Source organism: Pseudomonas libanensis (genome assembly GCF_001439685.1).
In the GTDB taxonomy this organism is placed as follows: domain Bacteria; phylum Pseudomonadota; class Gammaproteobacteria; order Pseudomonadales; family Pseudomonadaceae; genus Aquipseudomonas; species Aquipseudomonas libanensis.
Genome location: NZ_JYLH01000025.1, coordinates 1 through 54,562 on the forward strand (window position 1 = coordinate 1; position 54,562 = coordinate 54,562).

Sequence of the window (54,562 nt, forward strand, 5' to 3'; positions counted from 1 at the left end):
CAAAACCCTTGGCGCCGTTGGCGGCCAGGCTGTCGATGGCCGAGAGGGTTTTCTCGCCGTCGGGCACGGCGATCTTGATCACGGTGAAACCGTGTTCCTTGCCGGCTTTTTCGGCGAAGGCCCATTCTGTTTGAAACCAGGGTTCTTCGGCCTGCTTGACCAGAAAGCCGATCTTCACTTCTTCAGCCGATACAACGCCGCTGAACGCCAACGCCAGCGCCACAGTCCCGAGTGCCTTCTTGAACATGAACCACCTCCTTCTTGTTATTGGAAAACGCTTTAGTCGTGGTACATCACCGACCGCCCGCCATCGATCATCAGGCAGGTGGCATTGATAAAGGGCGCCTCGTCGGTCGCCAGGAACAGCGCGGTCATCGCCACCTCGATGGGCTGGCCGATGCGCTTGGGCGGGTGCAGGTCGAACGCTCGCTGGCGCTCGGCGTGAGGGTCGGGGAAACCGTTCCAGTAGTCGACGTTGAGCTGGGTTTCGATATAACCCGGGGCGATGGCATTCACACGGATGCCCTTGGACGCGTATTCGATACCCAGGGCGCGGGTGAGGCCGAGCAGGCCATGCTTGGCGACGGGATAGGGAAAGCAGCCGGGAATGATGTGGCTGGAATGGGTGGAGGCAATATTGATGATGTTGCCGATGCCCTGCTCGATCATGTGCGGCAACACCGAGCGGCAGCCGTACCAGGCGCCGTCGAGGTCGATGGCAAAGCAACGGCGCCAGTCTTCGTCGGTCATCGCCAAAGGGTCGCGGAACACATTGACCCCGGCGCAGTTGACCAGCACATCTACGCGCCCAAAGCGTTCGATGGCCAGGTTGACCAGCGCCTGCCATTGATCCTTGGAGGTGATATCGACAGGTTGGGCATGGATCTGCGCACCGCGTTCGCGCCAATGGGCGGCGATCTTATCGATTTTTTCGCCCTGGATATCGGCAATCACCAAGCGCGCCTGCTGGGCCTGGAAGCAGGCGACAATCGCTTCGCCAATGCCTTGGGCAGCGCCGGTGACGATCACTACCTTGTTCTTCAAACGCTCGCCGTAAGTCGGCTCGGGCACCGCGGGTAGTGACAACGGTTGTGCCTGCATCGCTTCACCTGTTTTATTTTTTGATAGTGAGTGCTGATGCAGGCGACTATAAACCTAGATCTTGAAATATCTCAATATATAAATTTCAATCCCATATTGTGAACAATTGCAAAAAAAACCGGCCATTAATAGCCGGCTCCGAAGACCGTCAGCCTTGGGCAAAGTCCCTCAGCGCATCACCTTCCATGCGATAGCGCACCCACTCTTCCTGCGGCTGGGCGCCGATGGACTTATAGAAGGCGATCGCCGGCTCGTTCCAGTCCAGCACGCTCCATTCAAAGCGACCGCAACCGTTGTCACAGGCGATCTTGGCCAAGTGGCGCAACAACTTCTTGCCTGCCCCGCCGCCACGTTGTTCCGGGTTGATATAGAGGTCTTCCAGGTACAGGCAGTTGCTGCCCAGCCAGGTGGAATAGCTGAAAAAGAACACCGCAAAACCAATCGGCAGACCGTCGCGCAGACACATCAGGCCATGGGCCGTGGCACCTTCGCTGAACAGGCTGCGTTCGATATCCACCACGCTGGCGATCACCTCATGCCGGGCTTTCTCGTACTCGGCCAGCTCGGTGATAAAGGTCAGGATCTGCGCAGCATCGCTGGGCACGGCGGGGCGAATCTCGATGGTCATGGGCAAGCCTTGGGTAAATTCAAAGCCCACATACTAAGGCGGTTCAGTGACCGATTGCAGCGCAATTTCATACCCAAGAGCACGTTTTACTCCGCCACACAGGGATGCCAGCACCGGCAAACACAGAACAATCCCGCTGGATACCCATGGTAAACAGTTGGCATAAATCCAATGATCAGGTCCTGCTCATGCACGCCACGTCTCCAGTAGGCGCAAAGACTTTCGCGCTGTTCTGCCTCGCCAGTTTCCTGCTGTCGCTCTCCTATGGCTCAACCTTTTTGCTGTCGCTGCTGATCCATTCACGCGGCGGCAATGAGCACGACGCAGGCAGTGTCATTGCCACGGCGATGCTCAGCACTTTTGTGGCGGTGCTTCTTTCCGGGCATTTGGCGGATGCGTTGGGCGCGGCGCGAGCGATTGCGAGCACCGGGGTATTACTGGTGTTGGCCTGCCTGGGGTTCGCCCTGGCCCCCGGGTTTGGTCAGGGTTTGATGCTGTTCGGGCTGTCCCTGGGTCTGGGCTGGGGCGTGTTCTATACCCTGGGCCCGATCATCGTGACGCTGCTGGTAGAACCCTGCCAGCGCGCCAAATATTTCGCCCTGCTGTCGGGCAGCATGCTGAGCGGAATCGGCTCCGGCCCTTTACTAGGGCGCGCCGCCATTGCGCTGGACCTGCCCCTGACGACTGCGTTCTATATCGCCGGGCTGGCCAGCCTTGCCGGCGTGGTGATGTTCTGGCGCATGGGCATCCTGCTCAAGGGGCATGCGAATGTGCCGGCGTCGAGGATCTCCTGGTTCGCTAGTCGCCGCGTACTGTCGTCCAAAGCGGCGTTCGCCATCCTGATGGTCGGCCTGGGTGGTTGCGTGTTCGGTGGGCTGTCATCGTTCCAGACCAGCTACGCCGCTGCCCATGGGCTGGACTACTCACTGTTTTTTGCAGGTTTCCTGACGGCGGCGATTACCAGCCGTCTGCTGATCGCCGGTTTTGTGGTCAAGCGCGACGCCTACCAGGCTGCCTGCGTGTTGTCCGGGATAATGCTCGGCGCCATCGCGCTGTTTGCATTTGGTGTGAGCGGCAACCTCAGCTATTTGCTGGCCGCCGCTATTTTGGGGGTCGGGTATGGCCTGACGTATTCGGTGATCAATGGGCTGGTGGCCAATGAGGCACCCAGCGGCACCACGTCCCAGGCGTTATTGCTGTTCAGCATGGCGTACTTTGTCGGCGTCTTCGGGTTTCCCTGGCTCGCGGGCAAGATCATTGTCGATTACGGCCTTTGGACAATGATGCTGAGCGTACTGGTTATTGCCGCACTCAATTGGGCGATCGCCACAGTGCGCCTGATAGCGCGCAGCGTTTGGGCGCATAAAACGGACACAGGCGAATTGCTACCGTTCGTCGACATCAAGGCACGATCACCGAATGAGGGGGGACCAATACAGGGTAAGGACATTAATCATATGGAGACACCCTCATGAAAAATTCCAAATTGTCTGCCCTCGCCCTCGCCGGCCTGTTGTCCGCCGCATCCCTGGGCGCGTTTGCCGCCACATCATCTACCGGCAAGACTGATCCAGTCGGTAGCCCGCCTAGCCCCGCCACCCAGGAATCCCAGGATTCAATGGGCACCGGCCTTGATACCAACGGTGGCGCGATCATCGACAACGGCGCGGACCCACGCACCAAAGGCAATGACACCCAGCGCCAGGCACCGGCTGCCGTGGGCAACGGCAAGATGGGCCCCGGCGCCAATGAGCCGAAGATCAACAAAGGGGATGACTCGAACGTCCCTGGTGCACCGAAACAACCCGCGCCTTAAGACACCCGTAGCACGACCGACACTCGACCATTTCCCAGTGAAGAGGTACACATGAACGTCGATAGAAACCTTGAAAAAGAAGTCCTCACCCGTCTGCTGCACGCCCATCCGCAAGGCTTGGGCAAGGAGGTGCTGGACAATTATCGCGGTGAAAAGGAGGTCGCCAGTGTCTTGGCGTTCCTGCAGGACCGCGGATTGATCAAGGATGGGCATGTGACCACCGATGACGCCGGTGAATACTCGTTGAACCTGCCGATCAAGCTGACTGCCTCGGGTGTGGATGAGGCGCGCAAGCTGGACGGTGCAGTCCCTCAGTAATCCATTTCTGGTCTGGCCCCCGGCAACAGGGGCCAGAAGGAGTTTTAGCGATGCCTCGTGGAAGCAAAGCCAAATACACCACCGAACAGAAACGCAAGGCCGCTCATATCGAAGACAGTTATGAGCACAAGGGATTATCCAAGGAAGAGGCCGAGGCCCGTGCCTGGGCCACCGTCAACAAGCAGTCCGGCGGCGGTGAAAAAGCCGGTGGTTCGGGCCGGCGCAAGGCCCCGGCGAAGAAAGCCGAGGATCGGCATGAGTCGTCCAAGCGTGCGGCGGCCAGCCGTGAAGGACACCCGCGTAGCAGCCGGGCCTCGCTGGGTACGCAAACCAAGGAAAGTTTGATGAAAGAGGCGCGGGAAAAGAATATCCCCGGGCGGTCGACCATGCGTAAAGATGAGTTGATCCAAGCGCTGAAAAAAGCAGGCTAAATATGATCCCAATGTGGGAGGGGGCTTGCCCCCGATTGCAGTGGACCAGTCAACAGATGTATTGACTGACACTCAGCTATCGGGGGCAAGCCCCCTCCCACATTTGGATTTATGCTTGCCTGGAAACCAGTGCATCAACTTCGGCTGCGCCTGGACAAGTAGCCGGCCCCCAACGCATCACTGCCAATGCCGCCGCCGCATTCGCCCGGCGTGCTGCTTCAGCCGGCTTCAACCCCGTCGCCAAGCCAGCAATAAACACCCCTGCGTGCGCATCCCCCGCACCGTTGCTGTCCACCGCCTGCACCTTGAAACCGGGCACATGTTCAATCTCACCCCTGCGCCCTACCCTGCAGCCATTCGGCCCATCGCGTACTACGAGCAACGTTTGTGCAGGCAGGTGTCGGTTCAATTCTGGCAACGCGGCGGCGATATCCGTCGCCCCGGTAAACGCGAGGGCTTCAGGGCCATTGCTGGTCCAGATGTCGATACGCGGCAACAAGGCTCGCATCAACGCTGAGTCCGGCGCCTTGACCAGCGGGCCTGGGTCGAATACCACTACAATGTCTCGCGGCAGCGCCAGCAGCCAGTCAAGCAACGGCTGCGCCTTACCGTCAAGCAGCAAGCTGTAGCCACTGACATACACGTAATCATCGACACGCGGGACGATCTGAGCCAAGTCGTCGGCGCTCAGCTCACCCTCGGCGCCGAGATGGGAGATGAAGGTGCGTTCGGTGCTTGCTTCAGTCAGCGACACGCACAACCCGGTATCTTTGCCAGCGCTGGCTGCCAAGGCCATTTCAATACCCTCGGCCTGCATCGCTGCACGCGCCAGCTCGCCAAAGCGCCCCTCGCCATGACGGCCCAGGTAAACCACCGGCAACCCATTGCGTCGTGCCGCAACCATCACGTTGAACCCGCCACCGACTTGGAAACTGGCGCAGTTGGCCAGCACGTCACCGCCGCTTGCCGGCAGGGTGTCGAGGCCCATGACCAGGTCAACAATGACCTGGCCGGTGTGCAGCAATCTAGACATTGGCGCTCTCTGCTAAAGCCGGACGACGATCAGCCGCGCCGCCCAGTACCGCATACATTCCGCCCGCCACCAGGAACGTGACGATCCAGCCCAGGCCGTTATGGCCCAGCCAGGAGTCGGACAGCGGCCCGGCAAACCAGATGTTGTCGGCGGTAGTACCGATGGTGGTGAAGCTGAACCCCAGCACTATGGCCACCGCCCAGGCGCCAAACGCCCGCCATTCCACACCGCCGCGATACCAGTAGGCACTGCTCGGGCTGACGTCCAGCAGGTCCTTGGGGCTGTAGTAGTGACGATGAATCAGGTCGACCACGAAAATCCCCACCCACGCCGTGATCGGCACCGCCAGCAGCGAAATGAAGGTGATGAACGGGCCGTAGAAGCTGTCGGCGATCAGCATGAAGTAGATGGAACCTGCGAAGATCGCCACGATATCGACGATCACCGCATGCACGCGCTTGACCTTCAAGCCCAGGGTCAGTGTGGTGAGACCGGCGGAATACACTGACAGGTTGTTCGACAGCAACAAGCCGCCGAACGCCGTAATCAGGTACGGCACGGCCATCCAGGTCGGCAGCATGTCGCGGATCGCGATGATCGGGTCGGTGGCCGACGCCAGGTCATTGTTACCCACCGACAGCAGGCCGCCGAGGGTGATCAACAGTACCAGCGGAATGCCCGCGCCAAACGCAGCAGAAGCCACCAGGCGCACGGCCTTGACGCTGCGGTGCTGGTAGCGCGACATGTCGGCTCCGGCGTTGGCCCAACCGATACCGGTGCCAGCGGCCATGGTGCCCACACCAATGATCATCGCGCTCAACGGTGCCGGCGTGGCGTTGAACACCGCGCTCCAGTCGATGGTGGCACAGAGGAATCCACCCACCAGAATGTTCAAGCCGCCGAATACGTAGGTGGCCCACTTCTGGATCACCAGCAAGGTGGCATGGCCGAGACCGGAAACGGCCAGGGTCAGCAACACGAAGATAGCGATAAAGACCAGGGTCAACAGCGGCGCGCTTTTCGCCTCCACTGGCGAACCGAACAGGATCGAACACAACGACAACAGCACAAAGGCGGCGGTGGTGGTGTTGACGGTTTCCCAGCCCAGGCGCGACATCAGCGAGACCAGGGTCGGGCCGATATTGCCGCGTACACCGAAGATGGCACGGGACAGGGTCAGGCTGGGCGCGCGACCTCGGCGTCCGGCGATGGAAATAATCCCCACCACCGCAAAGGAGCCGGCGGCGCCAAGGATCGCAACGATGATCGCCTGCCAGATGGCCAGGCCACGAAACGCCACGAGGGTCGCGCCCAGCGGCAAGCCGAGGATGCTGATATTGGCGGCGAACCACACCCAGAACAGCTGCAGCGGGTGGCCGTTGCACTCGCTTTCAGGGACCGGCTCGATACCGCGTGTTTCCAATTGCCCGGCGGTTTGGCCGGAAGAGGGGCTGCTCATGAAAGGGTGCTCCTAGTGCCTGTATTGTTGTTGTGGTTGTGGCAGCGAGTCGAATCTTTATCCGGTCTTCCTGACCCAACGCTTTTTAATGTGGGAGCTGGCTTGCCTGCGATTGCGGTGGGTCAACCAGCCCATCAGCCACTGGAAAACCGCTATCGCAGGCAAGCCAGCTCCCACATTTAGTTCCGTGTTTATCGCAAGGCCAATAACGCCTGGATCAGCGGCTGCAAGTCCAGACCATTGACCCGCTTGACCTGTTCAACCAACGCCTCAGGCCAGCACTGCATGCCCAGGCACGCCCCCAGCATGGCGCCGAGAATCGCGGCAATAGTGTCGGTGTCGCCGCCCAGGCTGGCCGCCAGGCACAGCGCTTCGAAGGCATTCATGTCGCCGGACGCCACTTGCTGGGCCAGGGCAAACGACACCACTACCGACTCCTGGGAAGCCACCGAAGTACCGATCAACTCGTAAAGCAGGTCGGCAAACAACGCTTTGTCGCCGCTGCCGACGCTCAGGGTGCGAGCCCAACTGATGCGGGTGGACATGCGACCACCCGCGATCCAGTGACCATGGCTTTCGGCCTGTCTGGCAATCTGGGTTCCGATATTCAGGGCTTCGCCCAGGTCCACGCCGTTGATGCCGGCCGAGACCACCGCCGCCACGGCTGCGGCGCTGGAAATGCCCAGGCTGGTGTTATGGGTGACCTGGCAAGCCTGGATCACCGCCTGGATAAATGGCTCCGGATCGCTGACATCGGCGGCGATGCCCACTGGCGTGATACGCATGGCCGCGCCATTGGTGGTGCCGTAGCGCCCCGACTCTTGCGGGGTGTGGCCGGCCAGGATCATGTCGATGGCACGTTTGGTCGACGGCCCGAGCAAGTCCTGGGAACCCTTGGCACGCATCACAGCCTCCCAATCGATCAGGCGCTGAGCCAGCACCGTGGGTTCGATCTGACCCTGGCCTTGCACCAGCAACTCGGCGACCAGGATGGCTTGTTCGGTGTCATCGGTAATGGATCCGGCGGGCATGTTCGGGGCAATGGGCTGGTCGGCGCCCGCATCTTCCAGGGCGGTGATGGCTCCGAAACGCTGTCGAACCTGCTCCCGGCTCAATGACTGGGTGGGCATGCCCAAGGCATCGCCCAGGGCCAAGCCGTAGAAGGCACCAAGTGCGCGGTGTTCTGCTGTCATTTCGACGCTCCGAATTGCAGGTGCAGGCGAAAGTGCACGGGGTCGAGCAGGCTTTCGACGTGCTCCATGAAGCGCTCGCGACGGTCATAAGTGGTGCGCGAGGCTTTGAGAAAGACCGTGCCGATCGGCCGCCCGAGCCGTTCGGCGTCTTCATCGCTGAGGGGCTCGGCACCGATCCATTGGTCGCCATCGGCGCCCACATAGCCGTAGGCCGCCAGGGTGATGGTCAAGGAATTGTCGATCAGGCCGATGCGAGGCAGGCTTTCCAGGTCGCCGACGGCGGGCATCAGCGAGCGTTCCAGGGATACCGGGGTACCGTCGGCAGCGCGGCGCAGGCGGTCAAGGGCGATGAATTGGTCGGTGCCGAAACGGCTGAACAGGTCGGGACGGGTCACGGCCTCGAAGCGCAGGATCTCGGTGGACACCTGCGCCCCCGTATCCGCCAGAGCCTGGGCCCAACCGCTACGCTGGTCCAGCACCATGCCGTCAAAGGTGACGATGGAGCCGACACCGCTTTGGGTCGCAATATAGTGACGACGTTTAAGCTCGGCCAGCGCTTCGCGCAACGTGCCACGGCTGACCGCAAACTCCTCGGCCAGTTGGTGCTCGCCCGGCAGCAGGAAACCGTCGGCCATCACTCCACCCTCGATACGGCGGATGAGTTCGTCGACGACGCGTTTTTTCTTATCAAATCGGACATGTCTAATCATGTACAAATTGATAACCGAAAGCGCCTATGTCCGGCAAGAGAATTATTTCAGTACAAAGACATAATCGGCTTCAAGGTTCCAGGCCAATGGGGAAAAATACCCCGCCGCTCCATACGCCAAGCCAGTTCTGACCGTTGATCGGACGGCTCACCGCCAGCTCCACCAATTGATAGAACGCATTGCGGTGCACCAGGGCCTCGAGATTGGTGCGCACCCGCAGATAGGGCGCAGGTTCCTGGGTGTCGGGGTCGATCACCACCCGCAGCGGGTGCTCAGGGCCGGCCTCGATCTGCTCATCGACATTGGTGGTAAAGTGCAGTAATTGACTTTCGCCCTGCCCTTGCACGTCCAGGGTCACAGCGACAAACGGCGCGTCATCGACGGTTATCCGGACTTTTTCCACCGGGGTGACCAGAAAATAGTCATCGCCATCGCGGCGGATTATGTTGGAGAACAACTTGACCATCGGCTTGCGCCCGATGGGCGTGCCTTGATAGAACCAAGTGCCGTCGCGGGCGATGCGCATGTCGATATCGCCGCAGAAATCCGGGTTCCACAGGTGCACCGGTGCCGGCCCCTTGCCCTTGGGCAGCTGGGCCAATAGATCATTGGCCTTGGCGGAATCGGTCATGGGGTTCTCCTCAGGTCTACTGATTGCTCATGCCCAACAAGCCTCGGGCGTATTGCGCCAGGGGGCGGGCAATCAGATCTTGTGGTGATGTGTCGTGGAACGTCAGTAAACCGCCACGACTGCGAATACGGGCAGTATCGATCAAATACTGGGTGCTGGTCTCGATCAACATGACCTGGATCACGCCGCTGTCCAGCCCCAGGCGGTCCAGGGCTTGCTGGTCAGTCCACTCGTCGGCGTTGCCGATACGGTCATCGGCTGCCGCAAAACGGCAATACAGCAAGTAGTGGGCGCCCACCTCGCGAGCTTCGGCCATGGCCTGCTCAAGGCCTTCGGGTTGGCGCGCACGACGCACCATCGGGAAATACTCGACGAAGCCGTTGAACGCCTCCTCGGCTACCACGTTAGGCCGCGGATACGCGCTGCCCGGCGGTACGAAGGCGCCCTGGGCGATAAACACAAAGGAGTCCGGCTGTATGCGCACTGAGGCAGTACGCCGGGTTTCGCTGTGGTCGAGCAACCCGGCATCGCTCATCTGATAGCGGGTGCCTTCGGCCATATCGCTGACGGTCATGCAACCGCCCAGGGCCAACAACGCCAGCAGCAAAACCAGACTACGCATCCTAATCCTCCAGAAGCCGGTGACGGAAAACCGGCGAATGGGCGTGAGATGCAGAATCCGCGCCACTGCGCAGCGCCTCATCAAACGTGGGAGCAAGCCCCCCACATTCATTGGTGTGAACTCGCAAGATCTACATTAGCCGCCGATGATCTTCATGACCGTCGCGCCGCCAGAAAACGCTACTTCCTGTTTGTCGCCAAGGGCCTTCATCAGCAAGCCCTGCAGGGCAGGCAATGCCTGGTGGCGCGGCTGATCGAGCAAGTCACCGACGTAGTGGCGATTGCTCGATGAAAGGCACCCATGCAGCCATCCAGTGGAGGATAAGCGCAGTCGCGAACAGGTGCGGCAGAACGGCACGCTTTCGTTGGCGATCACGCCGAAGAAGCCCTTGCCCGGCACTTCGTAGCGCACGGCCGTGGCGTCGACAGGCGCATTGGCTTGCAGGTATTCGTGGTGTTCGCCGATCAGGCTGAGCAGTTGTTGCAAGCTGACGAACTGTTGCAGGAACGCGTTGGAGTCTTTAGCCAAGTGGCCCATGCGCATCAGTTCGATAAAGCGCAGCTCGTAGCCGCGCTCCAGGCAGTAATCGAGCAGCGGCATCACCTGGTCCAGGTTCTGGCCGCGCAACGGCACCATGTTGACCTTGATCTTGATCCCGGCGGCGCTGGCCTGGTCCATGCCATTGAGCACGGTGGCCAGGTCGCCGCCACGGGCGATGCTGCGGAAGGCATCGACATCCAGGGTATCGAGGGAAACATTGATGCGTCGAATACCGGCGGTCACCAGCAACGGCAGTTTGCGCGCCAGCAGTTGGCCATTGGTGGTCAGGCTGATATCGCTGAGACCCATCTGCCCTACCGCGCCCATGAAGGCTTCCAACTTGGGGCTGACCAGCGGTTCACCGCCGGTAATGCGCAAGCGCTCGATACCGGCGGCTTCGATCAGGTAAGCCACGCCCCGGGCCATGGCCTCGGCCGAAAGTTCGTCTTGGGCAGCCACCAGCCGCTTGCCATTTGGCACGCAATAGGTACACGCGTAATTGCAGGCTGAGGTCAGGCTGATTCGCAAATTGCGAAAACGCCTGCCTTGACGATCAACGATCATGGATCACTCCGGCAGAGGATAATTCGGGCGCACTAAAAGCTGACTTATAAATCAGCTTTTAGCAAGGTCCTTGCCTGAGTATATTCCTGGGGTACTGCGCCTGGCAGTAAATCATTGGCGAATGGCTTACGTCGCTGGGGTTTCACCACTCTTTTCAGCGCCTGGCAGTTCAGTGCTGTGCTTGCGCTTGTTGCCCATGCGCACACCGATGTCCATCAGGAACTGGAAGAAGCCTTCCTGGTCTTCCAGCACATTGCTCCAGAACGGCGAGTGGTACAACGCCACGGCGCCATGCACCAAGGCCCAGGCGGCGCAGTAGTGGAAATACGGCGGTACGTCTTCGAGCTTGCCTTCACTGATACGGCCCTTGATCAGCAGCGTCAGACGTTCGAAGTTCGAGGCGCGGATCTTGTGGAGCTCCTCGACCATTTCCGGCACCTGGTGACCTTTGACCACCTTCTCTTCCAGGCGGTCGAACAGGCGATAGCGCTGCGGGTCACGCATGCGAAACTCGAAGTAAGCGCGGGACAGGGCTTCCTTGTCTTTGTCGACATCGGCCGAGTGCAGCAGCTCGTTCAAGTCGCGCTCGTAGTCGAGCATCAGGCGCAGATAGATCTCGGCCTTGGACTTGAAGTGCTTGTAGATTGTGCCTTTGCCGATACCCACGGCATCCGCAATCATCTCGACGGTGACACTGTCTTCGCCCTGGTCGAGGAATAACTTGAGTGCGGTGTCGAGAATTTCCTGCTCACGGCGGCGAAACTCACGGACCTTACGGGGTTCTTTGTGCATGAGAAAGAGGTCTGCAGAGGTCGGAATAGGGAGGGTTGCGCAGGGCCACAGATACGTGGCGATACGATTTACCCGATGCGAGGGATTATCCCGACTGAACGGTCGTTGGGCAATGTCTATGTGAACCCGCCAGGCACATAACTTTCAATGCGCCAACGATCCTGCCTCTATCAGTCAGAAATAATACGTATCACCTGAACCCGCCCACCTGCGCAATGAGAACTCAAGAGAAGCGGCTGTATTCCAAATCTGTTTAAAAAACGATCAGATCCGACTGGACTGAATGAGATAGTGATCAATACTTCAACTGTCGGCGCGACATCTCCCCCAAGTGACGCGACGACCTGGGTACCGACGGACTGTGTGCCCTTGTTTACTCCTAATGGTCTTAGCCCGGATTCCCCCCCCAGAACCCGGGTTTTTTTTGCCTGGGATTCGAGCGTTTATCCAACTGCTACATGGGCCAGCGGAAACAGGCGCTTGAAGTTCTCGGTAGTCTGCTCGGCAAAATGCTCGTAGGACTCGCCGCGCAGCATTGCCAGGTAATCGGCCACGTCACGCACGTATTCCGGCAGGTTCGGCTTGCCGCGATGGGGGATAGGCGCCAGGTAGGGCGAGTCGGTTTCCACCAGCAGGCGGTCGGCCGGCACCTGGCGGGCTACGTCGCGCAGCGCGTCGGCATTGCGGAAGGTGACGATACCTGACAGGGAAATATAGAACCCCAGGTCCAGGGCGGCCTTGGCCATGTCCCAGTCTTCAGTAAAGCAATGCAGCACACCGGCTTGTGGCAGCGCGGCTTCACGCAGCAGCGTCAAGGTATCGGCACGGGCGCCACGGGTGTGGACGATCACCGGCTTGCCGGTCTGTTGCGCAGCTTGCAGGTGCAGGCGGAACGAAGCCTGCTGCAACTCGGCGGCTTCGGGCTCGTAGTGGTAATCCAGGCCGGTCTCACCGATGGCTACCACCCGTGGGTGGTTGAGTTCGCCCAATAGCCAATCGAGGGCCGGGGCTTCGCCGGGCTTGAGGTCCAGCGGGTGGACACCGACCGAGCAATCCACGTCCGTGTAGCGCTCAGCCAGGGCCTTGACGTCGGCGGCGTTCTCAGCGCTGACACCGATACATAGGAAGTGGCCTACCCCACGCTGGCGGGCAGCTTCAAGGGCGGCGTCGAGGGAACCGCCGTGCTGGGCAAGGTCGAGGCGATCAAGGTGGCAATGGGAATCTACGAGCATAGGGAGTCAGGGCTTTAAGTCACGAAAAGAGTCTGGCCAACGATACACCCGTCGGCCACGGAAATTAACGCCGCCCGAGCAGGCCGACCCACTGCACCAGCAGCGCCTCGAGCAACAGCACGCGGTTGAGGTTGGCCTTGCCGAGTACCTTCTGGCGCTGGGCAAGAATCCAGTCCTGGATGTTCAGCACTTTGTCCTGGGCACTTTTCTGCGCCAGGTATTGCACGACTTTGCGCATATCCGCCAGGCCCAAGCCGTTTTCATCCTGGGTCAGCTGGTAGCGCAGGATCAGGCTGGACCAGTCGCAGAACCAGTCGAACAACAGCAACAGGGGGATGTCCTTCCAGGCGCTTTCGGCCAGCTGAGTGGCGGACAGTTCCTGCTTGAGCAGCTTCTTCACGCCATCCACGACCAACGCCCGCTGCTCACGCACGCCCTGGGCTTGCAGCTTGACTGCCGCCAAGGGCGAACCGGCCGCCAGGGTCAGTAATTCGATGCGTTCGTCTGGGGTGCACTCCGGCAACGCCTGCGCCAGCCATTGCAAGCTCATGGCCTCGCTCGGCAATGGGCAGGCCTGCTGCACGCAGCGGCTGCGAATAGTCGGCAACAAACGGCTGGACTGGTGGCTTACCAGCAACAGCACGGTATCGCCGGAGGGTTCTTCGAGGCTTTTGAGCAAGGCATTGGCAGCGTTGATGTTCATCGCCTCGACCGGCTCGATCAACACCACTTTGCGCCCGCCCATCTGCGCGGTCTGCACCACGAAGCTGACCAGGTCACGCACCTGGTCGACCTTGATCGCCTTGTCCGCCTCCTCCGGTTCCAGCACATAGTTGTCCGGGTGACTGCCGGCCTTGAGCAGCAGGCAGGATTTGCACTCTCCGCAAGCCAGCAGATTGACCGGGCGCTGGCACAACAGGCTGGCCATCAGGCGCTCGGCGAGGTGGCGTTTACCGATGCCCACCGGCCCATGCAGCAAATAGGCATGGGCATGCTGGGCACGCCCGGCCAGTTGCTGCCAGAGGCTGTCCTGCCATGGGTAGGACTCAGCCACGGGTGCGCTCCAACAGTGTCGGCAACAGTGCGTCGATGGCCTGTTGCACCCGGGCCAGCGGCTGGGCGGCGTCCAGCAGGTGATAACGCGCAGGCTCAGCCTTGGCACGCTGCAGGAAAGCGCTGCGCACAGCTTGGAAAAATGCCTGCCCCTCCAACTCGAAACGATCCAGGCGCCCCCGGGCACTGGCGCGAGCCATGCCCACTTCCACCGGCAGGTCGAACAGCAGGGTCAGATCGGGGCGCACATCCCCCTGCACGAAGGTTTCCAGGGTAGCAATGCGTTCCAGGCACAAGCCTCGGCCACCGCCCTGGTAGGCGTAGGTAGAGTCGGTGAAACGATCACAGATCACCACCGCACCGCGTGCCAGGGCCGGGCGGATTACTTCGGCCAGGTGCTGGGCACGGGCGGCAAATACCAGCAGCAGCTCGGTGTCCGGGTTCATCAGCTCGTCGCCCGGGGCCAACAGGACGTCGCGAATCCGCTCGGCCAGTGGCGTACCACCGGGTTCACGGGTCAGCACCACTTCGATGCCCTGAGCACGCAGGCGCTCGGCCAGGTAGTCACGGTTCGTGCTTTTGCCGGCGCCTTCCGGGCCTTCCAGGGTAATAAACAAGCCAGTCACGGGCAGTCCTTAGTCAGAGTCATTGCGGGCTTTGCGGCACGATGGTGTCCGGCGCGGGCTCGATCGGTGCGTCGCCGGGTGGGGCTGCGTCGTCCAGTGGTTTTACCACCGGCGTCGGGCTGGAGCGGTAGTCGGCACGCCGCTTGAGCTGGAACTCGCGCACGGCGGCATTATGCGCATCCAGGTTATCCGAGAAAATATGGCTGCCATCGCCACGGGCGACGAAATACAGGCTGCTGCCCGGTGCCGGGTTCAGCGCCGCGTGGATGGCCTCGCGACCGACCATGGCGATGGGTGTCGGCGGCAGGCCGGCGATCATATAGGTATTGTAAGGGTTGGCTTCCTTGAGGTGGGCGCGGGTCAACTTGCCGTTGTAGCGCTCACCCAGGCCGTAGATCACGGTGGGATCGGTCTGCAGCAACATGCCGATCTTCATGCGACGCACAAACACACCGGCGATCTGCCCACGCTCTTGCGGTACACCGGTCTCCTTCTCCACCAGGGACGCCATGATCAGCGCCTGGTAAGGGTCGGTGTACGGCACATCGGCGGCACGCTTGCTCCACTCCTGAGCGAGGACATCGTCCAGGCGGGTGTAGGCTTTTTTCAGGAATTCGACATCGGTCATGCCGCGCACGAAGCGATAAGTGTCGGGGAAGAAACGCCCCTCGGGGAATACACCCGGGTGGCCGAGCTTTTCCATTACTTCACTGTCAGTCAGCCCTGGAAGGGTCTGCACGATCTTTTCGTGCTTGGCCAGGGCCATGCGCACCTGGCGGAAATTCCAGCCTTCCACCAGCGTCAGGCTGTACTGCACCACTTCGCCACGCTGCCACAGGCCAATCAGCCCCTCGGCGGTAAGACCGGGAGTCATGCGGTATTCGCCGCTGTGCAGTGGCTGGCCTTCGAGATTGAAGCGCCAGTACAGGCGCAGCCAGAAGGCATCGTCGAGCACACCGTCAGCTTCCAGACGATTGAAGGTGCCCGTCGGGGTAGCGCCAGCCGGTACGTCGAGCAACAGCTCCTGGGACAGCTTCAAGGGCTGCTTGAGGGCAGAGTCGAGTTTCCAGGCCGAAAAACCCACGAGCAACGCCGCCGAGACCAGACTGATCTGCAGCAGTAAAACCAGTTTTCGTATCAACTCAAATATCCAATAGCGCGCGAACAATACCCTGCAGTTTACGGGTGAGCGGCCCAACCGACCAGCTCATCGCAGCGCACCCGCGCACCGGCCAAATGCCATATACGCTGTTGCAGACGAAGACTTCATCGGCCTGTCGCAACTGCTCGACACTGACGTCGGCCACGGCTACCGGGATGCCCAGCGCTTGGGCCTGGGCCAGCAGCTCGGCACGCATCACGCCGGCCACGCCACATCGACTCAGGTCAGAGGTTAGTAACAAGCCGTTGCGCACCAGGAACAAGTTGCTGAACACGCCTTCGATAACCCGACCGGACATATCCAGCATCAAGCCCTCGGCATGATCGGCATCTTGCCATTCTGCGCGTGCGAGCACTTGCTCCAGACGATTGAGGTGCTTGAGACCGGCCAACATCGGCTGTTCGGCCAAGCGGGTCGCGCACGGAAACAGGCGGATGCCTTCGACACCATGGGCGGGGGGATAAGTCGCGGGCGCACTGCCCTGCAAGATACGGCGCACCGGAGCGCCAGGGTTGAGACCATAGCCGCGCAGGCTGTCGCCACGGGTAAGGATCAACTTGAGGACACCATCGCCGAGGGCGGCGGCATAGGCCAGCACTTCGCTGCGAATCACACCGTGGTCGGCAACCAAGGCCAAACGCCTGCAGCCCTCATTCAGGCGCTGCAGGTGACGGTCGAGCAACAGCGGCTGCCCGGCCTTGACGGCGATGGTCTCGAACAAGCCATCGCCATATGCCAGGCCGCGATCTTTCAGGGGCACGGAGTCCGCTGGTTGACCGTCGACCCAGCTGTGCATCACTCGGCGAACCGGCGGAACACCAGGGACCCGTTGGTGCCACCGAAACCGAACGAGTTTGAAATCGCCACGTCGATCGGCATCGGTTGCGCTTCGTGAGGCACGAAGTTCAGGTCGCAGCCTTCGTCCGGCTCATCCAGGTTGATGGTCGGCGGAGCGACCTGATCCTTGATCGCCATCACGCTGAAGATCGCCTCCACCGCGCCTGCCGCGCCCAACAGGTGGCCGGTCATGGACTTGGTGGAACTGACCGCCAGCTGGTAGGCGTGCTCGCCGAACACCGACTTGATGGCCTCGGCTTCCGCCAGGTCGCCGGTCGGCGTCGAAGTACCATGGGCGTTGATGTACTGCACCTGGTTGGGGTTGACCTTCGCATCGCGCAGGGCGTTGGTGATGCAGCGCGCAGCACCGGCACCGTCGGACGGTGGCGAGGTCATGTGGTAGGCGTCGCCGCTCATGCCAAAGCCGATCAGCTCGGCGTAGATGGTGGCGCCACGCGCCTTGGCGTGCTCCAACTCTTCGAGTACCAGGGCACCGGCACCGTCGGCCAGTACGAAGCCGTCGCGGCCCTTGTCCCACGGACGGCTGGCACGGGTCGGTTCGTCATTGCGGGTCGACAGCGCACGGGAGGCGCCGAAGCCGCCCATGCCCAGGCCGCAGGCGGCCATTTCGGCGCCACCGGCGATCATCACATCCGCTTCGTCATAGGCGATGTTGCGCGCCGCCATGCCGATGCAGTGAGTGCCCGTGGTGCACGCCGTCGAAATGGCGTAGTTAGGCCCCTGTGCCCCCAGGTGGATGGACAGGAAGCCGGAAATCATATTGATGATCGAGCCCGGTACGAAGAACGGTGAAATTCGACGAGGGCCGGATTCGTGCAGGGTGCGGCTGGTTTCTTCGATATTGGTCAAGCCGCCAATACCCGACCCCATGGCCACGCCGATGCGCTCACGGTTGGCGTCGGTGACTTCCAGGCCCGCATTACGCACTGCCTGAAAACCGGCGGCCAGGCCGTATTGAATGAACAGGTCGAGCTTGCGGGACTCTTTGATCGAGAGGTATTGCTCGACATTGAAACCCTTTACCGAGCCGCCAAAACGGGTGGAATAGGCAGAAAGGTCCGTGTGTTCGATCAGACCAATACCACTGCGGCCAGCCAGAATGCCCTGCCAACTGCTTGGCACATCCGTGCCCAGTGGCGACAACATACCCATACCGGTGACTACGACGCGTCTACGCGACACAGCACTCTCCTTTTTCTAATGACGACACTTCGCTTCGCAGCTTGCTTTTCATCACCGCTTAAAGAAAAAACCGCACGCCGTTACAGCAGTGCGGTTTTTCCCTGACAGCAAGCGACGACTACAAACTATTACGCCTGGTGGCTAGTAACGTAGTCGATGGCAGCTTGAACAGTAGTGATTTTTTCAGCTTCTTCGTCCGGGATTTCGGTCTCGAATTCCTCTTCCAGAGCCATCACCAGCTCAACGGTGTCAAGGGAATCGGCACCCAGGTCTTCTACGAAGGAAGCAGTGTTGACCACTTCTTCTTCCTTAACGCCCAGTTGCTCGGCGACGATTTTCTTGACGCGCTCTTCGATGGTGCTCATACCTTGTTTAACTCCTAATGGACAAATTCAGGCAGCTGGCCAGTGGGTAAGTGTATAGAAAGCCATTTCAGCTTTTCAACTGAAAGCTTCACCCTGTACCCGGCCGACCATCTGCCTATAAATTAAGTTGCAGCTTTATAACGGATTTTAGACAGCTCGTATGACATTTTTTTGAAGCGATCCGTCACAATTTAACTCATGTACATCCCGCCGTTAACCGGGATTGTAGCCCCAGTCACGTATGCCGCACCGTCGGATGCCAGGAAAGTGACCACATTCGCGATCTCTTGGGCCTGGCCCAGACGGCCCAGCGGAATCTGCGTCAGCAAGGCTTCACGCTGTGCTTCCGGCAGCTCGCGGGTCATATCGGTGTCGATGAACCCTGGGGCCACCGAGTTGACCGTAATCGACCGCGAGCCGACTTCACGCGCCAGTGCGCGGCTGAAACCTTCCAGGCCGGCCTTGGCGGAGGCATAGTTTACTTGGCCTGCGTTGCCCATGGCACCCACTACGGAGCCAATATTGATAATTCGGCCCCAACGCGCCTTGGTCATGCCGCGCAAAACGCCCTTGGACAGGCGAAACAGACTGTTCAGGTTGGTATCGACCACGTCGTACCACTCGTCGTCTTTCATGCGCATCATCAGGTTGTCACGGGTGATGCCGGCGTTGTTCACCAGAATAGCCGGCGCACCGAACTGAGCAGTGATCTGGGCCAATACGGCAGCCACGGACTCATCGCTGGTCACATTCAGCTCAAGGCCGGTGCCCTGCACGCCATTTTCCTTCAAGGTCGCGGCGATACGCTCGGCGCCCGAGGCGGAAGTGGCGGTGCCGATCACAACGGCGCCCTGACGGCCCAGTTCCAGGGCGATCGCCTGGCCGATGCCACGGCTTGCGCCAGTAACCAGTGCAACTTTACCTTGCAGACTCATGCAGGCTTCTCCTAATTTCGCAATTCAGGCCAGTGCCGCGCGGGCGGCAGCGAAGGCTTCAGGGGTGTTGAGGTTGGCGGTCGACACACCGTCGGCGCAACGCTTGTTCAGGCCCGCCAGGACTTTGCCCGGGCCGCACTCGACCAGTTCGGTAGCGCCGTTGGCGGCCAGGGCCTGGACCGATTCAACCCAGCGCACAGGCTTGTAGAGTTGCTCCAGCAGGTCGCGCTTGAGAGTCTCGAGGTCGGGTGCAACCGCGGCACTGACGTTCTGCACCAACGGGATCTGTGGCGCCTGCCAGTTGATGGCAGCGATGGACTCGGCAAAACGCTCGGCCGCCGGGCGCATCAGCTCGCAGTGGGACGGTACGCTCACCGGCAATGGCAAGGCACGCTTGGCACCACGGGCCTTGCAGCCTTCGATGGCACGCTCCACAGCCGCCTTGGCGCCAGCGATTACCACCTGGCCCGGGGAGTTGAAATTCACCGCACTGACCACCTCGCCCTGGGCCGCTTCGGCGCAGGCAGCAATCACGTCAGCATCTTCCAGGCCCAGGATAGCGGCCATGCCGCCCTGCCCGGCCGGTACGGCCTCCTGCATCAATTGGCCACGACGCTCCACCAGCTTGACCGCTTCACCGAGGGTGAGGCTGCCTGCTGCAACCAGAGCACTGTATTCGCCCAGGCTGTGACCGGCGACGAATGCCGGACGCGCGCCGCCTTCGGCCAGCCACAAGCGCCACAGGGCGATCGAGGCGGTCAGGATGGCTGGCTGGGTTTTATCGGTTTGGTTGAGCAGTGCTTCCGGCCCTTGCTGGGTCAGTGCCCAGAGGTCGTAACCCAGGGCGTCGGAAGCTTCCTTGAAGGTGTCCAGTACCAGCGGAAATTGCGCGCCCAGCTCGGCCAACATGCCGAGGGACTGCGAACCCTGCCCTGGAAAGACGAATGCGAGGGATGTAGACATGTAACAAGCCCCTAATGATCTGGTCGTCAAAATGATCGCGCCCATGGTGGGAGCGAACAAAACTGACAGATTGGATGGTCAATTGAACTGGCCGGTCACATTTAAGCACTCCCGGGCCAATTCGCCTAAGGCAACAGATCCTCAAGACGGCCGTGCAAGCGTTGCGGCAGGTTTTCCTGGATTTCGATCAAGGCCCGCGCAATCGCGCTTTGGAAGCCCTCGACACCTGCCGAGCCATGGCTTTTTACCACAATGCCCTGCAATCCCAGGAAGCTCGCGCCATTATGCCGAGCCGGCGCCAGATCAGCCTGCAGGCGGCGCATCAACGGCAGCGCCAAGGCACCCACCATGCGCGACGCCAGGTTGCGCTTGAACAACGCCTCGATACGCGAGGCAATCATGGTCGCCAAGCCTTCGCTGGACTTGAGCAATATGTTGCCGACAAAACCGTCACACACCACCACATCGGCCTCGCCACGGTACAAGCCGTCACCTTCGACAAAGCCGATATAGTTCAAGCCCCGCGCGCCTTGCAACAAGGTAGCGGCAAGCTTGACCTGCTGGTTGCCCTTGATGTCCTCGGTGCCGATATTCAGCAGGGCAACCCTGGGTCGGGCCACGCCCAGCGCCTCGGCGGCCACCGAGCCCATCACGGCGAACTGCAGCAGGTGCTCGGCACTGCAATCGACATTGGCACCCAGGTCCAGCAGCTGGCAATAACCCTTTTGTGTCGGGATTGCCGCCACCATTGCTGGCCGATCAATACCTGGCAGGGTTTTGAGCACATGCCTGGACAAGGCCATCAACGCGCCCGTGTTGCCGGCACTGACACAGGCTTGCACCTTGCCATCACGCAGCAATTCAAGGGCCACCCGCATTGAAGAATCGGGTTTGCCACGCAGGGCAACCGCCGGCTTTTCATCCATGCCGATGGCTTCACTGGCTGGCGTAATCGTCAGGCGCGCGCGATCCACCGCCGGATGGCTGGCAATCAGTTCTTCAAGAAGGGAGGGTTGACCGACGAGGGTCAGGTGCAGCGAGGGCGTTGCAGACAGGCTGGCAATGCAGGCCTGAACAATGCTGCGGGGACCGAAGTCCCCGCCCATTGCGTCAATCGCGATGACTTGAGCAGACAAGTGATTACTCGTCAGCGCCCTTGTCGATCACTTTACGGCCACGGTATACGCCTTCTGGCGATACGTGGTGACGCAGGTGAACTTCACCAGTGGTCTTTTCCACGGACAGGGTGCTTGCCTCGAGAGCGTCGTGCGAACGGCGCATGTCACGGGCGGAGCGGGATTTTTTGTTCTGCTGAACAGCCATAATTGATTAACTCCTAAACGTTTGGGTCACGCTTTAACTGCGCCAATACACTGAACGGGTTGGACCGCGTTACCTCGTCCTCGCTCGGCTCGGCCTCGTCATCGAGACCCTCCGGCTGCTGGCATTCTTCCGGATGATGAGCAGGCACAATGGGCAAGGCGAGCAAAAGCTCCTCCTCGATCAGTGCATGCAGATCCAATGGATCTTCGCCCAGTTCCAGCACGTCATAACCTTTCGGCAACGACTGGGTATTCGCACCCTCTTTCACCACAGCATAACTGCATTCGCTGTGGATCGGCAGGGTGACCAGCTCAAGACAACGCTGGCAAACCATTTTGACTTCGGTGTCGATAACGCTGTGGATTACCACAGATTTACGTTCATCTCGTTCAAAAACGAATTGTGCCTGCACCGTACCGACAGTGTCGGAAAGCGGGTCGCAGAGTCTCTCCAAATCGGCCAGCAGCACTTCACCTTGAAGGGTGGTGCCACGATCAGCCAATTTGCGCGGGTCAACGTGAGGTGGAATCGGGTCATTCAACATAGGCGCAGCATTATAGGGATGCACCCGGCCATGTCAAAGGAAATTCAGCCCTGTGCGTCAGCCGGTCACGTCGCTAGAATCGGCGACTGCCTTGAGGAGACGTATATGCTGCCTTTATTACTCGCGTCCAGCTCGGTTTATCGCCGGGAATTACTGAGCCGCCTGCACCTGCCGTTCACCTGCAGCTCGCCGGATATCGACGAAAGCCATCGCCCGAATGAACCCGCCGCCGAACTGGTCAAGCGCCTGGCCGAAGGAAAAGCCCGCGCCCTCGCCGCCAGCCATCCAGGGCATTTGATCATCGGCTCGGATCAGGTGGCTGCACTAGAGGGGCGAATCATCGGCAAACCCCACACTTTCGAAAATGCCCGCGAACAGTTGTTGGCGGCCAGTGGCAAGCGCGTGAGTTTCCTCACTGGCCTGGCACTGCTCAACAGCGAGACTGGGCGCTGCCAGGTGGACTGCGTGCCGTTTACCGTACATATGCGCGAACTGGATGCAGAGCGTATTGAGCGCTATCTGCGAATTGAACAGCCGTATGACTGCGCAGGCAGCTTCAAGGCCGAGGGACTTGGCGTGAGCCTGTTCCAGAGCACGGAAGGGCCGGATGCGACCAGCCTTGTAGGGCTGCCATTGATTCGACTGGTGGACATGTTGCTGACCGAAGGCGTACAGATCCCTTGAAACCATCGTAAAACAATGTGGGAGCGGGCTTGCCTGCGATAGCGGTGTGCCAGCCGACACTTATATTGACTGATCCATCGCTATCGCGGGCAAGCCCGCTCCCAAAGTTGATCTACACAAAGCTTGGAATTTCAGCGTAGCGTCGGCCCCTGGAAACCCATGTACAGCGCCAATTTCTCCGCCACACTGGCTCCAAGCTTCTTGGAGAAGCGATCAAACGGCGATTCCTCAACCGTGAAATCCACCAACTCCTTCTCGCCAACCACATCTCGCGCCACCGAACTGGCACTGCCCAGGCCATCGATCAAGCCCAGCGGCAATGCCTGCTCGCCCGACCACACCAGCCCGGAGAACAGCTCCGGATGGTCTTTATCCTTCAATCGATCCCCACGCCCCTGCTTCACGCTGGCAATGAACTGGCGATGGGTGGTGTCGAGCACGCCCTGCCAGAACGCGGTTTCATCCGCCTTCTGCGGCTGGAACGGGTCCAGGAACGCCTTGTGCTCGCCGGAGGTATAGATGCGCCGCTCCACCCCCAGCTTCTCCATGGTGCCGACAAACCCGTAACCGGCTGCCGTCACCCCAATGGAGCCAACCAGGCTGGCCTTATCTGCATAGATCTGGTCTGCGGCACTGGCGATATAATAGGCCCCCGAGGCGCCCAGGTCGGAGATCACTGCATAGAGTTTGGTATCCGGATGCAGGGCACGCAGGCGACGAATCTCGTCATACACATAGCCCGACTGCACCGGGCTGCCGCCTGGGCTGTTGATACGCAGGATGACGCCCTTGACCTTGGGGTCTTCGAACGCCGCACGCAGGCTGGTGACGATATTGTCGGCACTGGCGGGTTCCTTGTCGGCAATCACTCCGCGCACCTCGATCAAGGCGGTGTAGTGACTGCCGCGGGTGGCGCTCTTTTCCATGTCCATCAGCGGACTGAACAGCGCCAGCATGCCGAGCAGGTACACAAAAGTCAGCAGCTTGAAGAAAATCCCCCAGCGCCGTGAACGCCGCTGCTCCTGGACGCTGGCCAGGAGGGTCTTCTCCAGCAGCTTCCAGCTTTTATCATCACTGCTCTCGGCCTTTTCAGGCGCCTTCCACTCGTCACTCATGCCATTAACCCCAGCAAAGACTTATCGGGCCCGGCTGAGCCAGGCCTGCAATTCAGAAAAATGATCAATCGTCAGCCTCGGCTCGTATTGCTGCAACGCCTCGGCAGCCTGGGCGCCATAACTGACCGCCACGCTGTCCATGCCGGCATTGCGCGCCATCATCAGATCAAAGGACGCGTCACCCACCATCAATGCCTGGCGCGGCGATACACCGCAATGATCCAGGATCTGCTCCAGCATCAGAGGATGAGGCTTGCTGGCGGTTTCATCCGCGGCGCGGGTGATGTCGAAATAATCCTCGAAACCATGGGCCTTGAGCACACGATCCAAGCCACGGCGAGCCTTACCGGTAGCAACAGCCAAGTGATAGCCCTCGGCGCGAAACGCCGCCAAGGATTGCCGGACGCCGTCAAACAGCGGCGACGGCTCGGCTTCCAGAGCGATGTAGTGATCGGCATAGTGTTGCCGGAACGCTATCAGTTCCTGGTCACCGATCTGCGGGTACAGGGTGCGAATGGCCTCAGGCAAGCCCAGGCCGATGATGCCTTTAACCGCCAGGTCGCTGCATAACTCATAGCCTGAACGGGTTGACGCCATGTGCATCGACTCGACAATCCGACCAATGGAATCGCACAGCGTCCCGTCCCAATCGAAGATCAGCAGCTTGTAGTCAAGGTGCGACACTCAAACGCTCCACGGTCTTGGCCCACATTTCATCGACCGGCGCCTGCAATTTCAGCTCGCCGCCATCGGGCAGCGGCACCGTAAGCATATAGGCGTGCAGGAACAGGCGCTTGCCGCCCAGGTCGCGGATTTCCTTGGAGAAACCCTCGTCGCCGTACTTGGTATCGCCGGCAATGCAGTGGCCCGCATGCAGGGTATGCACACGAATCTGGTGGGTGCGGCCAGTGACCGGCTTGGCCTCGACCATGGTGGCAAAGTCGCCGAAACGGCGCAGCACCTTGAACAGCGTCAGGGCTTCCTTACCCTCCTCGTCCACCTCGACCATACGCTCGCCGGAACGCAGGTTGCTTTTCTGCAGTGGCGCACGCACGCTCTTGATCGAACTGGCCCAGTTACCGCGCACCAACGCCATGTAGCGCTTGTCCACGCCATCGCCACGCAGGGCAGTGTGCAGATGGCGCAACATGCTGCGCTTCTTGGCGATCATCAGCAGGCCGGAGGTATCACGGTCAAGGCGATGGACCAGTTCCAGCTCCTTGGCATCCGGGCGCAACTGGCGAAAGGCTTCGATCACGCCGAAATTCAGGCCACTGCCGCCGTGAACAGCAATGCCGCAGGGCTTGTTGATCACGATCAGCTTGTTGTCTTCGAACACGATCGACGCTTCCAGGCGCTGCAACAGCCCTTGGGCCAGCGGCACCGGTTCGTCGCGCTCAGGCACGCGCACAGGCGGCACACGGACGATATCGCCGGCCTGCAGCTTGTACTCAGGCTTGATGCGCCCCTTGTTCACGCGCACTTCGCCTTTACGCAAAATGCGGTAAATCAAGGTCTTGGGCACGCCTTTGAGCCTGGCCAGGAGAAAATTGTCGATGCGTTGGCCGGCATATTCCGGCGAGACCTCAAGCAGCTGGACGCTGGGGGTCGGGGGGGCGGTAGTCGTCATGGCGGCGATGATAACAATTTTTTATGGAATTGAAGCACTTAATCATTACTGCTATAGTCGCGAACGCCGCCAAAAGCGGCCTGGACAGAGGACATGCGGCAAACTGCCGGCCCTGACCATCGCAATTCATCAGGACGCGAGGCCGTCCTACGGGGCTTTCGCCACCCTGGAAGGCTCAAGATTGTAACAAGCGCAGGTGACATGAGGCCTGAAGCGAGTGCAGAAAGCAGAGTGAATACTCGCCTTTTGCGCCGATATTTACGGCCAGTTCACAAAGTGCAGTCAGTTTTGAGCCAGACCATGGTGAATGCTTCGGAAACAACGCCTGTTAAGAGCTGAGTGAGAGCGCAACCGCCCACACCTAGTCTTGTTTAGCCATGAGCGTGGACTCCCCATTGGAGAACACGGTAAATGCCAACCCGCTGCGGATTCTGCGCGCGGCAGCACCCGAATTATCAGGGATACGTGTAGGGTGGAGATGCACAACCGTCGGACTGTGTAGCACTAGGCTTATATTTAGACGCTTCATCTCGTCCACAGTCGCCGGTTGATTCCTCCTCCTGACCTTAGCTTTTGTTGAAGTGGTGCCTTTGTCACCACCGCTAACGAGCAGGACGCGTCCGTCGCGATAGCGGCCCAATTGGCCGGTTATTGCTGGACACTGGAGTGGCCAACCACTCTTGACGCACCTGACACCGACCGTGAGAAGTCGTGTGTGCCGAACGCCGTTTCCGGCAGCCCGGAAACCGACGGTACAACATGAAAAGAATGCTGATTAACGCAACTCAACCCGAAGAGTTGCGTGTTGCACTGGTAGATGGCCAACGCCTCTACGACCTGGACATCGAATCCGGTGCACGCGAGCAAAAGAAGGCCAACATCTATAAAGGCCGTATTACTCGCATCGAACCAAGCCTTGAGGCTGCCTTTGTCGATTTCGGCTCCGAGCGCCACGGCTTCCTGCCCCTTAAAGAAATCTCCCGCGAATACTTCAAGAAAGCCCCCGAAGGCCGCGTGAACATCAAGGACGTCCTGAGCGAAGGCCAGGAAGTCATCGTCCAGGTCGAAAAAGAAGAACGTGGCAACAAGGGCGCCGCCCTGACCACCTTCATCAGCCTCGCCGGCCGTTATCTCGTGCTGATGCCGAACAACCCGCGTGCCGGCGGCATTTCCCGTCGCATCGAAGGCGAAGAGCGCAACGAACTGCGTGAAGCGCTGAACGGCCTGGTCGCACCGGCCGACATGGGCCTGATCGTTCGCACTGCAGGCCTGGGCCGCAGCAGCGAAGAAATGCAGTGGGACCTCGACTACCTGCTGCAACTGTGGACCGCCATTAAAGAAGCGTCCCTGGATCGTTCCGCGCCATTCCTGATTTACCAGGAAAGCAACGTGATCATCCGCGCCATCCGCGACTACCTGCGCCAGGACATCGGCGAAGTGCTGATCGACAGCGTTGAAGCCCAGGACGAAGCCCTGACCTTCATCCGCCAGGTGATGCCGCAGTACGCCAGCAAGATCAAGCTGTACGAAGACAGCGTACCGCTGTTCAACCGTTTCCAGATCGAAAGCCAGATCGAGACCGCCTTCCAGCGCGTGGTCGAACTGCCTTCCGGCGGCTCCATCGTCATCGACCCGACCGAAGCCCTGGTGTCCATCGACATCAACTCGGCGCGCGCCACCAAAGGCAGCGACATCGAAGAAACCGCCCTGCAGACCAACCTGGAAGCGGCTGAAGAAATCGCCCGCCAGCTGCGCCTGCGCGATATCGGCGGCCTGATCGTGATCGACTTCATCGACATGACCCCAGCCAAGAACCAGCGCGCCGTGGAAGAGAAAGTCCGCGAATGCCTGGAAGCTGACCGTGCTCGCGTGCAAGTCGGCCGCATCTCGCGCTTCGGCCTGCTGGAAATGTCCCGCCAGCGCCTGCGTCCATCCCTGGGCGAGAGCAGCGGCATCGTCTGCCCGCGTTGCAACGGCACCGGCATCATCCGTGACGTTGAATCGCTGTCCCTGGCGATCCTGCGCCTGATCGAAGAAGAAGCCCTGAAAGACCGCACCGCCGAAGTGCGTGCGCAAGTGCCGATTCCGGTTGCCGCCTTCCTGCTTAACGAAAAACGCAATTCGATCACCAAGATCGAACTGCGCACCCGTGCCCGTATCGTCATCCTGCCGAACGATCACCTCGAGACGCCGCACTTCGAAGTCCAGCGCCTGCGTGATGACAGCCCGGAAGCCCATAGCGGCCAGTCCAGCTATGAAATCGCTGCTGCCGCTGCCGAAGTGGAAGAAGTCCAGCCAGCGGCCGCGACCCGCACCCTGGTTCGCCAGGAAGCCGCCGTGAAGACCGCGCCGGCCCGTGCCAATGCACCGATGCCGACCGAAGCCGCTGCTCCGGTTGCCGCCCCGGCCGCCCTGCCTGAGCCAAGCCTGTTCAAGGGCCTGGTGAAATCGCTGGTCAGCCTGTTCGCCACCAAGGAAGAGCCTGCTGCCCCGGTAGTGGTCGAAAAGCCTGCCACCGAGCGCCCGGCGCGCAACGAAGAACGTCGCAACGGTCGTCAGCAGAGCCGTAACCGCAACGGTCGCCGTGACGAAGAGCGCAAGCCTCGCGAAGAACGTGCCCCGCGTGAAGAGCGCGCACCACGTGAAGAGCGTGCGCCTCGCGAAGCCCGCGAAGACACCCCGGCCGTCGCCCGTGAAGAACGTGCACCGCGTGAAGAGCGCGCACCACGTACCCCACGTGCCCCCCGTGAAGATCGCAAGCCGCGTGGCGAGCGCGAAGAGCGCGTGCGTGAACTGCGTGAGCCGCTGGACGCCGCACCAGCCGTTGCTGCTGGCGCTGCAGCCAGCACCGAAGAACGCCCGGCGCGCCAGCCGCGTGAAGAGCGCGCCCCGCGTGAAGAGCGCCAGCCGCGCCCACCGCGTGAGGAGCGTCAACCACGCGCTGAGCAAGCCGCTGCCGCCAGCGAAGAAGAAGTACTGACCGGCGAAGAGCACCTGCAGGAAGACGGCCAGGACAACGCCGAAGGCGATCGTCCACGCCGCCGCTCCCGTGGCCAGCGTCGTCGCAGCAACCGTCGTGAGCGTCAACGTGACGCCAACGGCAATGTGATCGAAGGCTCGGAAGAAGCCGGCGAAAACGCAGAAGCTGCCAACAACGAACCAACAAGCACCGAACTGGCTGCCGGCTTGGCCGTTACCGCTGCCGTTGCCAGCTCGGTCATCAGCGCCCCTGCTGAGGCCCAGGCCCACGAGCAAGCCGAACGCGCTACCGCTGCGGTCGAAGACACCGTTGCAGTAGAAGCGCCAGCCGCCGAAACCCCAGTGGTTGAAGCGCCGGTTGTTGAAGCGCCAGTCGTTGAAGCCACTACCCCTGTCGAAGCCCCAGCGGTTCCGGAAGTGGAAGTTGCACCGGTTCGCGATGTACAGCCGGAAACCGACGTGGTTGCCGTTGAACCAGCTCCAGTGGTTGAGCCTCAGCCAGTAGTCGAAGCGGCTGTAGAAACTCCGGTGGTCGAAGAAGCTGCCCCGGCTGTGCGTGAAGTTCGCGAAGAACAGACCGCCTTCCAGTGGACTGCCGAACCTGCCGCACCGGTTGAAGCGCCAGCGCCTGCCCCAGTGGTAGACGAAGCACCGGCACCGGTTGCTGAAGTCGTCGCCGAGCCAGCCCCAGTGGTTGAGCCGACGCCGGTTGCGGAGCCTGCGCCCGTAGTTGAAGTTGGAGCCCCGGTGGTTGCCGAAGTGGTCGCCCCTGTGGTTGAAGCTGCACCTGCAAGCGCTCTCACCGAAAACGGCCGTGCGCCGAATGACCCACGTGAAGTGCGTCGTCGCCGCAAGGAAGCCGAAGCTGCTGCAGCCGCAGCCAAGGCGGTAGAGCACAAGGCCCACGAAGCAGAGCACGAGCCTAAACCCCTCGTCTGATTCCATAAGCCACTAAAAAGCCCCGCCTGAGTGATCAGGCGGGGCTTTTTTATGGCTGATTATCTCGACTTGGAATGCAATCACTGTGGGAGCTGGCTTGCCTGCGATAGCGTCGATTCAGTCAGCATGGCTGTGGCTGATACACCGCGATCGCAGGCAAGCCAGCTCCCACACTTAACCTGCAGTAAAACTCAACCGTTGCGGCACATCCACATCCCAAAGCACACCAGGATCATCTACCTGCACCTCTCGCACCTGTGTTTGCGCAAACAACGGCCTGGCCCCACGATCCCCACTCAGAGCCATCAGCGCCGGCCCAAACGTGTGATCGAAAGCCACCGGGTGCCCGTACTGCCCGGCAGATACCGGTACAGTGATGCCCTCCATGCTGGCAATCACCCGTTCGATACTCGATGACTGGATAAACGGCATATCCCCCAACACCACCAGCCACCCATCCGCTGCACCGCTGGCCTTGATTGCCGCCGCAATGCTGTCGCCCATCCCGCTCGAGTCCAGCAGTACAACCTGACAGCCATAAGCCTCTGCCAGGCGGATAACCTCCCCGCGCCCCGGCGACGTCACCAGCCAGCGCGTTACAACACGCTCAGGCAAGTTGCGCAGCACCTGCTCGATGACCGGCCGACTAACGCCATCCAGCCCCACACACGCAGCGAGCAATTTGTCTTGATCCGCTCCGGCTTCAGCGCGAAAACGACTGCCCTGCCCCGCCGCCAGCACAATCGCCGCCACCATCACTCGGCCTCCACTGCCAGAGGCTTTTTTTGCATCGGTGCCACCCCGTTCTTGATCGCAACGATTTCCGCCATCAGCGACAGCGCAATTTCCGCCGGCGTATGGCTGCCGATGTGCAGGCCGATCGGCCCGTGCAAACGCGCGATGGCCTCCGCCGACAGGCCCAGCGCGGCCAGGTTCTCCCGACGCTTTTGGGTATTGACCCGCGAACCCAGGGCGCCGATATAGAACGCTGTGGAGTTCAGCGCCGTCAGCAACGCCATGTCATCCAGACGTGGATCGTGGGTCAGGCAGACGATAGCCGTGCGTTCATCGGTATGAATATTCAACACCGCCTCGTCGGGCATGCCCGGCACAAAGCGGCCATGCTGGTCTTCCCAGCCGTAGACGAACTCTTCGCGGGGGTCGCAGATCAGCACTTCAAAATCCAACAGGCGCGCCATTTCCGCTACGTAGCGCGACAGCTGCCCGGCGCCGATCAACAGCAGGCGCCAGCGCGGGCCGTAGATGGCACGCAAGCGTTCGCCGTCGAAGCTCACCACGTCGGTCTTGCTGGCGGCGCTCAAGGTCACTTCGCCGGTGGCCAGGTTCAGCTCGCGAGCGACAATCTGATGATCTTCACAACGCGCCAGCAGCGCTTCGACCCAACCCCACTCTTCCACGCGCTCCTCGGTGAGCCGCAGGGTGCCGCCGCAGGGCAGGCCAAAACGTGCCGCTTCATCGCGTGTGACGCCGTAGGTCACCAACTGCACGGCCGGGCCGTCAGCAGGCAAGCGGCCGTCTTGCAGGCGCGCGATCAAGTCATCCTCGATGCAACCGCCCGACACCGAGCCAATCACCACGCCATCACCGCGCAGGGCCAACATTGCTCCCGGCGGGCGCGGCGCGCTGCCCCAGGTTTGCACCACGCTGTACAACATCACGCGCTGCCCGGCGCGGCGCCATTGCAGCACGCTGCGCAGGACGTTCAGATCCACACTGTCCATCAGGCCTCCGGTAAGTACTGTCGCGCTCACTGTAAACCAAAAATATCCGTTGTATCCCGCCAGAAACGCAAACGCCCCGAACCAGTCGGGGCGTTTGCGGATAGCGTTGGCGTCAGTTCACGCCAGCAGCCACTTACTTGACGACAGGCGCCGGGCCTTCGGCCACACCCAGGTCATCTTCTTCGCGGGTGTCGGAGATACCGGTACCGCCGGACGCCAGCTCACTTTGCAGCTTGTCGGTGTCCAACTCCTTGACCCACTTGGCCACAACGATGGTGGCAACGGCGTTACCCACCAGGTTGGTCAGGGCACGGGCTTCGGACATGAAGCGGTCGATACCCAGGATCAGCGCCAGGCCGGCCACCGGCAAGTGGCCTACGGCCGACAGGGTCGCAGCCAGTACGATGAAACCACTGCCGGTCACGCCCGCCGCGCCTTTGGAAGACAGCAGCAGCACCAGCAGCAGGGTGATCTGGTGGGTGATGTCCATGTGGGTGTCGGTCGCCTGGGCGATGAACACGGCAGCCATGGTCAGGTAGATCGACGTACCGTCGAGGTTGAATGAGTAGCCGGTTGGGATCACCAGGCCGACCACCGACTTCTTCGCACCCAGGCGCTCCATCTTGATCAGCATGCGTGGCAATGCGGATTCGGAAGACGAGGTACCCAGCACGATCAGCAGTTCTTCACGGATGTAGCGGATCAGCTTCAATACGCTGAAACCGTGGGCGCGGCAGATGGCGCCGAGTACCACGACCACGAACAGGACGCAGGTGATATAGAAACAGATCATCAGCTGGCCCAGCTGCACCAGGGAACCCACACCGTAGGCGCCGATGGTGAATGCCATGGCACCCAAGGCTCCGATCGGAGCGAGCTTCATGATCATGTTGATGATGTTGAACATCACGTGGGCGAAGCGATCGATGAAGTCCAGCACCGGCTTGCCGTAGGCGCCCAGGCGGTGCAGGGCGAAACCGAAGATCACCGAGAACATCAGCACTTGCAGGATATCGCCGTTGGCGAAGGCGCCGACGATGGTGTTCGGGATGACGTTCAGGATAAAGCCGACAATGCTCTGGTCTTTACCGGCGGTGACGTAGGCCGCCACTTTGGAGGCGTCCAGGGTCGCTACATCGATGTGCATGCCCGCACCCGGTTGCACGACGTTGACCACGACCAGGCCGATCAGCAGGGCGATGGTGGAGACGATTTCGAAGTACAGCAGCGCATAGCCACCGGTCTTGCCCACCGACTTCATGCTTTGCATGCCAGCGATGCCGCTGACCACGGTGCAGAAGATGATCGGGGCGATGACCATTTTGATCAGCTTGATAAAGCCATCACCCAGTGGCTTGAGGGCCACGCCGGTCTGCGGGTAGAAGTGGCCGAGCAAAATACCGATAACGATTGCGACGATCACCTGGAAATACAGGGATTTGTAGATTGGCTGACGAGTCGTCATTGCAAAGTTCCTCAAACGTCCCGGGGGCAAATATCCGCCATTGCCCACGACACTTGAATTGCGAACCCTCCTGCACTGGAGGGATTTGTTGTTGGCGAAGCCTGTAAGACAAAGCCTGCGCTGTAACGCTTATCGCAAACAGCGTGCCACTTTGCGCAAATACGCTGAAGGCCTTTAAACATCAGGGCTAGAGACGTTATTGCCTATCCTGAGCCATGCAGCCAGGTGGCGGATTTCCGCCCACTCACCTAGTCTCGTCCTACAATTTGGCGGATATCCGCCTTGTGGCTCGGCCGGGGGATGGCTACCATCCGCCACTCCATGGACGAGGCCCCTGCATGCGCGAACGTACCATCGCCAGTCACTACGCCCGAGCAGCCCTCGGCGGTGCGCGTCGAGCCGGTTACGACTACTCGGAGTTGTTGCAGCAGGTGGGCATCACCCCTGAACTGCTGAGCGAGCCTCGCGCCCGCATTGCACCGGAGCAATTCACCCGGCTGCTGCAAATGCTCTGGCTGGAGCTGGATGACGAGTACCTGGGGTTCGCCGATGGGCCGAGCAAACGTGGCACCTTCGCCATGATGTGCCACGCGCTGATTCATTGCCGCACACTGGAGAAGGCGCTGGAGCGCGGCTTATTGTTCTATAGCCTGTTCCCACAAGGCCCACGCTGGCAGCTGACCAAAGAAGGCGATATGGCGCGCCTGAGCCTGGACGACTCGCAGTTATGGGACCCTGACCACTTCCTCAGTGAATGCCTGCTGGTGATCTGGCATCGCCTGGGCAGTTGGTTGATCGGCCAGCGAATCCGGCTGCAGCAGGCAACCTTCAGTTACCCCACGCCGGCCCATGCCGGTGAATACGACCTGTTGTTCCCCTGCCCCCAGGTGTTCGGTGCGCCGAACAGCAGCCTGGTGTTTCCCAGACGCTACCTGAGCCTGCCGCTGTTGCAGGATGAACGCACGCTCAAGCACTTCTTGCAGCGTTCCCCTGCCGACTTGCTGTCGCGGCCGGATGAAGGCGACAGCCTGAGCAGCCAGTTGCGCCGCCTGCTGAGCCGCGACCGCACGCCCTGGCCAGACCTGGAAGCCGTCGCCCAGCACCTGCACATCAGCCCACAAACCCTGCGCCGGCACCTGCGCGAAGAAGGCACGAGTTTTCAGGCTTTGAAGGATGAGTTACGCCGAGATATCGCCATTTACCACTTGGGGCGGGCGGATTTGTCTTTGCAGGAAATTGCCGAACAGTTGGGGTTTTCCGAACCGTCGGCGTTTCATCGGGCGTTCAAGAAATGGACGGGGTTGACGCCGGGGGCCTACAGAGCGCAGGAGAGTTAGAGGTGTATTGGCTGGGAGGGCCTCATCGCAGGCAAGCCAGCTCCCACATTTGAATGTATTCACACATCCAATTGTGTAAACCCGATCAACTGTGGGAGCTGGCTTGCCTGCGATGAGCATGGGTATCTACACAACTTTGGTACGCCGCTGCTCCTCTGGCAAGGGAGCTTGCTGCCTGGCAGCTTATAACTATCTAACTGATACACCGCGAACCAAATGTGGGAGGGGGCTTGCCCCCGATGGCGGCCTGACAGCCGACCAGGATGTTGGATCAGACTGAGTACATATCCGTTATTTGGGCAACGGCCACTTAGGGTTCCGCTTTTACAGCGGGTCACTTTGGAAAAGAGCCCCAAAGTAACCAAAGGGCTCTTGCCCCACCACTCGGCACCTCGCCTAGGCTCGGTGTGCCCGTAATCCGACAGGGATTTGGGGGGCGCCTAAGATCAAGATCAAAAGCAGATCAAGATCAAGAGCGGCTCGCTTCGCATCGTGGTTACTGATAGTTGCTACGTCAGAGTTGTGTAGATACCCATGCTGCGATGAGGCCAGCGCAGATCACAAGGCAGGAAAGTGAATCCTGAACGCCGCCCCACCCAGCGCTGAATCCCCCAACGTCAACCGCGCGTGATAGCTTTCGATAATGTCCTTGACCACCGCCAGCCCGATGCCCTGCCCCGGGTGTTGGCGATCAAGCCGCTCGCCGCGCTGCAGAATCCGTGCGCGCTGGTCGGGCGGCACACCGGGGCCGTCGTCTTCGATACACAGTTCGATGCCGTCCAGGTTTTCCACCAGGCTGATACGTACTTGTCGCAGGCATAGGCGATAGGCGTTTTCCAGCAAGTTGCCAAGCATTTCGAGCAGGGCACCTTTCTCGATGGGCACGTCACACTCTTGCGGCAGGTCAAAGGAGACGTTGACGCGCTTGTCGCGGTAGACCTTTTCCAAGGTATCGCACAGACTTTGCAACACCGGTTCCAAACGCACCTGGTGGCGCACCAGGCCGCTTTTACGCAGGCTGGCACGCTGCAATTGATAGCCTATTTGCTGGCTCATGCGCTCGATCTGCGATTGCAGCACCCACGCCTGGCCACGGTCTTCGTGGCGCTGAGCCATGTCCTCACTCACTCCCTGCAAGACCGCCAGTGGGGTTTTCAGGCTATGGGCCAGGTCATCCAGGGAATCGCGGTAGCGTGTGCGTTGCTCGCGTTCGCTGTGCAGCAACCGGTTGAGGGAGCCGGTAAGTCGTAGCAGTTCGCGGGGGTGTTCTTCGGAAAGGCTCTCACGGGTGCCACCTTCGATCTGGTCAAGCTCCTGGCTCAAGCGTCGCAGGGCTTGCAAGCCCCAGGTCAGGCCCAGCCACAACAGTGTCAACAGCACGAGCAGGGCCGCGCCGAAGCCGAGGTAGAGATTCTCGCGCAAGCCTTCGAGGGTCAGTTGATATTCACGCACCGGTTGCAGGGCGACGATGCTGAACGCCGCACTCTTGCCTCCCAGCAGCTTGACCTCGACGTCATACACGAAAAATTCCTGGCCATTAGCTTCGCGGATGCGCGCAAACTCGTTGCCGCGCCCATCGTAGCGCGGCTTGTAGTTGATGTTTTCTTCCCGGGTTGCCCGCGAACGCCATACCAGGTGGCCCTCGCGGTCGTAGATATAGCCAAGCAGCCGGCTGTCGGTGAGGTTGAAGCGTTCATCCGGCAACTGCGCCGGCATCAGCAGGCGATTATTTTCGACCCGCGCGGCGGAGATCAGAGTGGTCACGTCCGACGCCAGGCGCTGCTCGATGGAATCCTGCAGGGCCAGGCTGAAAGCGCCTTGCATGGCGGGCAACAAGCCGAGCATGAACAGCACGGCCAGGGTGGCGGCCGCCAGCATCAGGCGCACACGTAGCGAGCGAATCAACGGCAGCGCTCATTGAACAGGTAACCCAGGCCGCGCACGGTATCGATCGGCTTGAACCCGGTCGGCCCTTCCAGCTTGCGACGCAGGCGGCCGACCAGCACTTCGATGACGTTCGGGTCGCGCTCGTCGTCATCGGGGTAGAGTTGCTCCATCAAGCGGTCCTTGGCCACCACTTGCTGATGATGGCGCATCAAGTATTCGAGGATGCGATACTCATAGGCGGTCAACGCCAGCGGCTGTTCATCCAGGGAGGCTTGCTTGCGATTGAGATCCAGCAGCAAGGGCCCGGCAATGATGGTGGACTGGGTAAAACCGCTGGAGCGGCGCAACAATGCGTTCATCCGCGCCTCCAGCTCTTCGAACTGGAACGGCTTGACCACGTAGTCGTCGGCACCGGCCGCCAGGCCTTCGACTTTATCCTGCCAGTTGCCGCGGGCGGTCAGGATCAGGATCGGGAAGGTCTTGGCCTGGGTGCGCAGTTGGCGGATCAGGTCCAGGCCGCCCATGCCGGGCAGGCCAAGGTCGATGATCGCCAGGTCGTGATTGAATTGGCCCGTCTGGTACAGGGCTTCCTCGGCATTGGCCACGGCTTCGACCACATGCCCGCTGTCGGTCAGGCGGGTAAACAGGTGATGACGCAACAGCGCCTCATCTTCCACCACCAGCAATTTCATAAGGCTCTCCAAGGCAATTCAACTATCCGACCGAGGGATATCATAGCGGCCCTGCACGTCTTGAGGGCGCAGTTTAATGCCATTGTAATGGCCCGTCAGGTGCGGATAGCCGCTGCGATAATCGAGTTGCGCGGCTGTAGCGCCCAGGGCCCGGCCCCACGGCGCGGTCTGGGTGCCGGCGTCTTCGAAGCTGACACGATGGATCGGGCTGCCGGACTTCTTGGTCTTCTCGCTGCCAAATGCCGTAAAGTCGCCATCCGAGGCTTGCACGCCGGCGGTGGCGCCGAGCATGGTTAACGCCAACATCAGCTTCTTGATCGCAGTCATGGTGGTTACCTCATACGCGTTTAGGCTGTGAGATCCAGACTACGCAAGCGCCCCTGAACTCCCCCTGAACAGGCTCTGAACCACAACCGAACCGCTGCCGGACTATCCACTGGCGCGCCAACTCGGCAAAATGCTGCGCATGACGCCCCTACCCGCTTGCTGTACCCCACTCGATGCCCGTTGGCCGCTGCCTGTCCCCTTGCCGGGCACGGTGTTTTTGAGCACGCGATTCGACCCGGCCTTATTGAACCCCCTGGATTTCCAGCGCAGCGCCGTGCCGCCGCCGGCGAGCATCCAGCGCTCGGTGGCCAAGCGGCAAGCGGAGTTTCTCGCCGGCCGCCTGTGCGCCCGCGAAGCGCTGCAACGACTCGATAACCTCAACTGCATCCCGGCGATCGGTGAAGACCGCGCACCGGTCTGGCCTGGGCATATCAGTGGCTCCATCACCCACAGCACCGGGCACGCGGCAGCCATTGTCGGCCACAAGACGCAGTGGCGCGGGCTGGGGATGGACCTGGAAAACCTGCTGGCCCTGGAACGGGCGGAACGCCTGGCCGGGGAGATTCTGACGGCGGATGAGTTGCAGCGCATGGCCGCACTACCGCGGGAGCAGCACGGGCTGCTGGTGACGTTGACGTTTTCGGTCAAGGAGAGTCTGTTCAAGGCGCTCTATCCGATCGTGCAAAAGCGTTTTTACTTTGAACATGCCGAAATATTGGAGTGGTCGCAGGCTGGGCATGTGCGGCTGCGGTTGCTGACGGACCTGTCGAGTGAATGGTGTTGTGGCAAGGAGTTGGAGGGGCAATTTGTGCTGGAGGGGGAACAGTTGTTGAGCCTGGTGGCCGTCGGCGCTTGATAGGACGCTATCGGGGTTTCTCTTGATCCCGGGGCCAACTCAGGCTGAAACATGCCCCGCCCAGGTTGTTACTTTTGCTGATCAACGCCCGCCCGCCGTGCCAATAGATGATCCGCCGCACAATCGACAGGCCCAGGCCGTGGCCGCCAGACGCTCGGGTGCGGCTGTCGTCCAGGCGCAGGAACGGCGTAAAGATCCGCTCCCAGGCACTTTCCGGCACGCCGGGGCCATCGTCTTCCACGTCAATGCGGCAGCGCACCTGGCCTACCTGGTAACTGATCAGCACGTGGCCCTTGGCGTGGCGCATAGCGTTACTCACCAGGTTCTGCAGGGCACGGTGCAGGTAGCGTGGTTCGGCGTCGACCCAGGCGTCATCCCAATGCGTCGATGACAGGCAAATACCGCGGGTAACGGCGACCTGCGGACGCAGTGGCGACAATTCGCCGATCACCTGGTCGAGCAAGGCATCCAGGTCCACCCGCTGGAAATTCAGCTCCGGCGCCCCTTGCTCCAGGCGCGCATAGGTGAGCATCTCGTCCACCAGGCCATCAAGGTCCTGGATATCGCCGTCCATGCCTTCCAGGTATTTGCGCCGAGCCTCGGGGGTGGCGGCATCACCGATCATCTCCAGGCCAAACCGCAGGCGCGCAACCGGTGTGCGTAACTCATGGGACACCGCACGCACCAGCTCGCGCTGAATCGCCAGCAATTGTTGCAGGTGCTCTGCCATGCCATTGAATGCGGCCGCCAGGCGCCCGACCGAATCAGCCCCTCGGGCCGGCACGCGGACCTCCAGGTTGCCCTTGGCTATGCGTGTAGCTGCCGCCTCCAGACCTTTGAGCCGGCGCTCAAGCTGGCGCACCAGCAAATAGACGATCAAGCCGATCAGGGTCAGGCCGATCAAGGTGATCAGAATCAGCCATTGCGCCGGGTAAGGGTTCATTTGATACAGCGGGCCGATCTCCAGCACCCACGGCGTGCCGACCATGCCGGCAAATACGCGGATCGAATCGCCACCCTTGCCCAGGGCCATCACCGTATCGCCTTCCGCTACGCGCCGGCGCTGGTCGTCGTCCATGTCGGCCTGGTCAAGGGCCACCAAGTGCATCTCAAAACCAAAGCCCTTGGCTTCCTTTATATCGGCCAGGCGCTGCGGCTGCTCGGCGACTGGAAAGCGCACCAGTTCGTCAGCCAGCAGGTAGATGGTCGCACGGGCCAATTGCTCGCTGATCTGCTGCACTTCGCCGGTGAGCACCAACTGCTCCTGTTCGCTGACCAGTCGCAGCACTCGCGCCGCATGGGGGCCGGTCTGTTCCACCAGGACCTGGCCACGTTGCAGGCGATTGCGCTGGCCCAGGTCCAGTTGCACCTGGGTGAACGTGCGCAGTTCCAGCGGAATGCCCAGCAAGCGCTCCCACACCGCCAAGGCGCGCAGCCGCTCAATGGCACTCATGGGTTGCAGGTTATCGCCCATCAACGCAAAGGTGCCGTGGGCCAGGCGCTCGCGGTACTGGCCGCTGCGCACATCGTTGAGCAGGTGCAACGCCAGGGCACCGAGCAGCGCCACCAAGATCAGCGCCGCGCACATGCCGCCGTAGATGCGCAGGAAGATCGAATTCACAGCGGCATATCGGCAGCGGCTTCGGGGACGAACAGGTAGCCTTTGCTGCGGATCGTCTTGATCAGGCGCGGGTGAATCGGATCGTCGCCGATCTTCGGCCGAATGCGCGAGATGCGCACATCAATGGAGCGATCCTGGCCGTCGTAGCCGATGCCGCGCAGGGCGATAAAGATTTCCTCGCGGGACAGGATGCGCCCGGCGTTCGCCACCAGCAGCCATAACAGGTCGAACTCGGCGCTGGTCAGTTCGATACCGCCATCGTGCAGCCAGGCCTCGCGCAAGGCGTTGTCCACCACCAAGGGGCCGAATTGCAGGCGGCGCTGGTTTTCCACTACTGCCGGTAACGCCGACTCGCTGCGACGCAGCAACGCCTGGATACGCGCCAGTAACAAACGCGGGCGCACGGGTTTGCACACATAGTCGTCTGCACCCATGTCCAGGCCCAGTACCTGGTCCATATCGTCGGTGCGCGCGGTGAGCATCAGGATTACGCCGTCATAGCGCTCGCGTACCTTGCGGCAGATGCTCAGGCCATCTTCGCCGGGCAGCATCAGGTCGAGGATCACCAGGTCGGGCTGTTCGGCGATGATGCGCGCCGCGGCCTGCGCGCCGTCGCTTTCCACCGACACACACAGGCCGTTGCTTTCCAGGTATTCGCGGGTCAACTCGGCGAGTCGCTCGTCGTCCTCGACGATCAATATCTGCCAGGCTTCTTGCTCCATGCGCTACCTCGGTTCTTTATTGTAGGAGCGAGCTTGCTCGCGAAGAACGCAAGGGCACCGCGCTTATCCAAGTGTGCTGCATTATCGTTGACGATTTTCGCGAGCAAGCTCGCTCCTACAGTTGTCATGTGGAGCAAGCATGCTATCGCCCTGATCAAGGTCGATTGTAGCCATGGCTCGCCCCTTAAAAACAAGCCTGGAAATCCATTCGGAGATCACGTTTGTTTGTGATAGGGTTCGCGCCCTTCGAAAATGGGCAGGCTGGTTCAAGCCCGAAATATTTAATGACAAACGGCGTAATCCAGCAGCAATGCGGCCTACACGCCTATTCGACCTTTCTTACACATTTTACTCACAGCGTTATCCACAGGTTACTCCGTTGCTAACCCCTCGAAAACGCATTATCTTGTACCTCGGCGCTCATGAAGACCCTACATGTAGGGTTTTCGACACCAGCGTCCAACCACACAAGTGGCTCGAAACTCAAGCGTTTTATTGCTAGCGCAGCGTTGAACCAACAGATTTTTCAGTAGACCAAACCGCTCACGCGGATGGCAGCTGTTCTCCATCCCCGACATGGAAAACGGTACGGGTGTTGCAGGAAAAAGCCTGGCACTCGCAATCAAATATAGAACGTGGAGACAACCCCCCATGCAAACCGACACAACTCGCGAGAACCCGCAGGGCTCCGTGCCGCAGGCCGCTGATTCGAACCTGGATCTGTCCGCCACTGCACCTGGCCAACTGCGCGTGATCAAGCGTAACGGCACTGTCGTTCCTTATACCGATGACAAAATCACCGTCGCCATCACCAAAGCGTTTCTTGCAGTTGAAGGCGGCACCGCTGCTGCCTCGTCGCGCATCCACGACACGGTTGCCCGCCTGACCGAACAGGTCACCGCAACCTTCAAGCGTCGCATGCCATCGGGCGGCACTATCCACATCGAAGAAATCCAGGACCAGGTCGAACTGGCCCTGATGCGTGCCGGCGAGCAGAAAGTCGCACGCGACTACGTGATCTACCGTGATTCGCGAGCCAAGGAACGTGCCGTGCGTTCCCCGGCCGAAGAAGCTGCCGTGCAAGCGCACCCGTCGATCCGCATCACCCTGGCCGACGGCAGCTTTGCGCCGCTGGACCTGGGCCGCCTGAGCACCATCATCACCGAAGCCTGCGAAGGCCTGGAAGAAGTCGATGGTGACCTGATCCAGCGCGAAACCCTGAAGAACCTGTACGACGGCGTGGCCCTGACCGACGTCAACACCGCCTTGGTGATGACCGCCCGTACCCTGGTTGAACGCGAGCCGAACTATTCGTTCGTGACCGCGCGCCTGCTGATGGACACCCTGCGTGCCGAAGGCCTGGGCTTCCTGGGCGTGGCCGACAGCGCCACCCACCACGAGATGGCCGACCTGTACGCCAAGGCCCTGCCCGCCTACATCGCCAAGGGTATCGAGTTCGAATTGCTCAACCCGGTGCTGGCCACCTTCGACCTGGAAAAACTCGGCAAGGCCATCAACCACGAACGTGACCAGCAGTTCACCTACCTGGGCCTGCAAACCCTGTACGACCGTTACTTCATCCACAAGGACGGTATCCGCTTCGAACTGCCGCAAGTGTTCTTCATGCGCGTGGCCATGGGCCTGGCAATTGAAGAGAAGCAGAAAGAAGACCGCGCCATCGAGTTCTACAACCTGCTGTCGTCCTTCGACTACATGTCGTCGACCCCGACCCTGTTCAACGCTGGCACCCTGCGTCCACAGCTGTCGAGCTGCTACCTGACCACCGTGCCGGATGACCTGTCGGGCATCTACCACGCGATCCACGACAACGCCATGCTGTCCAAATTCGCTGGCGGCCTGGGTAACGACTGGACGCCGGTGCGTGCCTTGGGTTCGTACATCAAGGGCACCAACGGCAAGTCCCAGGGTGTTGTACCGTTCCTCAAGGTAGTGAACGATACCGCCGTCGCCGTGAACCAGGGTGGCAAGCGCAAAGGCGCTGTGTGTGCCTACCTGGAAACCTGGCACATGGACATTGAAGAGTTCATCGAGCTGCGCAAGAACACCGGTGATGACCGTCGTCGTACCCACGACATGAACACCGCCAACTGGATCCCTGACCTGTTCATGAAGCGTGTCTTCGATGACGGCAAGTGGACCCTGTTCTCGCCATCCGAAGTACCGGACCTGCACGACCTGACCGGCAAGGCCTTCGAGGAGCGCTACGAGTACTACGAAGCCCTCACCGAGTACCCAGGCAAGGTCAAGCTGTTCAAGACCATCCAGGCCAAAGACCTGTGGCGCAAAATGCTGTCCATGCTGTTTGAAACCGGCCACCCATGGCTGACCTTCAAGGACCCATGCAACCTGCGCAGCCCGCAGCAGCACGTGGGCGTGGTCCACAGTTCGAACCTGTGCACCGAGATCACCTTGAACACCAACAAGGACGAGATCGCCGTTTGCAACCTGGGCTCGATCAACCTGCCGAACCACATCGTCAACGGCCAGTTGGACACTGCCAAGCTGCAACGCACCGTCAACACCGCAGTACGCATGCTCGATAACGTCATCGACATCAACTACTACTCGGTGCCACAGGCGCAGAACTCCAACTTCAAGCATCGTCCAGTGGGCCTGGGCATCATGGGCTTCCAGGACGCGCTGTACCTGCAGCACATTCCTTACGGTTCGGATGCTGCGGTCGAGTTCGCCGACAAGTCCATGGAGGCGGTCAGCTACTACGCGATCCAGGCTTCCTGCGACCTGGCCGACGAACGCGGCGCCTACGAGACGTTCCAGGGTTCGCTGTGGTCCAAGGGCATCCTGCCGCTGGATTCGCAACAGATCCTGATCGAACAGCGTGGCCAGAAGTACATCGATGTCGATCTGAACGAAACCCTGGACTGGGCACCGGTACGTGCCCGAGTACAGAAAGGTATTCGTAACTCCAACATCATGGCCATCGCACCGACCGCTACCATCGCCAACATCACTGGCGTTTCGCAGTCGATCGAACCGACCTACCAGAACCTGTATGTGAAATCGAACCTGTCGGGCGAATTCACCGTGATCAACCCGTACCTGGTCCGCGACCTGAAAGCCCGCGGCCTGTGGGACTCGGTCATGATCAACGATCTGAAGTACTACGACGGTTCGGTGCAGCAGATCGAGCGCATCCCGCAAGAACTCAAAGAGCTCTACGCGACCGCGTTCGAAGTGGACACCAAGTGGATCGTTGACGCCGCCAGCCGTCGCCAGAAGTGGATCGACCAGGCCCAGTCCCTGAACCTCTACATCGCCGGCGCTTCGGGCAAGAAGCTGGACGTGACCTACCGCATGGCTTGGTACCGTGGCCTGAAAACCACTTACTACCTCCGTGCCCTGGCCGCGACCAGCACCGAGAAGTCGACCATCAACACCGGTAAGCTCAATGCTGTTTCCAGCGGCAACCACGGTGATGATTCGGTACTCGCAGCCCCCGCCGGCCCGGCACCAGTGCCAAAGGCCTGCGCGATTGACGAGCCGGATTGCGAAGCTTGCCAATAAGCTGAACCGATCCAGGGCTTGAACGCCCTGGATTTAAAAAGCCCGATGGACCCCGACTGCACAGGGTTTATCGGGCTTTTTCGTTTATCACGCTTAGAGGAACGCGTACGCAATACCCTGCTTCGGCGCGCCACCTCGCCGCCCCCATAGCTCAACTTTACCGTCGATGACCGCCATTGAATGGCGATCATAGGCCACGACGCCCAGCTTGCCGCTCGCCAGTTCGCTGCTCGAGGACTTCCTGTAGAGCCCTTTCAAACCAAGGCGATCCAACGCTTCGTGGGGCATTTCGCCGTTGTTCAGGCTTTGCATCGCGTGGGCAAAGCTCTTTTTCGATGCGTTCGGGTTGTCGTCCAGGCCATTGCCCTCTATCTGCGCGCGCTTGGCGCTCGCCGCAAACATGAAGTTGGCATCAGTCAACATCTGCGGGTTATCGCCCTTGAACTGTGCATACCTGGCTGCCTGCTTCAACTCATCCTTGGACAAATCAAGTTTGAACCCATCGCGCATGGTCACCTGATAGCCATTCGCCGTTTCTTTAACCTCTTTGAAAACATCAGTGGGCTTCTGACCAAACTTCATCATTGCCCCCTTAATCGCTGAAACGGTGACGCAATTGCCGTCCGGCCCCTGGCTGAATCCACTCCAGATATTGTCTGGTTTTTTACCTGGGTTACTGTCATCGGGCTTGTAGTTGAAGTGCTTGGAGCCTTCGGTAATCGGCAGATTACTCATGGGCTCGCTGGGGCCGAAGTTGTTGGGGCTTGGTCTACCGCCACCACCTCCGCCTCCACCTCCACCTGGCGATGGGCCAGGGGAAGGCGGTGAGGGCGTTGGCGATGCATCGTCCAGTTCTGGGAACCACAACCTCATCATGCGCCGCAGAAAATCCAGCCAGGAGACGTCAGCGTTCTCCATCAGCTCCTTCATGATTTCTTTGAATTTTTCGTCACCGAGCTCTTCGCGCTTATCGTTCAGCTTGTCGCGAAGGTCTTGAGCGGTCTGGCTCTTGGAGGTTTTTTCGGCATCCATCAGTTGGCTGAGCAGTTGCCTGACCGACTCAGTGTTGGCGGCCTTGTCGTCATTGGCCCCGTACACCGGACTTTGCCGCCCATATACACCGCCATACATACCCGCGTCGAAACCGCGCGCCCCCCGCGCGCCGCTCTCCCACAATGCATAACCCGCCATTTACTTCCCCTATAGTCGCCGGACGACAACCGTCCGCTGGCTGATCCGTGGCCAAATCGGCGTTATGCGTTCCCGCATTGGGGCGTGGTGAAACGAGCAGTAAATAACTATGTAGCGCACACAAAAAAAGGCCCCTCGATCGAGGGGCCTTTGATTGAACGCTGGTACTTGAGCGACGGTATCAGGTCATCTGAATGATGGTCTGCATGATGGTGCTCTGGGTGGAGATGGTCTTGGCGTTCGCCTGGTAGTTGCTCTGGGCCTTGATCAGGTCCACCAGCTCGCTGGTCAGGTTGACGTTGGAGGCTTCCAGAGAGGAGCCCTTGATCGAACCCAGAGTGCCAGATTCCGGTGCGTCGTAACCCGGCTGGCCCGATGCGAAGGTCTCTTTCCAAGCCGTACCGCCAGCCGGCTGCAAGCCTTGCTCGTTGTTGAAGCTGGCCAGGGAAATCTGGCCGATGGCCTTGCTCTGCTGGTTGCTGAAGGTCGCGAACAATACACCGCTGCCGTCGATTTTCAGGCCGGTGATCTGGCCAGTGGCATAACCGTCAGTGACCGGCGGGTTGCGGTAGCTGGCGGAGTTGTACTGAGTGACGTTGCCCATGTTGATAGCGATGCCATCCTTGTTCGCTGTCGCATCGTTGGGCTTCCAGACCCCATCGGTGACTGTACCAGGTACCCAATCCTTGATGGTCAAGGTGTTGCCGGCGACACCACCGGTCACGATGCTCTTGAGATTACCGGCACCATCGAAACTCAAAGTCGAGGGCACAGGCGCCTTCACGTCAGCACCAGTACCGGTAGGCGCCGAACCATCAGGGTTGCGGCCATCGATCAAGGTGTAGGACTGCCACTGGTTGGCATCGGTTTTCACCAGGTACTGCACCATAGGATGGGCGTTACCCTGAGCGTCGTACAACGTAGTGCCGTATTGCGTGGTGAATGTTTCGGACTTGCTCGGATCAAACGGGTTCTTGGTCTGGTCGATCACCGGCGACGAGGAGTTGAGGTTGCTGGCAGAGTCCACCTTGGTGGACGCCTTCGGTGGCAGGTTCGCCAGGTTCAGTTGCAGGTCGACCAGCCCCCCCTTGGTGATCTTGCCATTCTCGTCCGCTGCGTAACCCTGCAGACGCGAAGTGCCGGTGTTGTTGGTGATGTAGCCGTCCTTGTCCGCACGGAAAGCACCGCTACGGGTGTATTCCAGCGAGCCGTCGCTACCCTTCTGCACGAAGAAACCACCACCCTGGATCGCCATGTCGAGGATGCCGCCACCGCCGTTGACGTCGCCCTGGGTGAACTGCTGGGACACCGCCGCCAGGTTCACACCGTTGCCGATGGTGTTCTGGCCGGTACCCAGCTTGGAGGCCGCGTAGATATCAGCGAATTCCGCACGAGATGACTTGAAGCCAGTGGTCGCGACGTTGGCGATGTTGTTGCCGGTCACATCCAGTTGTTTGTTGGCCGCATAGAGGCCGCTAAGGCCGATATTAAAAGACATGTTCTCTCCCTCTGCCGTATCTAGCCGGCTCTATGTACCGATAGTCTGAATTTGCGACAGCTTGACGCTGCCCATGCCGCCAGCAAGGTTGAGCAGCATTTCGCCGCCGGTCTTGCTCAGGGTCACGCTGGTTACCGTGGCCGGCAGCGAGGTGGCCAGGGCCACCGCGTCACCCTTGTCGTTCTTGGTAGTGGCATTGAAGGTGTAGGTGCCGGCTGGGGCGATTTCACCCTTCTCGTTCTTGCCATCCCAGATAAAGCTCTGGCTGCCGGCACTCTGCGCGTCCATATCCAAGGTGCGCACGACGTTGCCGTCCTTGTCGGTGATCTTGACGGAAACGTTGCCCACCGCCGATGGCACTTGCACCGAGCCGTTCATGCTCTTGCTGGTATCAACCATGGCTTTGTCGGTCTGGATAATGATCGACCGCCCCACCAGCGACGAAGCCTGCAGCGCTTGCGAGGAGCTGAAGTTGCTGGAAATGTTATTCACCGAGTCGTTCAGGGTGTTGATGCCTTCAAGGCTGCTGAACTGCGCAAGCTGGGCCACGAACGCGCCATTGTCCTGGGGCGACAGCGGGTTCTGGTTTTTCAACTGGGTGACCAGCAATTGCAGGAATGCATCCTTGCCCAGCGACTGGTTGCCGGTCGCGGCTTTGGAAACATTCGCTACATTGTTCGAAGCATCCTTGACCTTGGAATTGAACAGGTCCTGGACTGCCGTGTTGTTAGACGTATCAACGATGGCCATTATTTGGCGCCCCTTATCACTGACCCAGGGTCAAGACCTTCTGCATCATGGCTTTGGCGGTGTTCATCATTTCCGCGTTGGTCTGGAACGAGCGGCTTGCGGAAATCATGTCGGCCATCTCCTCGACCACGTTGACGTTGGGGTAGTAGACGTAACCCTTTTCGTTCGCGGCGGGATGGTTCGGCTCGTAACGGGCCTCAAGGTTGCTCTGGTCTTCGACTACACCCAGCACCTGCACACCGGAGCCGGCTGCGTCCTGGTCCTGGAACAACGAATCACTGCCGCCGCTCTGACCAGCCTGGAACATGGTGGCAAACACCGGGTGACGGGCGCGGTAAGTCTGGTCAATGCTCGAAGACACGGTCTCGGCGTTGGCGATGTTACTGGCGACGGTGTTCAAGCGCGTGGTTTGCGCGCTCATGCCACTGCCGGCAATATTGAAAACACTGGACAGGGACATGGCTTACTCTCCACGCAGGGCTGACATCAGCCCTTTGAATTTACTGTTGAGCAGGGTGAAGCTGGCCTGGAAGTTCACCGAGTTCTCGGCGTAATTCGATTGCTCCAGTTGGGCGTCGACAGTGTTCTGGTCGATCGACGGCTGCATCGGCGTGCGATACAGCAGCGACTCGTCAGCATTGCCCAGGCCCTGCGCTTCGATATGACGGTTGTTGGTCATGTTCAAGGCGAAGGTGCCGTTCTTGGTCTTGTCCTGCTGGGCGGCGAGCACGGCGGAGAAGTCCAGGTCCCGAGCCTTGTAGTTCGGGGTATCGGCGTTGGCAATGTTGTTGGCCAGGACTTCGGCACGCTGGGCGCGGAAGCCCAGGGCTTGTTCGTGGATACCGAGCGCTTTATCGAAGCTGATGCTCATGGCGGAGACCTTTAGGCTGACCTTCTGTTCGTTAGCAAGGTTATAGCAAGGTGCATGCCAATCTTGTGAAGCCCCGTATATAAGGGGTTTGCAGGGAGATTGCCGGCGGCAATGCCAGAAAAGCGGCAAGTGATTTCCGCGTGGCGCCAGTAAAGCGGCAATGGGCATTGCCACTTTTATTTATCTTGCCGCAAAACAAATGTGGGAGGGGGCTTGCTCCCGATAGCGGTGATTCAGTTGATAAATCTATCACTGACACACCGCTATCGGGAGCAAGCCCCCTCCCACACTTTCACATTGACTTACTTGGCCTGGTAGATGATGCCCGGGCTGCACTGCACCATCTGGTAGTGATCCGGCAGGCCGTTCAAGGCTTCGGAAGCACCGAGGAACAGATACCCGCCGCGCTTGAGCGTGCCGTGGATGCGCAAGAGGATGTCTTTCTTTACTTCGGCCGAGAAATAGATCAGCACGTTACGACAGAACACCATGTCGAACTTGCCCAGGCTGGCATAACTGTCGAGCAGGTTGAACGAGCGGAATTCCACGCGATTCTTGATCGGTGCCTTGATCGCCCAGCGCCCCGCCCCTTTCGGATCGAAGTAACGCTGCAGGCGCTCCTGGGACAGGCCGCGGCCCAGCGCCAGGCTGTCGTACTCACCGGTCTTGCAGTTGGTGAGCATGGTGCCGGACAGGTCCGTGGCGACAATTTGCGCGCCGGCTTTCAACTGGCCCATATTGGTCCGTTCGAACTCGTCGATGGACATCGAGATCGAGTACGGTTCCTGCCCCGAAGAGCACGCCGCCGACCAGATACGCAAGCGCTGGCCCGGGCTGGCCTTGATCGCCTCCGGCAGCACTTTATTCTTGAGCACTTCAAAGGGGTAAGTATCGCGAAACCATAAGGTTTCGTTGGTGGTCATGGCATCGACCACCATTTCCTTGAGCCCGCTGCGCGGCTGCGTCTGGATCCGCTGGACCAACTCACCCAGGGACTTGATGCCCTGCTGTTCCATCAGCTTGTTGAGACGGCTGGATACCAGATATTGCTTGTTTTCACCGAGCAATATGCCACAGGCTTTTTCCAGGAAGACCCGGAACTGTTCGAAATCCAAATTACCCGTAGACAATGGTACCGCCTCTTAAATCGTGTGACCGCCAGGGGAGAATCCCTTAGCTGTGATCTGCTGCCTTGATCCGGTCGACTACCCGGGATGCGAGGTCATCAGGACGGAATTTGGCCAGGAAGTCATCAGCACCGACCTTCTTGACCATTGCCTGATTGAATACCCCCGACAACGAAGTATGCAGGATGATATGCAGTTTTTGCATGCGTGGATCGTTGCGTATCTCGGCAGTAAGGGTGTAGCCGTCCATTTCCGGCATCTCGATGTCGGAAATCATCATCAAGAATTCTTCTTCTGGCTTCTTGCCTTCGTCCACCAGCTTGCGCAGGTAGTCCAGGGCCTGGCGACCATCATTGAGCGCCACTACATCCACACCAACGGTTTGCAGGCAACGCGTGACCTGCTTGCGCGCCACTGAAGAGTCGTCCACGGTCAGTACGCGCAAAGACACGGCCTTGTGCGCGGTCTCGGCATCCACCACACCGACGGAGATGGTTTCCGAGGTCGGCGCTACTTCGGCGAGGATTTTCTCCACATCGATGATTTCCACCAACTGGTTATCGACCCGCGTCACCGCCGTCAGGTAGTGGTCGCGCCCGGTGCCCTTGGGCGGCGGGTGGATCTCTTCCCAGTTCATATTGACGATACGTTCCACCGAGCGCACCAGGAAACCCTGGGTCTTGGTGTTGTACTCGGTAATGATCACGAAGGGACTCTGGCGATCTTGCAAACCTGAGGACCCCGTGGCCAATGCCAGGTCGAGAATCGGAATAGTCGCGCCACGGATGTTGGCCACGCCACACACGACCGGATTGGACTTGGGCATGATCGTCAACTTGGGGCATTGCAGCACTTCACGCACTTTGAACACGTTGATGCCATACAACTGCTTGCCGTCCAGGCGGAAAAGCAACAACTCCAGGCGATTCTGCCCTACCAGCTGTGTGCGCTGGTTTACTGAATCCATTACACCTGCCATGCCCAGACTCCTAAAACTAGGGGTACGAAGCGTACCCAACACTAAACGGCACGAGCTTTGCTATTTGTTGATCATGGATATCAAAACGACAGTTTCCCGACACTTTGGCTGCCAACGCTATCGCAGATTGCTCTGCGCCTCGATGGCGTTGCTTGCCTTGGGGCTCAGTGCTACGACCCGTGCCGACAACGTTACCCTGCCTGATGTACTTATCGGCGTCACCCAAGGGTTTCTTGAGTTCACTGTAGAAGATTATCTGGCAACCACACAGACGCCGGGGCGTTATGAAATCCAGGTCAATCAGTTGGACCCGCGTTTGCGCATGCCCATGTGCGACAGGGAATTGACAGCCACCCTGGAAAGCCCCGCCCAACCCATTGGCCGGGTCACGGTGAAAGTACGCTGTGAAGGCGCCTCGCCCTGGACGGTATTCGTGCCTGCCCAGGTCAAGCTGTTCCGTGATGTGGTTGTCGTTGCGCGGCCGTTGAAACGCACCGGTATTATCAGCTTTGAGGATGTGGCCTTGCGGGAGCGAGACATCAGCCAGATCAACCAGGGTTACCTGACCTCACTGGACCAGGCTATCGGGCAGAGACTTACCCGACCAATGGTCACCGATCAAGTCATCACTTTGGTTCACCTGGAACAAGCCGAGGTGATTCGCAAGGGTGACCAGGTGGTCATTTCCGCCAGCAGCGGCGGGTTGAACGTCAGGATGCCAGGCGAAGCGTTGTCCAACGGCGGCATGAGCGAACAGATCCGCGTCAAGAACCTCAACTCCAACCGCGTCATCAAGGCGCGCGTGACCGCCCCCGGGCAAGTCGAGGTCGCTTTATAGAACACTGGTAGAGGACGCTGGGTTTTCCTACACTGTGCACGAGAAGTTCCGTGTGGAGATTTATTGTCATTCGCGCCTAAAGTTTGTTTGGGTATGGCCGAAAACATGGCAAGCGTCCAAATACCCAGAGGTTTTTTCAACATGGTCATTGATTTCAGTCGTTTGAATAACGCCCCGGCTGTGCCAGGCAATACGCGTACCGGCGCTGCCAAGGATAGCGTAGAAGCCAAGCCTCAGGCCCTGCCCGCGAAGGCAGAACAGGCCAGCGTCAGCCAGAGTGGGGAATCGGTTCACCTGAGCAATGAGGCTCAACAGTTGCAGAAGGTCACTGACTCGCTGCGCGACCAGCCGGTTGTCAACAAAGCCCGCGTGGCCGAGTTGAAACAGGCCATCGCCGATGGCAGCTATAAAGTCGACAGCAACCGTGTCGCCAGCAAGCTGCTCAACTTCGAAGCCGAGCGCTAGGCAAAGGCCTGCGCAGGGCTTTTGGACGCTTAAAACCCAAGGCCAGCCATGCACCACGACGAACATTTGCTTCAACTGATCATTGATGATCTGGCGCCGACGCAGCAATTGCTCGAGCTGCTCAAAGAAGAGTCCCTGGCCTTGTACGGCCGGGATATGCGCTTGCTGGAAGAAATCCTGGCGCGCAAACAGTCACTGATCGTGCTGCTCGAACAGCACGGCAAGAAGCGCAGCGAGATTCTGATCAGCCTGGGCCTGCCTGCCGATCATGATGGCCTCGCGCAACTGGCCAGTCACTCCTCGGTAGGTGACCAGTTGCTGTCGCAAAGCAAGGAACTCAACCAATTGCTCGCCCAGTGCCAGGAAGCCAACCTGCTCAACGGCCAGTCGATCCAGCTTCAGCAAGCCACGACCGCCAATCAGTTACGCATACTTCATGGCGGCGAACCTCCGGCCCTGTACAACGCACAAGGCTCCACCTCGCGCCTGGTCAAGCCAAGCACCCGCAGCCAAGCCTGACGCCGGTTTACAGCGCGGCCTATCCAAGGTGCGCTACATACTGGCAAAATGCCGGTTCTTGCGTGTAGTCGTATTTTGCCTGGAGATGGAAGAACCGTGTTCAACGCCCTTAATGCGGAAGATGCCCCGCAGCCACCGAAGGTCCTCACCACGCCTCTGGAAATCGCCAGCACTTTGCGGATGCTCCAAGACAGCCATGATCCTTTGATCATCACCTTCCACGAGCGCAGCCAACGCTTTCAAAGCTATCTGGTAGACGTTTCCCGCGACAGCACCACGCTGGTACTGGATGAAATGATTCCCCGTGACGGCGAACGCTACCTGGAGAATGGCGAGTCCTTTCGTATCGAAGGTTTTCACGATGGTGTGCGGATTGCCTGGGAAAGCAACGGCACACTGAGCCTCAGCGAAAAGGACGGCCACCGCATCTACAGCGGCAACATGCCCGAAGAGGTGGTGTACCATCAGCGCCGCAATGCTTTTCGCGCCGCATTGAAACTGGCGCAGCTGGTGAATATCGAGTTGGGTGGCGAGAAACTCAAGGCGCCGATCAACGGTAAGTTGCTGGATATCTCCGCCACCGGCTGCAAGCTTCGCTTCGAAGGCGACATCTCCGAGCGCCTGCAACTTGGCCAGGTCTACGACCGCTTTGTCGCTGCCCTGCCCTTTGGCAGCATGACCACCGCCGTAGAACTGCGCTACCTGCACTTCGAAGACAAGCTCAACATCACGTTCGCCGGCGTGCGCTTCCACAACATGAGTGGCTTGGTGCAACGCCAAGTGGAGCGCTTCGTGTATCAGTTGCAGCGTGAAGCTCGGCGCTTCGACAAAGACGACGATTTTTAAGCTCTAAACGCTGAAGCAAAAAAACGGGCAGATCCTGGTGGGATCTGCCCGTTTTTCGTTCAGGGTCGCGCCCTGCTCAAATCATGAGGATGTTCGTCCGGGTCTGGGTGCTCTTGCGGCTCTTCGTTAGCCGGCTCATCCGTTGCGGGTTCAGGCTCTGAATCAGGAACGCTGACTTGCATCTGCTCCTGCACCACCTGCTCATCCACCCGCGGGTCCAGCGCAGCGACCAATGGCGAACTGGACATGCTGTCGGGCATCGCCACGTGATGCAGCGGCGCGTCGTCGACCTGATGCAGATTGGTTACCGCTTTCGGTCGAATTCGCCACACCAGGATCAACGCACAGAGGCTGAAAAATGCGTAGAGCATCTGGCTGCCGAATAGCTTCATGACGACACCTGCCAACAGCGGGCCGACGCTCGCACCTATGCCATAGGTCACCAGCAGCATGGCCGTCAACGAAACCCTACGGTCACCTTCGACGTGGTCGTTGGAAAAGGCCACAGCCAACGGGTACAGGCAGAACTGCACCAGCGAACAAAAGAAGCCCGTCACGAACAGCACTTCCAAGGGCACCTGAGTCATGATCGCCAGCGGCAACGCCGTTATCGCCAGGCACAAGGCAAAGCAGCGAATCAGCAGTGCTCGGTCATAGCGGTCCGACAACCAGCCCAGAGGCCACTGCACGAGCAAACCGGCGAAAATACAACTACCCATGAACAAGCCAACCTGTTCAGTCGTCAGCCCCTGCTGGGACGCATAGAGCGGCGCCAAACCGTAGAACGAGCCCACGATCAGTCCAGCGCCCAGCACCGTACTGAGCGACTGCGGCACACGCTTGATAAAGAAGCGAGGCTCCATCGGCGCCGGGTGCAATGGTGCCGGGTGAATACGTCGGGTCATGGCGACCGGCACCAGGCACAGGGCAAAGCACAACGCGACCAGCATCAACAGCTCGAGCCCAAGATGAGGGTGCATGACCAGGATCAACTGGCCCAGCACCAGCCCGAGATAAGACGCGATCATGTAGCCACTGAACACTACGCCGCGCTGCTTGGCATCTGCCTGCTCGTTGAGCCAACTTTCAATGACCATGTACTGGCACATCATGCCCAGGCCCACGATCATCCGCAGCACGATCCAGGCCGGCAGCCAATCGATCAAACCGTGGCCCAGCACCGCAGCTCCGACGATTCCAGCGCAGGTGGCGTAGGCGCGAATATGCCCGACCCGGGCAATCAGGCGGTGGCCGATCTTGCCACCCAGGACCAAGCCAAAATAGTTGGCGGCCATCAACGCACCAACCCACAGGCTGTCGACATTGTCTGCCGCAAGGCGCAAGGCCAGATAAGTACTGAGCAGGCCGGAGCCAATCAGCATCATCAAGGAAGCGAAATAAAGGGCTCGAAAAGATTTCCAGATCTGGCGCATCGGCGTTCCGAGCGGCTCCTTGCAGTGAGAGACGGGGCTATCGGCATGATAGTCCGGGGTGGTCGGGTCCGGACAGGCAGTATTGTCTGTTTCCGGGGATTATTTTGCATAAGAGCTCAGACGCTGCACCGGTGTTTGCAGGTACACCATAGAGATAAATACATGACGCACCTGCTGTGAACCCCGAACCGCTGCAAGGTTCGACTGAACTTGGGCAGCCTTGCAAAAAGCCTCAATAGTGCAGCGCAGAGGAGAGGAGAACCAATAAGGGATATGGAACAAGCAGCGGGCGGCATTTCCGAGCGCCCAAAACAAAACCCCAACTGCTTTCGCAATTGGGGTTTCGGAATTTAATCTTGACGATGACCTACTCTCACATGGGGAAACCCCACACTACCATCGGCGATGCATCGTTTCACTAC

The 54,562-nt window shown here is 60.0% G+C and carries 54 protein-coding genes and 1 pseudogene; 13 read left to right on the top strand and 42 right to left on the bottom strand.

The window, feature by feature from the left end; translation table 11 throughout:
• The 3 genes and pseudogenes from TU73_RS26565 to TU73_RS26575 form a co-directional block, all read right to left on the bottom strand.
• A pseudogene (locus TU73_RS26565) lies at nucleotides 1-247 on the bottom strand (arabinose ABC transporter substrate-binding protein); the annotation flags it as partial.
• A gap of 32 nt (nucleotides 248-279) precedes the next feature.
• Nucleotides 280-1,101, bottom strand: a complete 822-nt coding sequence (locus TU73_RS26570; RefSeq protein WP_057014648.1) for an SDR family oxidoreductase — start codon at nucleotides 1,099-1,101, stop codon at nucleotides 280-282.
• Nucleotides 1,102-1,249: 148 nt separating this feature from the next.
• Nucleotides 1,250-1,729 carry a GNAT family N-acetyltransferase gene (locus TU73_RS26575; RefSeq protein WP_043050118.1) on the bottom strand — a complete coding sequence of 160 codons (480 nt, stop codon included), beginning with the start codon at nucleotides 1,727-1,729 and terminating at the stop codon, nucleotides 1,250-1,252.
• Nucleotides 1,730-1,917: 188 nt separating this feature from the next.
• Here TU73_RS26575 and TU73_RS26580 point away from each other — a divergent pair, with 188 nt between their 5' ends.
• Genes TU73_RS26580 through TU73_RS26595 form a run of 4 tightly spaced genes read left to right on the top strand, consistent with a single transcriptional unit; the run spans nucleotide 1,918 to nucleotide 4,294 of the window.
• Complete coding sequence (locus TU73_RS26580; protein WP_231984771.1) at nucleotides 1,918-3,204, top strand: MFS transporter; 1,287 nt, start codon at nucleotides 1,918-1,920, stop codon at nucleotides 3,202-3,204.
• Nucleotides 3,201-3,545 carry a hypothetical protein gene (locus tag TU73_RS26585; RefSeq protein ID WP_057014649.1) on the top strand — a complete coding sequence of 115 codons (345 nt, stop codon included), beginning with the start codon at nucleotides 3,201-3,203 and terminating at the stop codon, nucleotides 3,543-3,545. The genes TU73_RS26580 and TU73_RS26585 overlap by 4 nt, the downstream gene beginning before the upstream one ends.
• A 51-nt stretch (nucleotides 3,546-3,596) precedes the next feature.
• Complete coding sequence (locus TU73_RS26590) at nucleotides 3,597-3,863, top strand: hypothetical protein (RefSeq protein ID WP_057014650.1); 267 nt, start codon at nucleotides 3,597-3,599, stop codon at nucleotides 3,861-3,863.
• A 50-nt stretch (nucleotides 3,864-3,913) separates the two neighbouring features.
• Nucleotides 3,914-4,294, top strand: coding sequence for a Rho termination factor N-terminal domain-containing protein (locus TU73_RS26595; RefSeq protein WP_057014651.1), 381 nt, complete (start codon nucleotides 3,914-3,916; stop codon nucleotides 4,292-4,294).
• A gap of 109 nt (nucleotides 4,295-4,403) precedes the next feature.
• Here TU73_RS26595 and TU73_RS26600 read toward each other — a convergent pair whose 3' ends face one another.
• From TU73_RS26600 to TU73_RS26695, 20 genes are all read right to left on the bottom strand, one after another.
• Nucleotides 4,404-5,327, bottom strand: coding sequence for a PfkB family carbohydrate kinase (locus TU73_RS26600; RefSeq protein WP_057014652.1), 924 nt, complete (start codon nucleotides 5,325-5,327; stop codon nucleotides 4,404-4,406).
• Nucleotides 5,320-6,786 (bottom strand): purine-cytosine permease family protein, encoded by a 1,467-nt coding sequence (locus TU73_RS26605; protein WP_057014653.1) that lies wholly within the window; start codon nucleotides 6,784-6,786, stop codon nucleotides 5,320-5,322. Before TU73_RS26605 ends, TU73_RS26600 begins: the two co-directional genes overlap by 8 nt.
• Before the next feature lie 191 nt (nucleotides 6,787-6,977).
• Entirely contained in the window at nucleotides 6,978-7,979 is a 1,002-nt protein-coding gene (locus TU73_RS26610; protein ID WP_057014654.1) for an ADP-ribosylglycohydrolase family protein, read from the bottom strand.
• The gene (locus TU73_RS26615) at nucleotides 7,976-8,689 is read right to left on the bottom strand and encodes a GntR family transcriptional regulator (RefSeq protein WP_057014655.1); all 714 of its coding nucleotides are present in this window, start codon (nucleotides 8,687-8,689) and stop codon (nucleotides 7,976-7,978) included. The genes TU73_RS26610 and TU73_RS26615 overlap by 4 nt, the downstream gene beginning before the upstream one ends.
• A gap of 70 nt (nucleotides 8,690-8,759) precedes the next feature.
• On the bottom strand, nucleotides 8,760-9,320 hold the full coding sequence (locus TU73_RS26620; RefSeq protein ID WP_057014656.1) for a DUF1285 domain-containing protein: 561 nt from the start codon (nucleotides 9,318-9,320) through the stop codon (nucleotides 8,760-8,762).
• Nucleotides 9,321-9,336: 16 nt separating this feature from the next.
• The gene (locus tag TU73_RS26625) at nucleotides 9,337-9,942 is read right to left on the bottom strand and encodes a DUF4823 domain-containing protein (RefSeq protein WP_057014657.1); all 606 of its coding nucleotides are present in this window, start codon (nucleotides 9,940-9,942) and stop codon (nucleotides 9,337-9,339) included.
• Nucleotides 9,943-10,077: 135 nt separating this feature from the next.
• Nucleotides 10,078-11,046: a GTP 3',8-cyclase MoaA gene (locus tag TU73_RS26630; protein ID WP_057014658.1), complete on the bottom strand. Its 969-nt coding sequence runs from the start codon at nucleotides 11,044-11,046 to the stop codon at nucleotides 10,078-10,080.
• Between the two features lie 126 nt (nucleotides 11,047-11,172).
• The gene (locus TU73_RS26635) at nucleotides 11,173-11,838 is read right to left on the bottom strand and encodes a TetR/AcrR family transcriptional regulator (RefSeq protein ID WP_046069143.1); all 666 of its coding nucleotides are present in this window, start codon (nucleotides 11,836-11,838) and stop codon (nucleotides 11,173-11,175) included.
• A 443-nt stretch (nucleotides 11,839-12,281) separates the two neighbouring features.
• Complete coding sequence (locus TU73_RS26640) at nucleotides 12,282-13,070, bottom strand: TatD family hydrolase (RefSeq protein WP_057014659.1); 789 nt, start codon at nucleotides 13,068-13,070, stop codon at nucleotides 12,282-12,284.
• Between the two features lie 64 nt (nucleotides 13,071-13,134).
• Nucleotides 13,135-14,124 (bottom strand): DNA polymerase III subunit delta', encoded by a 990-nt coding sequence (locus tag TU73_RS26645; protein ID WP_057014660.1) that lies wholly within the window; start codon nucleotides 14,122-14,124, stop codon nucleotides 13,135-13,137.
• Nucleotides 14,117-14,749 carry a dTMP kinase gene (gene tmk / locus TU73_RS26650; RefSeq protein ID WP_057014661.1) on the bottom strand — a complete coding sequence of 211 codons (633 nt, stop codon included), beginning with the start codon at nucleotides 14,747-14,749 and terminating at the stop codon, nucleotides 14,117-14,119. The genes TU73_RS26645 and tmk overlap by 8 nt, the downstream gene beginning before the upstream one ends.
• A 19-nt stretch (nucleotides 14,750-14,768) precedes the next feature.
• Nucleotides 14,769-15,890 carry an endolytic transglycosylase MltG gene (mltG, locus tag TU73_RS26655; RefSeq protein WP_057014662.1) on the bottom strand — a complete coding sequence of 374 codons (1,122 nt, stop codon included), beginning with the start codon at nucleotides 15,888-15,890 and terminating at the stop codon, nucleotides 14,769-14,771.
• A 1-nt stretch (nucleotide 15,891) separates the two neighbouring features.
• The gene (pabC, locus tag TU73_RS26660) at nucleotides 15,892-16,707 is read right to left on the bottom strand and encodes an aminodeoxychorismate lyase (protein WP_057014663.1); all 816 of its coding nucleotides are present in this window, start codon (nucleotides 16,705-16,707) and stop codon (nucleotides 15,892-15,894) included.
• The gene (fabF, locus tag TU73_RS26665; RefSeq protein WP_057014664.1) at nucleotides 16,707-17,951 is read right to left on the bottom strand and encodes a beta-ketoacyl-ACP synthase II; all 1,245 of its coding nucleotides are present in this window, start codon (nucleotides 17,949-17,951) and stop codon (nucleotides 16,707-16,709) included. The genes pabC and fabF overlap by 1 nt, the downstream gene beginning before the upstream one ends.
• Before the next feature lie 128 nt (nucleotides 17,952-18,079).
• Nucleotides 18,080-18,316 carry an acyl carrier protein gene (gene acpP, locus TU73_RS26670; RefSeq protein ID WP_003175607.1) on the bottom strand — a complete coding sequence of 79 codons (237 nt, stop codon included), beginning with the start codon at nucleotides 18,314-18,316 and terminating at the stop codon, nucleotides 18,080-18,082.
• 191 nt (nucleotides 18,317-18,507) lie between these two features.
• Nucleotides 18,508-19,251, bottom strand: coding sequence for a 3-oxoacyl-ACP reductase FabG (gene fabG, locus TU73_RS26675; RefSeq protein ID WP_003189275.1), 744 nt, complete (start codon nucleotides 19,249-19,251; stop codon nucleotides 18,508-18,510).
• Between the two features lie 24 nt (nucleotides 19,252-19,275).
• A complete protein-coding gene (fabD, locus tag TU73_RS26680) occupies nucleotides 19,276-20,214 on the bottom strand; it encodes an ACP S-malonyltransferase (protein ID WP_057014665.1) in 939 nt (312 codons plus the stop codon).
• A 125-nt stretch (nucleotides 20,215-20,339) separates the two neighbouring features.
• The gene (gene plsX, locus TU73_RS26685) at nucleotides 20,340-21,350 is read right to left on the bottom strand and encodes a phosphate acyltransferase PlsX (RefSeq protein ID WP_082642674.1); all 1,011 of its coding nucleotides are present in this window, start codon (nucleotides 21,348-21,350) and stop codon (nucleotides 20,340-20,342) included.
• Nucleotides 21,351-21,354: 4 nt separating this feature from the next.
• On the bottom strand, nucleotides 21,355-21,537 hold the full coding sequence (rpmF, locus tag TU73_RS26690; protein WP_003179396.1) for a 50S ribosomal protein L32: 183 nt from the start codon (nucleotides 21,535-21,537) through the stop codon (nucleotides 21,355-21,357).
• A 13-nt stretch (nucleotides 21,538-21,550) separates the two neighbouring features.
• Nucleotides 21,551-22,081, bottom strand: a complete 531-nt coding sequence (locus tag TU73_RS26695; RefSeq protein WP_032893131.1) for a YceD family protein — start codon at nucleotides 22,079-22,081, stop codon at nucleotides 21,551-21,553.
• Nucleotides 22,082-22,186: 105 nt separating this feature from the next.
• Here TU73_RS26695 and TU73_RS26700 point away from each other — a divergent pair, with 105 nt between their 5' ends.
• On the top strand, nucleotides 22,187-22,765 hold the full coding sequence (locus TU73_RS26700) for a Maf family protein (protein ID WP_057014667.1): 579 nt from the start codon (nucleotides 22,187-22,189) through the stop codon (nucleotides 22,763-22,765).
• Nucleotides 22,766-22,896: 131 nt separating this feature from the next.
• Here TU73_RS26700 and TU73_RS26705 read toward each other — a convergent pair whose 3' ends face one another.
• The 3 genes from TU73_RS26705 to rluC are packed head-to-tail and all read right to left on the bottom strand — an operon-like array spanning nucleotide 22,897 to nucleotide 25,510.
• On the bottom strand, nucleotides 22,897-23,880 hold the full coding sequence (locus TU73_RS26705; protein ID WP_057014668.1) for a S49 family peptidase: 984 nt from the start codon (nucleotides 23,878-23,880) through the stop codon (nucleotides 22,897-22,899).
• A gap of 21 nt (nucleotides 23,881-23,901) precedes the next feature.
• Nucleotides 23,902-24,564: an HAD-IA family hydrolase gene (locus TU73_RS26710; RefSeq protein WP_057014669.1), complete on the bottom strand. Its 663-nt coding sequence runs from the start codon at nucleotides 24,562-24,564 to the stop codon at nucleotides 23,902-23,904.
• On the bottom strand, nucleotides 24,551-25,510 hold the full coding sequence (gene rluC / locus TU73_RS26715) for a 23S rRNA pseudouridine(955/2504/2580) synthase RluC (RefSeq protein WP_003175615.1): 960 nt from the start codon (nucleotides 25,508-25,510) through the stop codon (nucleotides 24,551-24,553). Before rluC ends, TU73_RS26710 begins: the two co-directional genes overlap by 14 nt.
• 759 nt (nucleotides 25,511-26,269) lie before the next feature.
• Here rluC and rne point away from each other — a divergent pair.
• Nucleotides 26,270-29,428, top strand: a complete 3,159-nt coding sequence (gene rne / locus TU73_RS26720) for a ribonuclease E (RefSeq protein ID WP_173668897.1) — start codon at nucleotides 26,270-26,272, stop codon at nucleotides 29,426-29,428.
• A 174-nt stretch (nucleotides 29,429-29,602) separates the two neighbouring features.
• On the opposite strand, the gene TU73_RS26725 is transcribed toward rne, so the two are convergent.
• The 3 genes from TU73_RS26725 to TU73_RS26735 form a co-directional block, all read right to left on the bottom strand.
• Nucleotides 29,603-30,187: a nucleotidyltransferase family protein gene (locus TU73_RS26725; protein ID WP_057014671.1), complete on the bottom strand. Its 585-nt coding sequence runs from the start codon at nucleotides 30,185-30,187 to the stop codon at nucleotides 29,603-29,605.
• A complete protein-coding gene (locus tag TU73_RS26730; RefSeq protein WP_057014672.1) occupies nucleotides 30,184-31,170 on the bottom strand; it encodes an XdhC family protein in 987 nt (328 codons plus the stop codon). Before TU73_RS26730 ends, TU73_RS26725 begins: the two co-directional genes overlap by 4 nt.
• Nucleotides 31,171-31,303: 133 nt before the next feature.
• A complete protein-coding gene (locus TU73_RS26735; protein WP_057014673.1) occupies nucleotides 31,304-32,635 on the bottom strand; it encodes a dicarboxylate/amino acid:cation symporter in 1,332 nt (443 codons plus the stop codon).
• 338 nt (nucleotides 32,636-32,973) lie between these two features.
• Between TU73_RS26735 and TU73_RS26740 the strand changes: the two genes are divergently transcribed.
• A complete protein-coding gene (locus TU73_RS26740; protein ID WP_057014674.1) occupies nucleotides 32,974-33,972 on the top strand; it encodes an AraC family transcriptional regulator in 999 nt (332 codons plus the stop codon).
• Between the two features lie 558 nt (nucleotides 33,973-34,530).
• On the opposite strand, the gene TU73_RS26745 is transcribed toward TU73_RS26740, so the two are convergent.
• The 3 genes from TU73_RS26745 to TU73_RS26755 are packed head-to-tail and all read right to left on the bottom strand — an operon-like array spanning nucleotide 34,531 to nucleotide 36,878.
• Nucleotides 34,531-35,877 carry an ATP-binding protein gene (locus TU73_RS26745; RefSeq protein ID WP_057014675.1) on the bottom strand — a complete coding sequence of 449 codons (1,347 nt, stop codon included), beginning with the start codon at nucleotides 35,875-35,877 and terminating at the stop codon, nucleotides 34,531-34,533.
• Complete coding sequence (locus tag TU73_RS26750; protein WP_043050102.1) at nucleotides 35,874-36,551, bottom strand: response regulator; 678 nt, start codon at nucleotides 36,549-36,551, stop codon at nucleotides 35,874-35,876. Before TU73_RS26750 ends, TU73_RS26745 begins: the two co-directional genes overlap by 4 nt.
• Nucleotides 36,552-36,569: 18 nt before the next feature.
• Nucleotides 36,570-36,878: a hypothetical protein gene (locus tag TU73_RS26755; protein WP_057014676.1), complete on the bottom strand. Its 309-nt coding sequence runs from the start codon at nucleotides 36,876-36,878 to the stop codon at nucleotides 36,570-36,572.
• A 139-nt stretch (nucleotides 36,879-37,017) separates the two neighbouring features.
• Between TU73_RS26755 and TU73_RS26760 the strand changes: the two genes are divergently transcribed.
• Nucleotides 37,018-37,734, top strand: a complete 717-nt coding sequence (locus TU73_RS26760; protein WP_057014686.1) for a 4'-phosphopantetheinyl transferase family protein — start codon at nucleotides 37,018-37,020, stop codon at nucleotides 37,732-37,734.
• 7 nt (nucleotides 37,735-37,741) lie between these two features.
• Here the strand turns inward: TU73_RS26760 and TU73_RS26765 are convergent, their stop codons facing one another.
• Nucleotides 37,742-39,355, bottom strand: a complete 1,614-nt coding sequence (locus TU73_RS26765) for an ATP-binding protein (RefSeq protein WP_057014677.1) — start codon at nucleotides 39,353-39,355, stop codon at nucleotides 37,742-37,744.
• Complete coding sequence (locus TU73_RS26770; RefSeq protein ID WP_057014678.1) at nucleotides 39,352-40,077, bottom strand: response regulator; 726 nt, start codon at nucleotides 40,075-40,077, stop codon at nucleotides 39,352-39,354. Before TU73_RS26770 ends, TU73_RS26765 begins: the two co-directional genes overlap by 4 nt.
• 651 nt (nucleotides 40,078-40,728) lie before the next feature.
• Here TU73_RS26770 and TU73_RS26775 point away from each other — a divergent pair.
• A complete protein-coding gene (locus TU73_RS26775; RefSeq protein WP_057014679.1) occupies nucleotides 40,729-43,623 on the top strand; it encodes a ribonucleoside-diphosphate reductase subunit alpha in 2,895 nt (964 codons plus the stop codon).
• A 93-nt stretch (nucleotides 43,624-43,716) separates the two neighbouring features.
• Here TU73_RS26775 and TU73_RS26780 read toward each other — a convergent pair whose 3' ends face one another.
• From TU73_RS26780 to TU73_RS26810, 7 genes are all read right to left on the bottom strand, one after another.
• Nucleotides 43,717-44,814, bottom strand: coding sequence for a hypothetical protein (locus TU73_RS26780; RefSeq protein WP_414860409.1), 1,098 nt, complete (start codon nucleotides 44,812-44,814; stop codon nucleotides 43,717-43,719).
• 181 nt (nucleotides 44,815-44,995) lie between these two features.
• Nucleotides 44,996-46,312 carry a flagellar hook protein FlgE gene (flgE, locus tag TU73_RS26785; protein WP_057014680.1) on the bottom strand — a complete coding sequence of 439 codons (1,317 nt, stop codon included), beginning with the start codon at nucleotides 46,310-46,312 and terminating at the stop codon, nucleotides 44,996-44,998.
• 30 nt (nucleotides 46,313-46,342) lie between these two features.
• A complete protein-coding gene (flgD, locus tag TU73_RS26790; protein WP_057014681.1) occupies nucleotides 46,343-47,062 on the bottom strand; it encodes a flagellar hook assembly protein FlgD in 720 nt (239 codons plus the stop codon).
• 16 nt (nucleotides 47,063-47,078) lie between these two features.
• A complete protein-coding gene (flgC, locus tag TU73_RS26795) occupies nucleotides 47,079-47,522 on the bottom strand; it encodes a flagellar basal body rod protein FlgC (RefSeq protein WP_043050111.1) in 444 nt (147 codons plus the stop codon).
• 3 nt (nucleotides 47,523-47,525) lie between these two features.
• On the bottom strand, nucleotides 47,526-47,933 hold the full coding sequence (flgB, locus tag TU73_RS26800) for a flagellar basal body rod protein FlgB (protein ID WP_046069172.1): 408 nt from the start codon (nucleotides 47,931-47,933) through the stop codon (nucleotides 47,526-47,528).
• 302 nt (nucleotides 47,934-48,235) lie between these two features.
• Nucleotides 48,236-49,063, bottom strand: a complete 828-nt coding sequence (gene cheR / locus TU73_RS26805; protein ID WP_057014682.1) for a protein-glutamate O-methyltransferase CheR — start codon at nucleotides 49,061-49,063, stop codon at nucleotides 48,236-48,238.
• A 43-nt stretch (nucleotides 49,064-49,106) separates the two neighbouring features.
• Complete coding sequence (locus tag TU73_RS26810; RefSeq protein ID WP_046069174.1) at nucleotides 49,107-50,039, bottom strand: chemotaxis protein CheV; 933 nt, start codon at nucleotides 50,037-50,039, stop codon at nucleotides 49,107-49,109.
• A gap of 73 nt (nucleotides 50,040-50,112) precedes the next feature.
• On the opposite strand from TU73_RS26810, the gene flgA reads away from it, so the two are divergent.
• From flgA to TU73_RS26830, 4 genes are all read left to right on the top strand, one after another.
• Nucleotides 50,113-50,877 (top strand): flagellar basal body P-ring formation chaperone FlgA, encoded by a 765-nt coding sequence (flgA, locus tag TU73_RS26815; RefSeq protein ID WP_057014688.1) that lies wholly within the window; start codon nucleotides 50,113-50,115, stop codon nucleotides 50,875-50,877.
• A gap of 141 nt (nucleotides 50,878-51,018) precedes the next feature.
• Nucleotides 51,019-51,342, top strand: a complete 324-nt coding sequence (gene flgM, locus TU73_RS26820; RefSeq protein WP_057014689.1) for a flagellar biosynthesis anti-sigma factor FlgM — start codon at nucleotides 51,019-51,021, stop codon at nucleotides 51,340-51,342.
• Between the two features lie 48 nt (nucleotides 51,343-51,390).
• Nucleotides 51,391-51,861 (top strand): flagella synthesis protein FlgN, encoded by a 471-nt coding sequence (locus TU73_RS26825; RefSeq protein ID WP_057014683.1) that lies wholly within the window; start codon nucleotides 51,391-51,393, stop codon nucleotides 51,859-51,861.
• A gap of 96 nt (nucleotides 51,862-51,957) precedes the next feature.
• Nucleotides 51,958-52,707, top strand: coding sequence for a flagellar brake protein (locus TU73_RS26830; protein ID WP_057014684.1), 750 nt, complete (start codon nucleotides 51,958-51,960; stop codon nucleotides 52,705-52,707).
• A 59-nt stretch (nucleotides 52,708-52,766) separates the two neighbouring features.
• On the opposite strand, the gene TU73_RS26835 is transcribed toward TU73_RS26830, so the two are convergent.
• A complete protein-coding gene (locus TU73_RS26835; protein WP_057014685.1) occupies nucleotides 52,767-54,140 on the bottom strand; it encodes an MFS transporter in 1,374 nt (457 codons plus the stop codon).
• Nucleotides 54,141-54,562 lie beyond the last annotated feature (422 nt).

Bases quoted from the DNA above. Each gene is read 5' to 3' on its own strand.
- TU73_RS26570 (WP_057014648.1), bottom strand. From the start codon at position 1,101: ATGCAGGCACAACCGTTGTCACTACCCGCGGTGCCCGAGCCGACTTAC.
- TU73_RS26575 (WP_043050118.1), bottom strand. From the start codon at position 1,729: ATGACCATCGAGATTCGCCCCGCCGTGCCCAGCGATGCTGCGCAGATC.
- TU73_RS26580 (WP_231984771.1), top strand. From the start codon at position 1,918: ATGCACGCCACGTCTCCAGTAGGCGCAAAGACTTTCGCGCTGTTCTGC.
- TU73_RS26585 (WP_057014649.1), top strand. From the start codon at position 3,201: ATGAAAAATTCCAAATTGTCTGCCCTCGCCCTCGCCGGCCTGTTGTCC.
- TU73_RS26590 (WP_057014650.1), top strand. From the start codon at position 3,597: ATGAACGTCGATAGAAACCTTGAAAAAGAAGTCCTCACCCGTCTGCTG.
- TU73_RS26595 (WP_057014651.1), top strand. From the start codon at position 3,914: ATGCCTCGTGGAAGCAAAGCCAAATACACCACCGAACAGAAACGCAAG.
- TU73_RS26600 (WP_057014652.1), bottom strand. From the start codon at position 5,327: ATGTCTAGATTGCTGCACACCGGCCAGGTCATTGTTGACCTGGTCATG.
- TU73_RS26605 (WP_057014653.1), bottom strand. From the start codon at position 6,786: ATGAGCAGCCCCTCTTCCGGCCAAACCGCCGGGCAATTGGAAACACGC.
- TU73_RS26610 (WP_057014654.1), bottom strand. From the start codon at position 7,979: ATGACAGCAGAACACCGCGCACTTGGTGCCTTCTACGGCTTGGCCCTG.
- TU73_RS26615 (WP_057014655.1), bottom strand. From the start codon at position 8,689: ATGATTAGACATGTCCGATTTGATAAGAAAAAACGCGTCGTCGACGAA.
- TU73_RS26620 (WP_057014656.1), bottom strand. From the start codon at position 9,320: ATGACCGATTCCGCCAAGGCCAATGATCTATTGGCCCAGCTGCCCAAG.
- TU73_RS26625 (WP_057014657.1), bottom strand. From the start codon at position 9,942: ATGCGTAGTCTGGTTTTGCTGCTGGCGTTGTTGGCCCTGGGCGGTTGC.
- TU73_RS26630 (WP_057014658.1), bottom strand. From the start codon at position 11,046: ATGATCGTTGATCGTCAAGGCAGGCGTTTTCGCAATTTGCGAATCAGC.
- TU73_RS26635 (WP_046069143.1), bottom strand. From the start codon at position 11,838: ATGCACAAAGAACCCCGTAAGGTCCGTGAGTTTCGCCGCCGTGAGCAG.
- TU73_RS26640 (WP_057014659.1), bottom strand. From the start codon at position 13,070: ATGCTCGTAGATTCCCATTGCCACCTTGATCGCCTCGACCTTGCCCAG.
- pabC (WP_057014663.1), bottom strand. From the start codon at position 16,707: ATGCACAGCTGGGTCGACGGTCAACCAGCGGACTCCGTGCCCCTGAAA.
- acpP (WP_003175607.1), bottom strand. From the start codon at position 18,316: ATGAGCACCATCGAAGAGCGCGTCAAGAAAATCGTCGCCGAGCAACTG.
- fabG (WP_003189275.1), bottom strand. From the start codon at position 19,251: ATGAGTCTGCAAGGTAAAGTTGCACTGGTTACTGGCGCAAGCCGTGGC.
- fabD (WP_057014665.1), bottom strand. From the start codon at position 20,214: ATGTCTACATCCCTCGCATTCGTCTTTCCAGGGCAGGGTTCGCAGTCC.
- rpmF (WP_003179396.1), bottom strand. From the start codon at position 21,537: ATGGCTGTTCAGCAGAACAAAAAATCCCGCTCCGCCCGTGACATGCGC.
- TU73_RS26695 (WP_032893131.1), bottom strand. From the start codon at position 22,081: ATGTTGAATGACCCGATTCCACCTCACGTTGACCCGCGCAAATTGGCT.
- TU73_RS26700 (WP_057014667.1), top strand. From the start codon at position 22,187: ATGCTGCCTTTATTACTCGCGTCCAGCTCGGTTTATCGCCGGGAATTA.
- TU73_RS26705 (WP_057014668.1), bottom strand. From the start codon at position 23,880: ATGAGTGACGAGTGGAAGGCGCCTGAAAAGGCCGAGAGCAGTGATGAT.
- rluC (WP_003175615.1), bottom strand. From the start codon at position 25,510: ATGACGACTACCGCCCCCCCGACCCCCAGCGTCCAGCTGCTTGAGGTC.
- rne (WP_173668897.1), top strand. From the start codon at position 26,270: ATGAAAAGAATGCTGATTAACGCAACTCAACCCGAAGAGTTGCGTGTT.
- TU73_RS26730 (WP_057014672.1), bottom strand. From the start codon at position 31,170: ATGGACAGTGTGGATCTGAACGTCCTGCGCAGCGTGCTGCAATGGCGC.
- TU73_RS26735 (WP_057014673.1), bottom strand. From the start codon at position 32,635: ATGACGACTCGTCAGCCAATCTACAAATCCCTGTATTTCCAGGTGATC.
- TU73_RS26740 (WP_057014674.1), top strand. From the start codon at position 32,974: ATGCGCGAACGTACCATCGCCAGTCACTACGCCCGAGCAGCCCTCGGC.
- TU73_RS26750 (WP_043050102.1), bottom strand. From the start codon at position 36,551: ATGAAATTGCTGGTGGTGGAAGATGAGGCGCTGTTGCGTCATCACCTG.
- TU73_RS26755 (WP_057014676.1), bottom strand. From the start codon at position 36,878: ATGACTGCGATCAAGAAGCTGATGTTGGCGTTAACCATGCTCGGCGCC.
- TU73_RS26760 (WP_057014686.1), top strand. From the start codon at position 37,018: ATGACGCCCCTACCCGCTTGCTGTACCCCACTCGATGCCCGTTGGCCG.
- TU73_RS26770 (WP_057014678.1), bottom strand. From the start codon at position 40,077: ATGGAGCAAGAAGCCTGGCAGATATTGATCGTCGAGGACGACGAGCGA.
- TU73_RS26775 (WP_057014679.1), top strand. From the start codon at position 40,729: ATGCAAACCGACACAACTCGCGAGAACCCGCAGGGCTCCGTGCCGCAG.
- TU73_RS26780 (WP_414860409.1), bottom strand. From the start codon at position 44,814: ATGGCGGGTTATGCATTGTGGGAGAGCGGCGCGCGGGGGGCGCGCGGT.
- flgE (WP_057014680.1), bottom strand. From the start codon at position 46,312: ATGTCTTTTAATATCGGCCTTAGCGGCCTCTATGCGGCCAACAAACAA.
- flgD (WP_057014681.1), bottom strand. From the start codon at position 47,062: ATGGCCATCGTTGATACGTCTAACAACACGGCAGTCCAGGACCTGTTC.
- flgC (WP_043050111.1), bottom strand. From the start codon at position 47,522: ATGTCCCTGTCCAGTGTTTTCAATATTGCCGGCAGTGGCATGAGCGCG.
- flgB (WP_046069172.1), bottom strand. From the start codon at position 47,933: ATGAGCATCAGCTTCGATAAAGCGCTCGGTATCCACGAACAAGCCCTG.
- TU73_RS26810 (WP_046069174.1), bottom strand. From the start codon at position 50,039: ATGGCAGGTGTAATGGATTCAGTAAACCAGCGCACACAGCTGGTAGGG.
- flgA (WP_057014688.1), top strand. From the start codon at position 50,113: ATGGATATCAAAACGACAGTTTCCCGACACTTTGGCTGCCAACGCTAT.
- flgM (WP_057014689.1), top strand. From the start codon at position 51,019: ATGGTCATTGATTTCAGTCGTTTGAATAACGCCCCGGCTGTGCCAGGC.
- TU73_RS26825 (WP_057014683.1), top strand. From the start codon at position 51,391: ATGCACCACGACGAACATTTGCTTCAACTGATCATTGATGATCTGGCG.
- TU73_RS26835 (WP_057014685.1), bottom strand. From the start codon at position 54,140: ATGCGCCAGATCTGGAAATCTTTTCGAGCCCTTTATTTCGCTTCCTTG.